Annotated in this window: 59 protein-coding genes (1 of these 59 running past the window's edge); 25 read left to right on the top strand and 34 right to left on the bottom strand. The window is 68.0% G+C overall.

The features are described 5' to 3' along the window. Both MKI84_RS16195 and MKI84_RS16190 read right to left on the bottom strand, forming a co-directional pair. A protein-coding gene (locus MKI84_RS16195; protein ID WP_241621280.1) for a formate dehydrogenase beta subunit crosses the window boundary here: on the bottom strand, positions 1-826 show its 5' portion. 734 nt of this gene lie to the left of the window's left edge; 826 of the gene's 1560 nt are visible here — the first part of the coding sequence; its start codon is at positions 824-826; the stop codon falls past the left edge of the window. A gap of 11 nt (positions 827-837) precedes the next feature. Further along, positions 838-1311: a formate dehydrogenase subunit gamma gene (locus tag MKI84_RS16190; RefSeq protein ID WP_241621236.1), complete on the bottom strand. Its 474-nt coding sequence runs from the start codon at positions 1309-1311 to the stop codon at positions 838-840. A gap of 236 nt (positions 1312-1547) precedes the next feature. Between MKI84_RS16190 and MKI84_RS16185 the strand changes: the two genes are divergently transcribed. The 4 genes from MKI84_RS16185 (at position 1548) to MKI84_RS16170 (ending at position 5829) form a co-directional block, all read left to right on the top strand. Then, the gene (locus MKI84_RS16185) at positions 1548-3077 is read left to right on the top strand and encodes a YifB family Mg chelatase-like AAA ATPase (protein ID WP_241621234.1); all 1530 of its coding nucleotides are present in this window, start codon (positions 1548-1550) and stop codon (positions 3075-3077) included. A 918-nt stretch (positions 3078-3995) separates the two neighbouring features. Continuing rightward, a complete protein-coding gene (gene olsB / locus MKI84_RS16180) occupies positions 3996-4931 on the top strand; it encodes a l-ornithine N(alpha)-acyltransferase (protein WP_425353855.1) in 936 nt (311 codons plus the stop codon). Positions 4932-5075: 144 nt separating this feature from the next. Next, positions 5076-5498, top strand: a complete 423-nt coding sequence (locus tag MKI84_RS16175) for an Hsp20 family protein (protein ID WP_241621230.1) — start codon at positions 5076-5078, stop codon at positions 5496-5498. 46 nt (positions 5499-5544) lie between these two features. Next, positions 5545-5829: a BQ00720 family protein gene (locus tag MKI84_RS16170; RefSeq protein WP_241621228.1), complete on the top strand. Its 285-nt coding sequence runs from the start codon at positions 5545-5547 to the stop codon at positions 5827-5829. Positions 5830-5910: 81 nt separating this feature from the next. Here the strand turns inward: MKI84_RS16170 and gshB are convergent, their stop codons facing one another. The 3 genes from gshB to rsmI all read right to left on the bottom strand — a co-directional run bounded on the left by gshB (position 5911) and on the right by rsmI (position 8215). Then, complete coding sequence (gene gshB / locus MKI84_RS16165) at positions 5911-6849, bottom strand: glutathione synthase (protein WP_241621226.1); 939 nt, start codon at positions 6847-6849, stop codon at positions 5911-5913. A gap of 84 nt (positions 6850-6933) precedes the next feature. Continuing rightward, on the bottom strand, positions 6934-7323 hold the full coding sequence (locus MKI84_RS16160) for a YraN family protein (protein WP_241621224.1): 390 nt from the start codon (positions 7321-7323) through the stop codon (positions 6934-6936). After that, positions 7298-8215: a 16S rRNA (cytidine(1402)-2'-O)-methyltransferase gene (gene rsmI, locus MKI84_RS16155; protein ID WP_241621221.1), complete on the bottom strand. Its 918-nt coding sequence runs from the start codon at positions 8213-8215 to the stop codon at positions 7298-7300. Before rsmI ends, MKI84_RS16160 begins: the two co-directional genes overlap by 26 nt. A 180-nt stretch (positions 8216-8395) precedes the next feature. Between rsmI and MKI84_RS16150 the strand changes: the two genes are divergently transcribed. Beyond that, the gene (locus MKI84_RS16150) at positions 8396-9631 is read left to right on the top strand and encodes a penicillin-binding protein activator (protein ID WP_241621219.1); all 1236 of its coding nucleotides are present in this window, start codon (positions 8396-8398) and stop codon (positions 9629-9631) included. Positions 9632-9659: 28 nt separating this feature from the next. On the opposite strand, the gene hemW is transcribed toward MKI84_RS16150, so the two are convergent. From hemW to rph, 3 genes are read right to left on the bottom strand one after another with little or no spacing between them, the layout of a single operon-like run. Next, a complete protein-coding gene (gene hemW / locus MKI84_RS16145) occupies positions 9660-10832 on the bottom strand; it encodes a radical SAM family heme chaperone HemW (RefSeq protein WP_241621217.1) in 1173 nt (390 codons plus the stop codon). Next, a complete protein-coding gene (gene rdgB / locus MKI84_RS16140) occupies positions 10813-11475 on the bottom strand; it encodes an RdgB/HAM1 family non-canonical purine NTP pyrophosphatase (RefSeq protein WP_241621215.1) in 663 nt (220 codons plus the stop codon). Before rdgB ends, hemW begins: the two co-directional genes overlap by 20 nt. 14 nt (positions 11476-11489) lie before the next feature. Continuing rightward, the gene (rph, locus tag MKI84_RS16135; RefSeq protein WP_241621213.1) at positions 11490-12203 is read right to left on the bottom strand and encodes a ribonuclease PH; all 714 of its coding nucleotides are present in this window, start codon (positions 12201-12203) and stop codon (positions 11490-11492) included. A gap of 128 nt (positions 12204-12331) precedes the next feature. Between rph and hrcA the strand changes: the two genes are divergently transcribed. Together hrcA and grpE are read left to right on the top strand one after the other, a co-directional pair. After that, complete coding sequence (gene hrcA / locus MKI84_RS16130) at positions 12332-13432, top strand: heat-inducible transcriptional repressor HrcA (RefSeq protein ID WP_241621211.1); 1101 nt, start codon at positions 12332-12334, stop codon at positions 13430-13432. A gap of 85 nt (positions 13433-13517) precedes the next feature. Beyond that, positions 13518-14168: a nucleotide exchange factor GrpE gene (gene grpE / locus MKI84_RS16125; RefSeq protein ID WP_241621210.1), complete on the top strand. Its 651-nt coding sequence runs from the start codon at positions 13518-13520 to the stop codon at positions 14166-14168. Between the two features lie 64 nt (positions 14169-14232). Here the strand turns inward: grpE and MKI84_RS16120 are convergent, their stop codons facing one another. The 9 genes from MKI84_RS16120 to hisB all read right to left on the bottom strand — a co-directional run bounded on the left by MKI84_RS16120 (position 14233) and on the right by hisB (position 20576). Then, positions 14233-15177 (bottom strand): hypothetical protein, encoded by a 945-nt coding sequence (locus tag MKI84_RS16120; protein WP_241621208.1) that lies wholly within the window; start codon positions 15175-15177, stop codon positions 14233-14235. 51 nt (positions 15178-15228) lie between these two features. Then, positions 15229-15873, bottom strand: a complete 645-nt coding sequence (locus MKI84_RS16115) for an alpha-ketoglutarate-dependent dioxygenase AlkB family protein (protein ID WP_241621207.1) — start codon at positions 15871-15873, stop codon at positions 15229-15231. Between the two features lie 33 nt (positions 15874-15906). Further along, positions 15907-16866 (bottom strand): type I pantothenate kinase, encoded by a 960-nt coding sequence (gene coaA / locus MKI84_RS16110; RefSeq protein ID WP_241621205.1) that lies wholly within the window; start codon positions 16864-16866, stop codon positions 15907-15909. Positions 16867-16971: 105 nt separating this feature from the next. After that, a complete protein-coding gene (locus MKI84_RS16105) occupies positions 16972-17307 on the bottom strand; it encodes a phosphoribosyl-ATP diphosphatase (protein WP_241621203.1) in 336 nt (111 codons plus the stop codon). A 2-nt stretch (positions 17308-17309) separates the two neighbouring features. Continuing rightward, the gene (gene hisF / locus MKI84_RS16100; RefSeq protein ID WP_241621278.1) at positions 17310-18095 is read right to left on the bottom strand and encodes an imidazole glycerol phosphate synthase subunit HisF; all 786 of its coding nucleotides are present in this window, start codon (positions 18093-18095) and stop codon (positions 17310-17312) included. A gap of 8 nt (positions 18096-18103) precedes the next feature. Further along, positions 18104-18850, bottom strand: a complete 747-nt coding sequence (hisA, locus tag MKI84_RS16095; RefSeq protein WP_241621201.1) for a 1-(5-phosphoribosyl)-5-[(5-phosphoribosylamino)methylideneamino]imidazole-4-carboxamide isomerase — start codon at positions 18848-18850, stop codon at positions 18104-18106. Next, complete coding sequence (gene hisH / locus MKI84_RS16090; protein ID WP_241621199.1) at positions 18847-19509, bottom strand: imidazole glycerol phosphate synthase subunit HisH; 663 nt, start codon at positions 19507-19509, stop codon at positions 18847-18849. Before hisH ends, hisA begins: the two co-directional genes overlap by 4 nt. After that, on the bottom strand, positions 19506-19961 hold the full coding sequence (locus MKI84_RS16085; RefSeq protein ID WP_241621198.1) for a DUF2628 domain-containing protein: 456 nt from the start codon (positions 19959-19961) through the stop codon (positions 19506-19508). The genes hisH and MKI84_RS16085 overlap by 4 nt, the downstream gene beginning before the upstream one ends. Before the next feature lie 21 nt (positions 19962-19982). After that, positions 19983-20576, bottom strand: a complete 594-nt coding sequence (gene hisB / locus MKI84_RS16080) for an imidazoleglycerol-phosphate dehydratase HisB (protein WP_241621196.1) — start codon at positions 20574-20576, stop codon at positions 19983-19985. Positions 20577-20727: 151 nt separating this feature from the next. Between hisB and MKI84_RS16075 the strand changes: the two genes are divergently transcribed. The 4 genes from MKI84_RS16075 (at position 20728) to hslU (ending at position 23832) form a co-directional block, all read left to right on the top strand. Next, positions 20728-21309 (top strand): TetR/AcrR family transcriptional regulator, encoded by a 582-nt coding sequence (locus tag MKI84_RS16075; RefSeq protein WP_241621194.1) that lies wholly within the window; start codon positions 20728-20730, stop codon positions 21307-21309. Positions 21310-21378: 69 nt separating this feature from the next. After that, entirely contained in the window at positions 21379-21858 is a 480-nt protein-coding gene (locus MKI84_RS16070; protein WP_241621192.1) for a hypothetical protein, read from the top strand. A gap of 81 nt (positions 21859-21939) precedes the next feature. Further along, on the top strand, positions 21940-22485 hold the full coding sequence (hslV, locus tag MKI84_RS16065; RefSeq protein ID WP_241621191.1) for an ATP-dependent protease subunit HslV: 546 nt from the start codon (positions 21940-21942) through the stop codon (positions 22483-22485). Between the two features lie 36 nt (positions 22486-22521). Then, the gene (hslU, locus tag MKI84_RS16060; protein ID WP_241621189.1) at positions 22522-23832 is read left to right on the top strand and encodes an ATP-dependent protease ATPase subunit HslU; all 1311 of its coding nucleotides are present in this window, start codon (positions 22522-22524) and stop codon (positions 23830-23832) included. Between the two features lie 64 nt (positions 23833-23896). Here the strand turns inward: hslU and MKI84_RS16055 are convergent, their stop codons facing one another. From MKI84_RS16055 to MKI84_RS16040, 4 genes are read right to left on the bottom strand one after another with little or no spacing between them, the layout of a single operon-like run. Further along, the gene (locus MKI84_RS16055; protein WP_241621187.1) at positions 23897-24262 is read right to left on the bottom strand and encodes a helix-turn-helix domain-containing protein; all 366 of its coding nucleotides are present in this window, start codon (positions 24260-24262) and stop codon (positions 23897-23899) included. Continuing rightward, positions 24259-24879, bottom strand: a complete 621-nt coding sequence (locus tag MKI84_RS16050) for a Smr/MutS family protein (RefSeq protein ID WP_241621186.1) — start codon at positions 24877-24879, stop codon at positions 24259-24261. Before MKI84_RS16050 ends, MKI84_RS16055 begins: the two co-directional genes overlap by 4 nt. Continuing rightward, positions 24879-26135 carry a murein transglycosylase A gene (gene mltA, locus MKI84_RS16045; protein ID WP_241621184.1) on the bottom strand — a complete coding sequence of 419 codons (1257 nt, stop codon included), beginning with the start codon at positions 26133-26135 and terminating at the stop codon, positions 24879-24881. The genes MKI84_RS16050 and mltA overlap by 1 nt, the downstream gene beginning before the upstream one ends. 12 nt (positions 26136-26147) lie before the next feature. Next, a complete protein-coding gene (locus MKI84_RS16040) occupies positions 26148-26876 on the bottom strand; it encodes a Tim44/TimA family putative adaptor protein (protein ID WP_241621276.1) in 729 nt (242 codons plus the stop codon). Positions 26877-27308: 432 nt separating this feature from the next. On the opposite strand from MKI84_RS16040, the gene secB reads away from it, so the two are divergent. Then, the gene (gene secB, locus MKI84_RS16035) at positions 27309-27773 is read left to right on the top strand and encodes a protein-export chaperone SecB (RefSeq protein WP_241621182.1); all 465 of its coding nucleotides are present in this window, start codon (positions 27309-27311) and stop codon (positions 27771-27773) included. Positions 27774-27805: 32 nt separating this feature from the next. Here secB and dnaQ read toward each other — a convergent pair whose 3' ends face one another. Genes dnaQ through MKI84_RS16010 form a run of 5 tightly spaced genes read right to left on the bottom strand, consistent with a single transcriptional unit; the run spans position 27806 to position 31452 of the window. Then, positions 27806-28507: a DNA polymerase III subunit epsilon gene (gene dnaQ, locus MKI84_RS16030; protein ID WP_241621180.1), complete on the bottom strand. Its 702-nt coding sequence runs from the start codon at positions 28505-28507 to the stop codon at positions 27806-27808. Beyond that, positions 28500-29111, bottom strand: coding sequence for a dephospho-CoA kinase (gene coaE / locus MKI84_RS16025; RefSeq protein ID WP_342593644.1), 612 nt, complete (start codon positions 29109-29111; stop codon positions 28500-28502). The genes dnaQ and coaE overlap by 8 nt, the downstream gene beginning before the upstream one ends. Continuing rightward, the gene (locus tag MKI84_RS16020; RefSeq protein ID WP_241621178.1) at positions 29108-29962 is read right to left on the bottom strand and encodes a shikimate dehydrogenase; all 855 of its coding nucleotides are present in this window, start codon (positions 29960-29962) and stop codon (positions 29108-29110) included. Before MKI84_RS16020 ends, coaE begins: the two co-directional genes overlap by 4 nt. After that, positions 29959-30588 (bottom strand): Maf family protein, encoded by a 630-nt coding sequence (locus tag MKI84_RS16015; RefSeq protein WP_241621177.1) that lies wholly within the window; start codon positions 30586-30588, stop codon positions 29959-29961. The genes MKI84_RS16020 and MKI84_RS16015 overlap by 4 nt, the downstream gene beginning before the upstream one ends. Continuing rightward, the gene (locus tag MKI84_RS16010; protein ID WP_241621174.1) at positions 30589-31452 is read right to left on the bottom strand and encodes a pyruvate, water dikinase regulatory protein; all 864 of its coding nucleotides are present in this window, start codon (positions 31450-31452) and stop codon (positions 30589-30591) included. A 301-nt stretch (positions 31453-31753) separates the two neighbouring features. Here MKI84_RS16010 and hemE point away from each other — a divergent pair, with 301 nt between their 5' ends. The 4 genes from hemE to MKI84_RS15990 all read left to right on the top strand — a co-directional run bounded on the left by hemE (position 31754) and on the right by MKI84_RS15990 (position 35152). Further along, the gene (hemE, locus tag MKI84_RS16005) at positions 31754-32806 is read left to right on the top strand and encodes a uroporphyrinogen decarboxylase (protein ID WP_281063241.1); all 1053 of its coding nucleotides are present in this window, start codon (positions 31754-31756) and stop codon (positions 32804-32806) included. A gap of 17 nt (positions 32807-32823) precedes the next feature. Then, positions 32824-33249, top strand: coding sequence for a protoporphyrinogen oxidase HemJ (hemJ, locus tag MKI84_RS16000; RefSeq protein WP_241621172.1), 426 nt, complete (start codon positions 32824-32826; stop codon positions 33247-33249). Positions 33250-33495: 246 nt separating this feature from the next. Further along, a complete protein-coding gene (rho, locus tag MKI84_RS15995) occupies positions 33496-34761 on the top strand; it encodes a transcription termination factor Rho (protein WP_241621170.1) in 1266 nt (421 codons plus the stop codon). Between the two features lie 28 nt (positions 34762-34789). Further along, on the top strand, positions 34790-35152 hold the full coding sequence (locus MKI84_RS15990) for a hypothetical protein (RefSeq protein WP_241621168.1): 363 nt from the start codon (positions 34790-34792) through the stop codon (positions 35150-35152). 261 nt (positions 35153-35413) lie between these two features. On the opposite strand, the gene MKI84_RS15985 is transcribed toward MKI84_RS15990, so the two are convergent. Continuing rightward, positions 35414-37435, bottom strand: a complete 2022-nt coding sequence (locus MKI84_RS15985) for a thioredoxin domain-containing protein (RefSeq protein WP_241621166.1) — start codon at positions 37433-37435, stop codon at positions 35414-35416. A gap of 48 nt (positions 37436-37483) precedes the next feature. Here MKI84_RS15985 and mnmE point away from each other — a divergent pair, with 48 nt between their 5' ends. From mnmE to MKI84_RS15960, 5 genes are all read left to right on the top strand, one after another. Next, positions 37484-38857, top strand: coding sequence for a tRNA uridine-5-carboxymethylaminomethyl(34) synthesis GTPase MnmE (mnmE, locus tag MKI84_RS15980; protein ID WP_281063240.1), 1374 nt, complete (start codon positions 37484-37486; stop codon positions 38855-38857). Between the two features lie 145 nt (positions 38858-39002). Beyond that, positions 39003-40853 (top strand): tRNA uridine-5-carboxymethylaminomethyl(34) synthesis enzyme MnmG, encoded by a 1851-nt coding sequence (gene mnmG / locus MKI84_RS15975; RefSeq protein ID WP_241621163.1) that lies wholly within the window; start codon positions 39003-39005, stop codon positions 40851-40853. Positions 40854-40922: 69 nt separating this feature from the next. After that, a complete protein-coding gene (rsmG, locus tag MKI84_RS15970) occupies positions 40923-41576 on the top strand; it encodes a 16S rRNA (guanine(527)-N(7))-methyltransferase RsmG (RefSeq protein WP_241621162.1) in 654 nt (217 codons plus the stop codon). A 48-nt stretch (positions 41577-41624) separates the two neighbouring features. Next, positions 41625-42491: a ParA family protein gene (locus MKI84_RS15965; RefSeq protein ID WP_241621160.1), complete on the top strand. Its 867-nt coding sequence runs from the start codon at positions 41625-41627 to the stop codon at positions 42489-42491. A 10-nt stretch (positions 42492-42501) separates the two neighbouring features. After that, the gene (locus MKI84_RS15960) at positions 42502-43413 is read left to right on the top strand and encodes a ParB/RepB/Spo0J family partition protein (protein WP_241621158.1); all 912 of its coding nucleotides are present in this window, start codon (positions 42502-42504) and stop codon (positions 43411-43413) included. Between the two features lie 6 nt (positions 43414-43419). Here MKI84_RS15960 and holA read toward each other — a convergent pair whose 3' ends face one another. The 4 genes from holA to MKI84_RS15940 form a co-directional block, all read right to left on the bottom strand. Then, positions 43420-44445, bottom strand: a complete 1026-nt coding sequence (holA, locus tag MKI84_RS15955; protein WP_241621156.1) for a DNA polymerase III subunit delta — start codon at positions 44443-44445, stop codon at positions 43420-43422. Between the two features lie 6 nt (positions 44446-44451). Continuing rightward, complete coding sequence (locus MKI84_RS15950; protein ID WP_241621154.1) at positions 44452-45060, bottom strand: hypothetical protein; 609 nt, start codon at positions 45058-45060, stop codon at positions 44452-44454. Continuing rightward, a complete protein-coding gene (gene leuS, locus MKI84_RS15945) occupies positions 45047-47659 on the bottom strand; it encodes a leucine--tRNA ligase (RefSeq protein ID WP_241621152.1) in 2613 nt (870 codons plus the stop codon). The genes MKI84_RS15950 and leuS overlap by 14 nt, the downstream gene beginning before the upstream one ends. A 169-nt stretch (positions 47660-47828) precedes the next feature. After that, positions 47829-49424, bottom strand: coding sequence for a sensor domain-containing diguanylate cyclase (locus MKI84_RS15940; protein ID WP_241621150.1), 1596 nt, complete (start codon positions 49422-49424; stop codon positions 47829-47831). Between the two features lie 263 nt (positions 49425-49687). Here MKI84_RS15940 and MKI84_RS15935 point away from each other — a divergent pair, with 263 nt between their 5' ends. Then, the gene (locus tag MKI84_RS15935; RefSeq protein WP_241621148.1) at positions 49688-50353 is read left to right on the top strand and encodes a YggS family pyridoxal phosphate-dependent enzyme; all 666 of its coding nucleotides are present in this window, start codon (positions 49688-49690) and stop codon (positions 50351-50353) included. Between the two features lie 3 nt (positions 50354-50356). Here MKI84_RS15935 and MKI84_RS15930 read toward each other — a convergent pair whose 3' ends face one another. After that, on the bottom strand, positions 50357-50923 hold the full coding sequence (locus tag MKI84_RS15930; RefSeq protein WP_241621145.1) for a L,D-transpeptidase family protein: 567 nt from the start codon (positions 50921-50923) through the stop codon (positions 50357-50359). A gap of 179 nt (positions 50924-51102) precedes the next feature. On the opposite strand from MKI84_RS15930, the gene MKI84_RS15925 reads away from it, so the two are divergent. The 3 genes from MKI84_RS15925 to arfB are packed head-to-tail and all read left to right on the top strand — an operon-like array spanning position 51103 to position 52770. Then, positions 51103-51789 (top strand): response regulator transcription factor, encoded by a 687-nt coding sequence (locus MKI84_RS15925; protein WP_241621142.1) that lies wholly within the window; start codon positions 51103-51105, stop codon positions 51787-51789. A gap of 50 nt (positions 51790-51839) precedes the next feature. Further along, positions 51840-52334: a cyclic nucleotide-binding domain-containing protein gene (locus MKI84_RS15920; protein ID WP_241621140.1), complete on the top strand. Its 495-nt coding sequence runs from the start codon at positions 51840-51842 to the stop codon at positions 52332-52334. Between the two features lie 7 nt (positions 52335-52341). Next, positions 52342-52770: an alternative ribosome rescue aminoacyl-tRNA hydrolase ArfB gene (arfB, locus tag MKI84_RS15915; protein ID WP_241621139.1), complete on the top strand. Its 429-nt coding sequence runs from the start codon at positions 52342-52344 to the stop codon at positions 52768-52770. Between the two features lie 10 nt (positions 52771-52780). On the opposite strand, the gene metW is transcribed toward arfB, so the two are convergent. Both metW and metX read right to left on the bottom strand, forming a co-directional pair. After that, a complete protein-coding gene (gene metW, locus MKI84_RS15910) occupies positions 52781-53413 on the bottom strand; it encodes a methionine biosynthesis protein MetW (RefSeq protein ID WP_425353854.1) in 633 nt (210 codons plus the stop codon). Between the two features lie 35 nt (positions 53414-53448). Beyond that, complete coding sequence (gene metX / locus MKI84_RS15905; protein WP_241621137.1) at positions 53449-54648, bottom strand: homoserine O-acetyltransferase MetX; 1200 nt, start codon at positions 54646-54648, stop codon at positions 53449-53451. Positions 54649-54794 lie beyond the last annotated feature (146 nt).

Here is a 54794-nt window from a genome sequence, read left to right as displayed (position 1 = left end):
GCGCGGTTTCCTCGCCGCACACATAGGCGCCGGCGCCCATGCGCACTTCCATGTCGAAGCTGTGCTGCGAGCCGCCAATGTTCATGCCGAGCATGCCATGGGCGCGGGCGATCTCGATCGCCTTCTCCATCGCCCAGATGGCGTGCGGATATTCCGAACGGGTGTAGACGAAACCCTTGGTGGCGCCGACGGCGATACCGGCAATGGTCATGCCTTCGATGAGCTGGAAGGGGTCGCCTTCCATGATCATGCGGTCGGCGAATGTGCCGGAATCGCCCTCGTCGGCGTTGCAGACGATGTATTTGCGATCCGCCTGGGCGTCCGCCACCGTCTTCCACTTGATCGCGGTCGGAAAGCCGGCGCCGCCGCGGCCGCGCAGGCCGGACTTCTTGACTTCCTCGATGATCTCCGCCGGGCCGAGCTGGAGCGCGCGCTCCAGACCCTTATAGCCGCCATGGGCGACATAATCCTTGTAGGACGCGGGATCGATGATGCCGCAGCGGGCGAAGGTCAGCCGGGTCTGGCGGGCCATGAAGGGATGCTCTTCCGGCTTGCCGATGCGCAGGCCGTGATCGCCGCCCTGCAGCAAGCCGGCCTCGAACAGGCCTTCCACGTCGCCTTCTTCCACCGGGCCGTAGCCGATGCGGCCGGCCGGGGTCTCGACTTCGACCAGCGGCTCCAGCCACAGCATGCCGCGCGAGCCGGTGCGCACGATCTCGACGGCCTGGCCGCGCCGGAGCGCGGCGGCCTCGATGGCGGCAACCACCTCGTCGGCGCCGCAGGCGATGGCGCAGGCGTCCTTGGGAACAAAAAGCCGAATGCTCATGGAACCAGTGCTCACGATTGCGCCTCCGCGATCAACGCGTCGAGACGGCGTTCGTTCAGCCGGGCCACGATGCGCCCGTCCAGCATGGCGGACGGCGCCGTGGCGCACAGGCCGAGGCAATAGATGGGCTCGACCGTGACGCGGCCATCGGCCGTGGTCTCGCCGAGCTTGCAACCGAGCCGGTGTTCGGCATGGGCGGCGAGCGCGTCGCCGCCGGCAGCCTGGCAGGCCTCGGCGCGGCACAGCTTCAGCACATGCTGCCCGGCGGGCTCATGGCGGAAATCATGATAGAAGGTCACGACGCCGTGCACTTCGGCGCGCGAGACGTTCAGCATCTCGGCGAGCATCGGAACGACCGCGTCCGGCACATGACCGAAGGTCTCCTGCACCGCATGGAGCATCGGCATGAGGGGACCTTCGAGATGGGCGAATTCGCCGATCACCGTGCGGGCCCGCTCTTCGCTCCAGGGTTCGTAATGGGGCATTTTCTCCCGGACCTTCTTTTTGAAGTTTTCCAAAAGGAAGGATGGGCCAGCCCGAAAGTAAAATCAATTCAAGTGTTTCGTCTCTTGATAGAAGAATTCTATCGTTCGAATCCGCCGTCGGAACGGGTGGCCTGACACCCCCGGCGACCAAATGTTCTCATAATGTTCTTGACGGTGCGGTGCGCGTCCCTAGACTGCCGGTATTCAAGGGAAGAGAGCGGCGGGCGGAACGCGGCATGGTCCAGCGCGTGGCGACGGTGGCGTTCGAGGGGGTGGAGACCCGCCCGGTCGACGTGCAGGTGCAGATGAGCCCCGGCCTGCCGGCATTCAATCTGGTCGGGCTGGCTGACAAGGCGGTGACCGAGGCCAAGGAGCGGGTGCGCGCCGCGCTGATCGCCTCCGGCCTCGCGCTGCCGCCCAAGCGCATCACCGTCAATCTCGCCCCCGCCGACCTGCCCAAGGAGGGCAGCCATTACGACCTGCCGATCGCCCTGGGGTTGATGGCGGCGATCGGGGCGATCGGGACCGATTGCCTCGAAGGCTTTACCGTCGTTGGGGAATTGGCGCTGGACGGCCGGCTGGCATCGGTCGCCGGCGTGCTGCCGGCCGCCATCGGCGCCAATGCGCGCGGCCACGGGCTGATCTGCCCGGAGGAGTGCGGCGCGGAAGCCGCCTGGGCCAGTCCCGACATGCCGGTGCTCGCGCCCTCCTCGCTGATCCAGCTGGTCAATCATTTCGCCGGGCGGCAGCTGCTGGACCGTCCACGCCCGCGGCTGGAGGCCGCCTCCGGCGCGCTGGCCGACCTCGCCGACGTCAAGGGGCAGGAGAGCGCCAAGCGCGCTTTGGAGATCGCCGCCGCCGGCCGTCACAATCTTTTGTTCACCGGCCCGCCGGGTGCGGGCAAGTCGATGCTCGCCATGCGCCTGCCCTCGCTGCTGCCCCCGCTCGCGCCGGCGGAGCTGCTGGAAGTCTCGATGATTTCATCGGTCGCCGGGGCGCTGCAGGGCGGGGCGCTCACCAATCGCCGGCCGTTCCGCGCGCCGCACCATTCCGCCAGCATGGCCGCCATGGTCGGCGGCGGCGCCCGCGCCCGGCCCGGCGAGGCCTCGCTCGCCCATAATGGCGTGCTGTTCCTCGACGAACTGCCGGAATTCTCGCCGGCCGTTCTGGATTCGCTGCGCCAGCCGCTGGAGAGCGGCGAGGCGGTGATCGCCCGTGCCAATCACCGCGTGACCTATCCCGCGCGGTTCCAGCTCGTCGCCGCGATGAATCCGTGCCGTTGCGGGCGAGCCGGCGAGCCTGGTCACAGCTGCCGGCGCGGGCCGCGCTGCGCGGCCGACTATCAGGCCCGGCTCTCCGGTCCGTTTCTTGATCGCATCGACATCCATCTCGACGTCCCCGCGGTCTCCGCGCTCGATCTGGTGCGCCCCGGCCCGGCGGAATCCAGCGCCAGCGTCGCCATCCGGGTCGCCGAGGCGCGGCAGGCCCAGCGGGAACGCTTCGCCGCGCTCGGCCGGCCGGACCTGTTGACCAATGCCGAGGCCAGCGGCCCGCTTCTGGAGGAGATCGCGACGCCGGACACGGCCGGCACCGCGCTGCTGGCCGATGCCGCGCGGATCATGCGACTTTCCGCACGCGGCTATCACCGGGTGCTGCGGGTGGCGCGCACGCTGGCCGATCTCGCCGGCGCCGAATCGGTGGGCCGCGCGCATCTGGCCGAAGCGCTGGCCTACCGCTCCGCCGCCGATCGCATGGCAGCGGCCTGAGACGCCGTCGCGCCGAAGCGGATGAGCCCGGTCGGCGGGCGGAGCCGAAGGCGGGCCTGCCTTGCCGGTCGGGAACCAGGGCACACGGAACAATGCCGGCTGCGACGCGGGGGCTACACGGCTGGAGTAGGACCCCGCACGGTGCGGCTTCGGAAGACCGGAGGGAGACGTCCGCGCAAAATCCACGACCGGGCGGCGCCACTGCCCCGCATCGTCCGGGAGCCGAATCACGAGTGAGTGCGGCGCCGCACTGCCCTTGGGAAGTCGTCGTTTGATCGCGCGGCAGCTCGGGTGCAGGGCGCCCGCCCGCTCCATATCGCCGACGCCGAGAGGCCGCCGCGTGGCGGCCGCCGGCACGCGGAGTTGGCACGGTGCAATGTGGCTCCCTCCCACCCTGCCGCCGCGACCCATGCGGAACAGGCCGCGCGAGGCCGGGATGCAAGCCGCCGCCCGCTTCACCCCGTCGTGGCACAATCGGATGCGCGATGGTGACCACACGCGGCTCGCGAGCGCGGACAATGTCCGTTGCGCTCTTCCGTCCCGGCATAATTTATTCCGGAAACGTAACGATGCATGAGAGCCCGGAGCATCGTCACGCGGCGCTCACCACGGCCGCCCGAAACCCGCGCAGGCAGTCAGGGCGGGCCCCCGCTCTGTGTTCTTATCCGCGCGCGCGGGCCCGTCCCGCCCGCGACCTCTGTCTCTGGCACGGATTGTCACATATCAGTCGGGGAAATGTGATTCCTATCCTCGACCGGGCTATAGTGGCGGCAGGGTGGAGGCAGGTTGATGACGGATGTGCTTGCCGAAGGCGTCAAGGAGAAGACCGTCGGCGCCGTTTCGCCGCTCGCCCAGTTCTTCAAATCCACGCTGATGAAGCCGCGCACCGGCGAGATCGCCACGCCGCCGCAGGGCTTCATGTCAGCCGCGCTCGATCCGTCGCGTTTCATGCCCGCCCATTTCATGCCGTCCCGCTTCATGCCGGCGCTGCGCTCCTATTCCGGCCTGCGCCACCGCGACAGCGGCGCCGATCGCGCGCCGGAAACGCTCGGCCGCATCGGCACGCTGGAAGTTCGCCTCGCCGTCACCGCCAAGGATGTGCGCCGCGCCCAGCGGGTGCGCTACGAGGTGTTCTATGAGGAAATGTCGGCGATCCCCGTCGCCGCCGCCCGGCTCGCCCGGCGCGACTTCGACGCGTTCGACGCGGTGTGCGACCATCTGCTCGTGGTCGACCATGCCGAAATCCACACCACCGCGCGTGGCAAGAAGCGGCCCAAGGTGGTCGGCACCTATCGCCTGCTGCGCCAGGAGGTGGCCGTGCGCCATGGCGGCTTCTACACCCAGAGCGAATTCGACATCGCCCCGCTGATCGCCCGCCACCCGCACCGCCGGTTCCTGGAGCTCGGCCGCTCCTGCGTGCTGGCCTCCTACCGCAACAAGCGCACGGTGGAGCTGCTCTGGCACGGCATCTGGGCCTATGTCCGCCGCCATGGCATCGATGTGATGTTCGGCTGCGCCAGCCTGGAGGGCACCGATCCGCAGGCGCTGGCCCGCCCGCTGGCCTTCCTGCACCATTTCGTGCCCGGCGCGCCGGAATGGCAGGCCTGCGCCCTCGCCCGGCACGCCACGCCGATGGACGTGATGCCCCGCGAGGCGGTCGACGCCAAGGCGGCGCTGGGCGAACTGCCCCCGCTCATCAAGGGCTATCTGCGCCTCGGCGCCCAGATAGGGCGCGGCGCCGTGGTGGACCGCCAGTTCGGCACCACGGATGTGCTGATCGTGCTGCCGGTCGAGAACATCAGCCCGCGCTATCTCGGCCATTTCGGCATCAATGGCGAGCGCCACGCCGCCTGATCCGGCGCGGCTTCCGATCGTGCGCGACTGATTCGCTGCACACATCTTGCGCACCCCACCGACCTCCCCCATATCTGCCGGCAACGGGATGCCCATGACGGGGTCCCACCAACGCAAAGTCGCTTAAAGACAAGGACTTTGGGAATGTCGCGCATACCCTCGCTGTCGAGCCCCTTCCTGCTCGGCTTTGACGAGGTCGAGCGAGCGCTCGACCGGGTCATGAAAGGTTCAGAAGGCTATCCGCCATATAATGTCGAGCGGATCGCTCCTGCCGGCCAGCCGGAAAGGCTGCGCATCACACTGGCCGTCGCCGGTTTCACCCGCGACCAGCTCGATGTGAGCGTGGAAGAGAATGAGCTCGTCATCCGGGGCCGCCAGATCGACGATACCGAGCGGGTCTATCTTCACCGGGGCATCGCCGCACGCCAGTTCCAGCGCACCTTCGTGCTGGCCGACGGCATGCGCGTGCTTGGCGCCGAGCTGAAGAACGGTTTGCTCTCCGTGGATCTGGTCCGGCCGGAACCGGAACGCGTCGTCCGGCGTATATCCATTGCGACGGACGATTGAGGGATCCCGAAGCCGGTCTCGGCAGCTAGTAAAGGAGTCGCGGACCATGACCAACGAATTCGCTCACAGCAGCACTTCCGCTGGCGCCGGCCATCCGGCCGTCCTGTCGCCGGAAGCCTTCGCCAATCTCGGCGGCGGGCACATCGCCTATGTGCGCCCGATCCGCTCGGAAGACGCGGCGGAACTCTTCCCCCAGGCGCAGCTGGCGCCCGGCCTGAAGCTGTTCACCCTGCACGCCGCGGACGGCACGCCGATCATGCTGACCGACAGCCGCGAGGCCTGCATCGCCTCGGCCATGCAGAATGAACTCGCCCCGCTGAGCGTGCACTGAGCTTTCGGGTTCCTGAACCGTCGAAAGGCGCCGTCCCGGCCGGGACGGCGCCTTTTATTTGTGCCGATCAGGAGGCCCAGTTCAGCGCTTGGCCTCGATCGCGTCCCACACCTTCGCCGCGATGTCCGGCCCGCCGAGACGGCGAATGGCGCGGATGCCGGTCGGGGCGGTGACGTTGATTTCGGTGAGATAGCCGCCGATCACGTCGATGCCGGTCAGCAGCAGCCCCTTCTCGCGCAGCGAGGGGCCGAGCCGCTCGCAAATCTCGCGTTCGCGCGCCGACAGGTCGGTCTCCTTCGCCGCGCCGCCGCGTACCATGTTGGAGCGCAAATCGCCCGCGCTCGGCACCCGGTTCACCGCCCCGGCGAACTGGCCGTCGACCAGGATGATGCGCTTGTCGCCCTCGCTCACCGCCGGCAGGAAGCGCTGGATCACCCAGGGCTCGCGGAACACGGTGGCGAACAGGTCGTAGAGCGAGCCGAAATTCAGGTCGTCGCGCGTCAGGCGGAACACCGAGGCGCCGCCATGGCCGTAGAGCGGCTTGGCGACGATGTCGCCGTGCTCGTCGCGGAATGCCTTGATCTCGTCGAGGTCGCGCGTGATCAGCGTCGGCGGCATCAGGTCCGGGAATTCGGTGACGAAGATCTTCTCCGGCGCGTTGCGCACCTGGGCGGGGTCGTTCACCACCAGCGTCTTCGGGTGCACGCGCTCCAGCATATGGGTCGCGGTGATGTAGTTCAGGTCGAAGGGCGGGTCCTGGCGCATCAGGATCACGTCGAAGCTGTCGAGCCGCACCCGCTCGCGGGGCTGAAGCGTGAAATGGTCGCCCTTGACGTCGCGCACCTCGATGGGCTCGACGGTGGCGAACACCTCGCCGTCGCGCATGGCGAGGCGGTCGGTGGTGTAGTAGCTGAGGCGATGGCCACGCGCCTGCGCTTCCAGCATCAGCGCGAAGCCGGAATCCCCGGCGATGTTGAGGCGGTCGATCGGGTCGGTCTGTATGGCGACGTTGAGGCTCATGGAGACACGGTTCTCATGAAGGGGTGCCGGGCTGCCGGCTTTCGGGCTCCTGTTTAGACCCTGGTGACCTCCGGCGTCACGCGCTCATTCCGCCTCGAAGGCCCCCGGCAGATGCAGGGCTGGCGCGCCCGGCGCGATCAGTATGGCGTCGAATCGCATGTCGAGCCCGGCAAGCTCGGGATGGCCGGCGAGATAGATCTCGGCCGCGGCGGCGATACGCCGGCGCTGGCGCGGCGAGACCGCCTCGGCGGCGGTGTCCAGCCGCGCGCGGGCCTTCACCTCGACAAACACCACCAGATCGTCGCGCCGTGCGATCAGGTCGATCTCGCCGCGCGCCGTGCGCACCCGCGTTGCCAGCACGGCAAAGCCCTGCGTCGCCAGCACCGCGCCGGCGGCCGCTTCGGCGTCGACGCCGCGCGCAAAGGCGGCGCGGCGCGCCGGGCTCGGCTCAGTCTTCCGCGTCGGGCCGGTCATGGGGAACCTGAAGCGCCAGCGCGCGGGCATAGACCGCGCGGCGCGGGTGGCCGGTCGCGGTCGCCACCGCCGCCGCCGCATCCTTCACCGAGAGCGTGGCGAGCGCGGCGCGCAGCGCGGCGTCGATATCGGCCTCGCCGGCTTCCTCGACGGCCGGCGGGCCGATCACCAGCACGATCTCGCCCTTGGGCGAGCCGGCCTCGAGGTAATGGGCGGCGAGCTGGTCGAGCGGGGCGCGGCGCACCTCCTCGAAGGTCTTGGTGAGTTCCCGGCACACCGCGGCGGGGCGCGGGCCAAGCACCGCGGCGAGGTCGGCGAGGCTTTCGGGCAGGCGCGGCCCGGATTCGTAGATCACCAGCGTCGCCGGCAGACCCTTCATTTCGGAAATGCGGGTGCGCCGCGCGCCGGTCTTCGGCGGCAGGAAGCCCTCGAAGAAGAAGCGGTCGGTCGGCAGGCCCGCGCTCACCAGCGCCGCGAGGCTCGCTGAGGCGCCGGGCACCGGGATCACACGGAAGCCGCCCTCGATCGCGGCCTCCACCAGCTTGTAGCCGGGATCGGAGACCAGCGGCGTGCCGGCATCCGAGACCAGCGCCAGCGCCGCGCCTTCCTCCAGCCGGGCCATGAGGCGCGGGCGCATGGTGGCGGCGTTGTGGTCGTGATAGGCGACCAGCGGCGTCTCGATGCTGTAGCGCTCCAGAAGGCGGCGCGTCACCCGCGTGTCCTCGCAGGCGATGAGGTCGGCGCCGGCCAGCGTCTCCAGCGCACGGATCGTCACATCGCCCAGATGCCCGATAGGCGTCGCGACGACGTGAAGCCCGGCCATCGCCCGGGGGGCGGGCAGCACATGGCCGGCGAGACGGAACTGGCGAGGGGCAGGCGGCGGAGCGTTCATGAGCTGCGCACCATAGTGCGGCGAGCGCCCGCCGTCATGCCGCCCGGTGGCGGAACGGGTGGATATGTCGGACGATTCAGCCGCGTGTGCCGCAGGCATGCGTGACAGCACGCGCGGGCACGGCTTAATAAGGGTTAACGACCCGTGTCGGATCGGTGACAGGAGCAGGTGCGCAGGCCGATGAGCGAACCAGACCAGCGGGCGCCGGCGGTGTCGGTCGGGGCTCCGCGCTTCTCCCGCCTGAGCCGTCGCGGCTTCCTCGTGCTCGCCGGCAGCACCGCGCTCACCGCCTGCAGCTCGATCCAGGATTCGGCTCCGCCGCAGGCCGCCCTGCCGCCCGCCGAGCCGGAAGCCCCGCCGCAGCCGGCCAATGTGCTCGGCACCGGCACGGTGCGGATCGCGCTGATCCTGCCGCTGGGTGCCAGCGGCAATGCCGGCCTCGCCGCGCAGTCGCTGCGCAATGCCGCGGAAATGGCGATCGCCGAATTCACCGGCGCCAATATCCAGATCCTCGTCAAGGATGACGGCGGCACCGCGCCGGGCGCGCAGGCCGCCGCGACGCAGGCGATCGACGAAGGCGCGCGGGCCATCATCGGGCCGGTCTTCGCCCATTCCGTCGCCGGCGCCGGGCAGGTGGCGCTGTCGCGCGGCGTGCCGCTGGTCGGCTTCTCCACCGACACCAATGTCGCCCGGCGCGGCGTCTATCTGTTGAGTTTCCTGCCGCAGACCGATGTCGAGCGCGCGGTGCGCTATGCCGCTTCCACCGGAAAGCGCGGTTTCGTCGCCCTGCTGCCGGACAATGCCTATGGTTCGGTGGTGGAAGCGGCCTTTCGCGAGACCGTGCCGCAGGCCGGCGGGCGCATCCTTGCCATCGAACGCTATGCCACTGGCGGAAACGCCTATGCCGAGGCCGCCCGGCGCCTTGCTCCTTCCGCGACGCAGGCCGACGCGATCTTCCTGCCCGACGCCGCCGACATGGTGCCCCAGCTGATCCAGGCGCTGGCGGCGGCGGGGGTGAACCCGGCCGGCAAGCAGCTGATCGGCACCGGTCTGTGGGACGATACCAAGCTGTTCCAGGCGCCCTCCGTGGCGGGCGGCATCTTCGCCGCGCCCGATCCCGCCGGCTTCCGCGCCTTTGCCGAGCGCTACCGCGCGCGCTTCTCGCGCGAGCCGGTACGGACGGCGACGCTCGCCCATGACGCGGTGTCGCTGATGGCGGCGCTGGTGAATTCCGGCGGCGAGGCCGGGCTCAACGACACCGCGATCCAGAACCCCTCCGGCTTCAGCGGCATCGACGGCATCTTCCGCTTCCGCGAGGACGGCACCAACCAGCGCGGCCTCGCCATCATGCAGATCGCCAACGGCCGCGCCGACATCGTGAACCCCGCCCCCCGCAGCTTCGCGCAGGGGATGTAGGCACTGGATGTAGCCCCTGCCTGACGCCTCACGCCGCCAGATCGGCGACGATAGCGTCGAGCACCGGGAAGCCCGTGGGCGTCACGCGCAGGCGCCCGCCCGGCAGTTGCTCGACCATGCCCTCCTGCACCAGCGCGGCAATGCGCGCCGGGTCGAGGTCGCGGCCGGCGAGGCGGGCGAAGCGGTGGTGGTCGATGCCCTCATTGAGGCGCAGCCCCATCAGCAGATACTCGTCGCCCTGCTCGGAGCGGGTCAGCCGCTCGTCGGACACCGTGCCATGGCCCGCGCGTTCGACAAGGCCGGCCCAGTCCTCCGGCCCGCGCTCGGTCGAGGTGGCGAAGCGCCCCTCCGGCGTGTCGAGCCTTCCATGGGCGCCGGGGCCGACGCCGGCATATTCGCCATAGCGCCAGTACAGCAGATTGTGCCGGCTCTCCTGCCCCGGCCGGGCATGGTTCGAAATCTCATAGGCCGGCAGCCCGGCGCCCGCCGTGGTCTCCTGCGTCGCGTCCCACAGCGCGCGGGCGAGTTCGCCATCCGGGGTCTTCAGCTTGCCGGCACGGTGCAGCGCGGCGAAGGGCGTGCCGTCCTCGATGGTGAGCTGGTAGAGCGAAAGGTGGTCGCCACCCTCGGCGATCGCCCGCAGCAGCTCGGCACGCCAGGCTTCCGGCGTCTGGTCGGGGCGGGCATAGATCAGATCGAACGACACGCGCTCGAAAGCCGCGCGCGCCACCGCCACCGCCGCCAGCGCCTCGTCCGCCGTGTGCATGCGCCCGAGGCTTTTAAGCGAGGCATCGTCCAGTGCCTGCACGCCGAGCGAGACGCGATTGACCCCGGCGGCTCGATAGCCGGCGAAGCGGGTGGCTTCCACGCTGGTCGGGTTCGCCTCCAGCGTGATTTCCGCACGGGCATCGATCGGCCATGCCCCATGGATGGCGTCGAGGATGGCGCCGACGGTTGCCGGTTCCATCAGCGAGGGCGTGCCACCGCCGAAGAACACGCTCTGGGTCCGGCGCTGGCCATTGCGCGCGCGCATGTGCGCGATCTCGGCGCGGAACGCCGCGACGAAGCGCGCCTGGTCCGGCGGGGCGTGCCGGACATGGGAATTGAAGTCGCAGTACGGGCATTTGGCCTTGCAGAACGGCCAATGCACATAGACGCCGAAGCCGGGATCCGCCGGCGGTTCAGTCGCGACCGCGCTCATCGAACCGGGCGCCGAAACAGGATTCCGCCAGCGAAATGAAGGCGCGCGCGCGATGCGACAGGCCGCGGCCGAGCGGCGGCAGGCCGTGCTTCTCGGCGCCGGTCATCTCGCCGAAGGTGCGCTCATGACCGTCGGGCTGGAACATCGGGTCATAGCCGAAGCCGGCCGGCCCGCGCGGGGGCCACACCAGCGTGCCCCACACCACGCCCTCGAAATCCTCGGCATGGCCGTCCGGCCAGGCGACGCAGAGCGCGGAGATGAAATAGGCACGGCGAAGGCCGGGAAGATTGGCGTCGGCGTCGCGCAGTTCCTCCTCCACGCGGGTCATGGCCGCCATGAAATCCTTCTCCGGGCCGGCCCAGCGCGCGGTATAGAGCCCCGGCGCCCCGCCGAGCGCTTCCACGCACAGGCCGGAATCATCGGCGAAGGCCGGCAGGCCGGTGAGCTTGGCCGCCGAGAACGCCTTGATGCGGGCATTCTCGCCGAAGGTCAGCCCGGTCTCCTCAGGCTCGGGCAGGCCGAGATCGCCGGCCGACACCGCCTCGACGCCGTAAGGCGCCAGGAGGCCGCGCATCTCTTCGAGCTTGCCGGCATTGTGGGTGGCGATCACCACCCGGCCTTCGAGGCGCCTGCTCTCAGCCATTTTGGGGCCTTCCCTCACGCAACCGCGAGCTTCTGGAGGTCGACCAGCTTGCCGATTCCCTTGCGGGCGAGACCGAGCATGGCGTTGAACTCGTCCTCGGTGAAGGGCGTCTTTTCCGCGGTGCCCTGCACTTCGACGAAGCCGCCGGCGCCGGTCATGACGAAGTTCACGTCGGTATCGGCGTCGGAATCCTCGACGTAATCGAGATCGAGTCGGGGCTCGCCCTTGACAATGCCGCAGGAAACGGCGGCGATATGGTCGCGGAGCGGCACGGTGGAGATCATGCCGCGGGTCTTCATCCAGCTCAGGCAGTCATGCAGCGCGATCCACGCGCCGGTGATCGAGGCGGTGCGGGTGCCGCCATCGGCCTGGATCACGTCGCAATCGACGGTGATCTGGCGCTCGCCGAGCTTTTCGAGATCGACCACCGCGCGCAGCGAGCGCCCGATCAGGCGCTGGATTTCCTGGGTGCGGCCGGAAGGCTTGCCGGTGGTCACCTCGCGGCGGGTGCGCTCATGGGTGGCGCGCGGCAGCATGCCGTATTCGGCGGTGACCCAGCCACGGCCCTGCCCCTTGAGCCATGGCGGCAGGCGCTCTTCCAGCGTCGCGGCCACCAGCACATGGGTCTCGCCGAACTTCACGAGGCAGGAGCCTTCCGCGTGGCGCAGCACGCCGCGCTCGAAGCTGACGGCTCGCATCTCGTCGGGTGTGCGGCGGGACGGGCGCATGGTTTTCTCCTGAACGAATTGGAGCGCCCTTGTAAGGGTGGCCGGGCGGGCACGCAATGCGCGGCCTTGAACGCGGGGCGACGAATGCCGATTATTGGGATTCGCCGTCCCTGAGGAATACGTCGCCCATGGCACTCGATCCCCTGCTGGCTTCCACCGCCCCCTCGCTCGCCCGTCTGGACGAGCGCTCGCGCGAGATCTTCCGGCAGATCGTGGAGACCTATCTCGCCACCGGCGAACCGGCCGGCTCGCGCAACATCTCGCGCCTCATTCCCATGACGCTCTCCCCGGCCTCGGTGCGCAACGTGATGGCGGATCTGGAGGCCGCCGGCCTCATCTTCGCCCCCCACACCAGCGCCGGCCGCCTGCCGACCGAGCGCGGCCTGCGCTTCTTCGTCGACGCGCTGCTGGAGATCGGCGACGTCTCCGAGGACGAACGCAAATCCATCGAGGCGCAGGTCCGCGCCGCCGCCCGCGCTCAAACGGTGGAGGGCGTACTCTCCGAGGCGTCCACCCTGCTGTCGGGCCTGTCGCGCGGCGCCGGGGTGGTGACCACCACCAAGAGCGACACGCGGCTCAAGCATATCGAGTTCGTGGCGCTCGATCCCACCCGCGCGCTGCTGATCCTGGTCTCGGAGGATGGCGAGGTCGAGAACCGGCTGGTGCCGCTGCCCACCGGCCTGCCGTCCTCGGCGCTGGTGGAGGCCACCAATTTCCTCAATTCCCGCACCCGCGGGCGCACGCTGGCCGAGTTGCGCGTCGAGGTGGAGCGCGCGCTGGCCGCCCGGCGCGCCGAGCTGGACGAGATCACCGCCCGCGTGGTGGAAACCGGGCTGGCGAGCTGGTCCGGCGGCGACAAGGCGGAGCGACGGCTGATCGTGCGCGGCCAGACCCGGCTGCTGCAGGACCTCAAGGCCATCGAGGACCTGGAACGGGTGCGACTGCTGTTCGACGACCTCGAAGCCAAGCAGGAGGTGGTCGACCTTCTGGGCCGGGCCGAGGACGCGCAAGGGCTGCGCATCTTCATCGGCTCGGAGAACAAGCTGTTCTCGCTGTCGGGTTCCTCCACCATCGTCGCGCCCTATACCGATGGGCAGGGACGGGTGGTCGGGGTGCTCGGCGTGATCGGGCCGACCCGGCTGAATTATGCGCGAATCGTCCCGATGGTGGACTTCACCGCGCGCGTCGTGAGCCGCGTGTTGTCGGGCTCCGGCATCGACGCGGCTTGATTTTTCGCCCCCGGACCCCGATATGGCAGGCGTTGCGCGGCAATGCGCCCGCGCCGACGATCTTCAAGTTCCCGACGAGGTTTTCATGAGCGACGATACCCGCAACCCGGCGGAAGACCCTGACGCGGCGGCGGAAGCCTCCCTCCAGGAGGGCATCGCCGTCGATCCCGCGCAGGAAGCGGCCGCCGAGGCCACCGAGACCGTTGCCGCGCAGTTCGCGGCGGAGAAGGAGCGGCTCGAGGCCGAGGTCGCCGCGCTGAAGGACAAGTTCCTGCGCGCCTTCGCCGAGGCCGACAATGTACGCCGCCGCGCCGAGCGCGAGGTGGCGGACGCCAAGGTCTATGGCATTACCGGCTTTGCCCGCGACGTGGTGACGGTCGCGGACGATTTCGAGCGCGCGCTCTCCACCATCGACCCCGAGGCGCGCGAGAAGGCCGACGGCACGTTGAAGACGCTGCTGGAGGGCATCGACCTCACCGCCCGCGCGCTGACGCAGACCCTGAGCAAGCATGGCGTGGCCCGGATCGAGGCGGAAGGCGCCAAGTTCGACCCGAACCTGCACCAGGCGATGTTCGAGGTGCCCAATACCGAGCTGCCGTCCGGCACCGTGGTCCAGGTAATCCAGTCCGGCTACACCATCGGTGGCCGTGTGCTGCGCCCGGCGCTGGTCGGCGTGTCCAAGGGCGGGCCCAAGGTCGCCTCGCCGTCGGACAGCGGGACCGCCGAGACCAAGTAAGCACGATCTTAGACCAGCCGGCGGCGAGACGCCTCGCTGCCGGCCGGCGCGCCGGCAACATGCCTCAGCGCATCTCAACCGCGTCGCGCAGCCCGCGCAGGCGGGTGAAGTTGTCCTCGAAGCTCTCCTCGGGCGTCACCCCGACCATGCGCAGATAGCTGCCGCGCCCGAAGCTGAGCCACTGCGCCACCTTCACCGGCTTGCCGGTCTGCGTCTCGATGCCCTTGGCGATGATCTCGATGCCGGGCTGGCCGGCGATCCGGAGCGGGCCGCCGCGCTCGGGGCGGATGTCCTTCACGCCGGGAATGCTGCCCAGCGCGCGCTTGGCGAGGCTTTCGCGTTCTTCTTCCCGCACATCGCCGCGCGCCACGCCGACGATGAAATAGGGCAGCACATTGCCGCCCTTCTCATCGGGGCGGGCTCCGGTCAGCAACACCGCCGACCCGCCGAGCACCCGCAGCACGCGGAAGCCGCCGAGATCGGAAATGGCGAAGGGCAGGCGCGCCAGCATTTCCTCTTCCGTGGGCGGCGCGCGGAACGCCAGGCTGCGCAGCGCGGTCTCGATCGCCTCGTCGGAATAGCGCCCGGCGGATTCCTCGGGGAACTGCACGGTGATCATGGCGGTCTGGCCCTTGCCTTCCGCCAGCATGATCCATTTCTTCAGAGCGATGGCGCCCACGCTCTGGTAGCCGGTGAGCAGCACCGCCTTGTGCCCGTCCGCCAGTTCGATGTCGCGGCGGTCCTCGACCGTCACGCCCTTGGACTGAAGCGCCTGTGGCTCGAAGGTCTGGAGGATGGCGTCATAGGCGCCGGGCGGCATCTCGACGATCAGGATCGAGGCCTTGGCGGCGCGGTCCTCGAAACCGCCGACGCCGGGAATTTCGGTCATGCCGGCCGGCGGAACCAGGCCGATCGAGCCCTGATTGGGGAACACGACCTGTGCCGCCGCCGGAAAGCTCAGGCCCAGCAGCAGGAAGATGCCCAGAAGGGCCTTGGCGAATCGGTGCAATCCAGTCTCCTCGAGGCTCGACGATATCGGCGGCCGCAACCGCTCCCAGCCTTATAACGCGCCGGTGGCGGCGTCATCAGCACGATGCACCCGCCGTAACGTCAGATTGATCCGCCCGGGCTGTTTCAGCAGCGTCGACGAGCCCGGCAGAATGCGGTCGATGCCGTGAAACGCCAGCCGGCTCGGGCCCGACAGCAGCAGCGCGTCGCCCGAGGCGAGGCGGATCGAGCGGGTGGGGTCGGTGCGCTTGATACCGCCAATGCGGAAGACCGCGGTATCGCCCAGCGAGAGCGAGAGCACCGGCGCGCCGAATTCCTCCTCGTCGCGGTCCTGATGCAGCCCCATGCGGGCGCCCTCGCCATACCAGTTGATCAGGCAGGCTTCCGGCGGGGCGGGACAGGCGGCGAGTTCGCCCCAGGCGCGCAGCAGAACCGGCGGAAAGGGCGGCCAGGCCCGGCCGGTCTCGGGGTGGAGCGGCTGGTAACGATAGCCTGCCGCGTCCGACACCCAGCCCAGCGGCCCGCAATTGGACATGCGCACGGAGAACGGCTTGCCGGTGCGCGGCATGCGCGGGGTGAACAGCGGCGCCTCCGCGAGCAGCGCGCGCAAGTCATCGGCCAGCGCCTGCTGCTGGTCCCGCGACAGCCAGCCTTGCCACCACAGGCAGCCGGGGGCGAGTTCGATCGGGCTTGTCATGGCGCTCTCCGTTCCCGCCGGCACCGCGCCGGTTCAGAGCTTGCGCAGCGCCACCGCCTCGACCTCGTGATCGCCGCCCTTGTGCAGGATCAGGTCGGCGCGCTGGCGGGTCGGCAGGATGTTCTCGCGCAGGTTCACCAGATTGATGGTGCGCCAGATGCCGCGCGCCGTGGCGTCGGCCTCATTGTCGGTGATGCCGGAATAGCGATGGAAATAGGCCGCCGGGTCGCGGAAGGCGGTGGCGCGCAGCCGCATGAAGCGCTCGACATACCAGCGCTCCAGTATCGCCTCGTCGGCGTCGATATAGATCTTGAAGTCGAAGAAATCGGAGACGAAGGGAATGCCCTTGCCGTCCTTGGGCGGGCGCGAGGTCTGCAGCACGTTCAGCCCCTCGACGATGAGGATGTCCGGCTGATCGACCTCGACCATCTCGTTCGGTGTCACGTCGTAGTTGAAGTGGCTGTAGACCGGCGCGCGCGCCGGGCGGCGGCCCGCCTTGATGTCCGAGAGGAAATGCAGCAGCGCCGGCAGGTCGTAGCTTTCCGGGAAGCCCTTGCGCTGCATCAGCCCTTCGCTCTCCAGCACCGCATTGGGCAGCAGGAAACCGTCGGTGGTGACCAGCGCGACCTTCGGCGTGTTATGCCAGCGCGCCAGCAGCGCCTGCAGCACGCGCGAGGTGGTGGACTTGCCCACCGCCACCGAGCCCGCGACGCCGATGATGTAGGGCATCTTGCCACCGGCCTCCGGGCCGAGGAATTTCTGCATGGCGCGGTACAGCTTCTGCGCCGAGCCGACATACATGGACAGCAGCCGCGACAGCGGGAGATAAATTTCCTCGATCTCCGCCAGCGACAGCCGGTCGTTCAGGCCCTGAAGCCGGGCAATCTCGGCATTTTGCAGCGGCTGGGGCGTGTCGGCACGCAGCGCCGCCCATTCCGCGCGTGTGAAATTGCGGAAGGGCGAAAGCCCCACGCTATCGAGCTTCAGGTCCATCGGCGCTTCCCCAGATCGCTCGCCCGGACATTTAGGCCGCCGGGCATTGGTCGACCATATACCAAATGATGAGCCGGCAAGGAACCAGGTCGCGCGACGGGGATGTCAGTCCCGGCTTCGCGCCGCTTTTTCTTCAAGCCCGCTCTGGGCCGTCCGCCGGCCAAGTTCGTCATAAACGTCTTCCAGCGGCACACCGCGCACCTGCAGCAGCACGGCCAGATGGTAGAGAAGATCGGCCGCCTCGGAAACGACCGCTTTGGTATCAGCGGAAACCGCGGCGAGCGCGGTCTCGACCGCCTCCTCGCCGAGCTTCTGCGCGCATTTGGCAACGCCCTTCTCGATCAGGCTGCGGGTATAGGACGAGCCGGCATCGGCCCGCGCGCGCTGCGCCACGATGGTGGCGAGCGCGTCGAGATCCACGCGGGACTTGGTCTCACTCATGATCAGCCCTCCATTCCGGCGGCGCGCACCGGCAGCCCGGCCTCGGCGAGCCGCCTTTTGGCCTCGCCGATGGTGAAGGTGCCGAAATGGAAGATCGAGGCCGCGAGCACCGCCGACGCGCCGCCCTTGGCGATGCCGTCGACCAGATGGTCGAGGACGCCGACGCCGCCCGAAGCGATCACCGGCACCGGCACGGCATCGGAAATGGCGCGGGTCAAGGCGAGGTCGAAGCCCTCGCCGGTGCCGTCGCGGTCCATCGAGGTCAAAAGCAGTTCACCCGCGCCCAGCGCCACCACCTCGCGGGCGAATTCCACCGCGTCGAGGCCGGTGCGGTTGCGCCCGCCATGGGTGAAGATTTCCCAGCGGTCGGGCGCGCCCTCGGCCGAGACCTTCTTGGCGTCGATCGCGACCACGATGCACTGCTCGCCGAACTTGGAAGCCGCCTCGCGCACGAACTCCCGGCGCGCCACCGCGGCGGAATTGATCGACACCTTGTCGGCGCCGGCATTCAGCAGCGCGCGGATGTCCTCCACCGTGCGCACGCCGCCGCCCACGGTCAGCGGCATGAAGCACTGTTCGGCGGTGCGCGACACCACGTCGATCATGGTGCCGCGATTCTCGTGCGTGGCGGCGATGTCGAGGAAGCACAATTCATCCGCACCGGCCGCGTCATAGGCCTTGGCGGCCTCCACCGGATCGCCGGCATCGCGCAGATCGACGAATTTCACACCCTTGACGACGCGCCCGTCCTTCACGTCGAGGCAGGGGATGACACGGACCTTGAGCAGCGACGCGCTCATGAGGCGCGTCCCGCCGCCATCCCCGCCACCAGCGCCAGCGCGGCATGCGGGTCGAGCCGGCCGTCATAGAGCGCGCGGCCGGTGATGGCGCCTTCCAGCTTTTCGGCGCGCGGCTCCAGCAGCGCCTTCACGTCCTCGATCGAGGCAAGCCCGCCAGAGGCGACGACCGGAATCGAGATCGCCTCCGCCAGCGCGATGGTGGCGTCGAGATTGAGCCCCTTGAGCAGCCCGTCGCGCGCGATGTCGGTGTAGACGATGGCGCTCACGCCGGCATCCTCGAAGCGCTGCGCCAGTTCCAGCGCGGTGAGGTCCGAGGTTTCCGCCCAGCCTTCCACCGCCACGCGCCCGTCCTTGGCGTCGAGCCCGACCGCGACGCGGCCGGGGAAGCGGCGCGCCGCCTCCTTCACGAAGGCCGGATCGCGCACCGCCGCCGTGCCGAGAATGACGCGGGTGATGCCCTTCTCCAGCCAGCCTTCCACGCCCGAAAGGTCGCGGATGCCGCCGCCGAGCTGCACCGGCATCGACACGGTTTCCAGGATGCGGTCCACCGCCTGCGCGTTCACCGGCCGGCCGGCGAAGGCACCGTCGAGATCGACGATGTGCAGGTAGCGGAAGCCCTGGCGCTGGAACTCGGCGGCCTGCTGGGCCGGGTCATGGTTGAACACGGTGGCCTGCGCCATGTCGCCCTGCTTGAGGCGCACGCACATGCCGTCCTTGAGATCGATCGCGGGAAAGAGGATCACGGCGCCCACTTCAGGAAATTGGCGAGGAGAGCGAGGCCGAGGCGCTGGCTCTTCTCGGGATGAAACTGCGTGCCGGCGAGATTATCGCGCGCCACCATGGCGGTGACCTTGCCGCCGTAATCGGCGGTGGCCACCACATCCTGCGGCCGCCGCGCGGCCAGATGATAGGAATGGACGAAATAGGCATCGAGCCCGTCCGGCCCGGTGGGAATCCCGTCAAGCAGCGCATGCGCGCGGCGCACGTCGAGCGAATTCCAGCCCATATGGGGAATCTTGAGCGCGGCATCGTCCGGCTCCAGCTTCACCACATCGCCCTCGATCCAGCCGAGGCCCGGGGTGACGCCATGCTCCAGCCCGCGCGAGGCCATGAGCTGGAGACCGACGCAGATGCCGAGGAAGGGCCGACCTTCGCCGATCACCGTCTCGGTCAGCGCCTCGACCATGCCGGGCACCGCGTCGAGGCCGCGCCGGCAATCGGCATAGGCGCCGACGCCCGGCAGCACCACGCGGTCGGCGCGGCGCACCGCGTCCGGGTCGGCGGTGACGATAACCGGGCGAGCGCTGCCGCCCTCGCGCGCGGCACGCTCCAGCGCCTTGCCGGCCGAGTGCAGATTGCCCGAGCCGTAATCGATCAGGACGACGGAATTATCGCGGCTCATCGGCCCGTCGCCTCCGGGAACAGGCCAAGCACCGTGCGCGAGGGCGTGCGCGTCCGCAAAGGCACACCGCCGGCCTGCCCGTCGAAGAAACGCTGCTCGGCGGCATCCAGCGTCGGGGCGATCAGCGCGCCGACTTCCTCATAGCCGTGGGCCGTCAGCTTGGCGCGGCGCAGCGCCGGCAGCTCGAATGCGACCACCAGATGGGCGAAGGCATAGAGCACGTCACCGGCATCGCCGAGTTGGAGCTGGTGGATCGCGAAGGCCAGGCCGCCCTGAAACGCCACATAGCCCAGCACCGCCAGCCACAGCCGGTGGCGCAGCAGCACCAGCGGCGCGAACAGCAGCGCGAGCCAGGAAAACTTCTCGCGCACCAGCACCACCTGCTCGGCCCATTGTGCGCCGACAAGCGCGTTGTCGCCCTCGTCGGGCACGAAAACGGTCCACACCGCCATGGTTCACACGTCCTTCAGCGCTCAGCCGCCGAGGCTGCCCTTGGTGGAAGGGATTTCCCCCGCCGCCGCCGGATCGATCGCCACCGCCGCCCGCAGCGCGCGGGCGAGGCCCTTGAAGCAGCTCTCCGCTATATGGTGCGCATTGGCGCCGTACAGCGTCTCGACATGCAAAGTGAGCCCGGCATTCATGGCGAAGGCCTGGAAGAATTCGCGCACCAGCTCGGTGTCGAACTCGCCGATCTTCGGCACGGCGAACTCGGTGCGGAACACCAGGAACGGCCGGCCGGAAATGTCGAGCGCGACGCGGGTCAGCGTCTCGTCCATCGGCAAATGCAGGCTGGCATAGCGGGTGACGCCGCGCATGTCGCCCAGCGCGGTCTTCACCGCCTGGCCGAGCGCGATGCCGACATCCTCCACCGTGTGGTGGAAGTCGATATGGGTGTCGCCCTTGGCCTTGATCTCCATGTCGATGCGCGAATGGCGCGCGAGCAGGTCGAGCATGTGATCGAAGAAGCCGACGCCGGTTGCGATAGTCCCCTTGCCCGTGCCGTCAAGGTTCACGGAAAGGCGGATATCGGTTTCCTTGGTGGCGCGGGTGATGCTGGCCGTGCGCATGGCAGATAAATCCTGGGCGGATTGGGCTCCCGGAAAGAGCCGGCGTCTTAGCAGCATTGTGACGTATGCGCCATATCAGGGCGTTAAGGCGCCGCGCCACCTTTCGACCACGCCCCTTGACGATCTACCTACCAGAAGGTAGACGTAGCTCATGACCAGCATCTCCACCCATGATCTCATCCTGTCCAGCGCCCGGACCCTGATCGTCTCGGGCGGCTATAACGGGTTCAGCTATGCCGACATCGCCACGGTGGTCGGCATCCGCAAGGCGAGCATCCACCACCACTTCCCCACCAAGGCGGAACTGGTGCGCAGTCTCGTCGCCGGCTACCGCAAGGAGGCGGAGGCGGGGCTGGGCGCGCTGGAGGGCGCCGTTGCCGATCCGGCCGACCGGCTGCGCGCCTATGTCGGCTACTGGCAGCGCTGCATCGCGGATGCCTCCGCGCCGTTCTGCATCTGCGCCCTGCTGGCGAGCGAGATGCCGGCCTTGCCCGAAGAGGTCGGCGCGGAAGTGCGTGCTCATTTCCGCACGCTGGCGGCCTGGCTGCGCACCGCACTGGAGCAGGGCGCCGGGCAGGGCCGTTTCCGTCTGGAGCGGGACGCGGCCAGCGAGGCGGAGGGCTTCATGGCCACCATCCATGGCGCCATGCTGTCCGCCCGTGCCTATGGCGACGCCGCCTGCTTCGACACCATCACCGATTCCCTGCTGGACCGTCTCACCGCCCGGCCATAGGCACGGCGGGAGCGGGTCGGCTTTTACCCTCTAAGCCTACCGACTGGTAGGTAGATAAAGGATCTTCCAATGTTCGGCATTTCTCCCCTCGGCTGGCTGCACACGCTGGGCAGCCTTCCCGCCATTCCCGTCGCGTTCTACATGTTTGCCCGCTATGGGCGCATCGTGCCGCGCTCGGTGCCCGGCGCCATCTATTTCGTCGCCATGCTGATCGGCGGCGCGAGCGTCTTCCTGGTCACTCATGTGTCGGTCGGCTACGTGATCGGTGCGGTCACGCTGGTCGTCGTGCTGGTCGGCTACGGCGTCGGGCCGCTCCTCGGCACGGGCCGCGTGAGCCGCTATGTCGAGACCATCTGCCTCAGCCTGAGCGCGTTCCTGCTGATGCTCCCGGCGGTGTCCGAGACACTGCGCCGGGTTCCGGACGGCCATCCCATCGTCACGGATCCGTCCGCGCCGCTGCTGCTCGGCACGCAGGCCGGCCTGCTCGTCCTGCTGCTGGTCGGGCTGACGGCACAGATCCTTTATCTGCGCCGCCGCCCGGCGGTGTGAAAGGTCGCGGGCCCGCCCCGCGTCCGGATGTTGCATCGGGGCAACGGCTTCCTAAGTATGGGCTCTGTACCGGAGTCCCTCATGAACCATTCCCCCGACACCATTTACGGCACCACCATCGTCTCCGTGCGCGAGGGTGGCCGCGTGACCATTGGCGGCGACGGCCAGGTGACGCTCGGCGCCACGGTGATGAAGTCCAATGCCCGCAAGGTGCGCCGGCTCGGGCGCGGCGATGTCATTGGCGGCTTCGCCGGCGCCACGGCCGATGCCTTCACCCTGTTCGAGCGGCTGGAAGCCAAGCTGGAGCAGTATCCCGGCCAGCTCCAGCGCGCCGCGGTCGAACTCGCCAAGGACTGGCGCACCGACCGCTATCTGCGCCGGCTCGAGGCGATGATGATCGTCGCCGACGCGAATATCACACTGGTGCTCACCGGCACCGGCGACGTGCTGGAGCCGGAGAACGGCATCGCCGCCATCGGCTCGGGCGGCTCCTTCGCGCTCGCTGCCGCCCGCGCGCTCGCCGACAGCGGCAAGAGCCCGGAGGAGATCGTGCGCAAGAGCCTCGCCATCGCCGCCGACATCTGCATCTACACCAACCAGAACGTGGTCGTGGAATCGATCGGCTGATCCCGCCCGGTCGCCTCCCCGCGTGAAGGAACCCGCATGACCAATTTCTCGCCTCGCGAAATCGTCTCCGAACTCGACCGCTACATCGTCGGCCAGCACAAGGCCAAGCGCGCGGTGGCGATCGCCCTGCGCAACCGCTGGCGGCGCCAGCAGCTCGAAGGCCATCTGCGCGAGGAGGTTCTGCCCAAGAACATCCTGATGATCGGCCCCACCGGCGTCGGCAAGACCGAGATTTCCCGCCGCCTCGCCAAGCTGGCCGGCGCCCCCTTCCTCAAGGTCGAGGCCACCAAGTTCACCGAGGTCGGCTATGTCGGCCGCGACGTCGAGCAGATCGTGCGCGACCTCGTGGAGATCGGCATCGGGCTGGTGCGGGAAGTCCGCCGCAAGGATGTCGAGGCCAAGGCGCATCTCGCCGCCGAGGAGCGCGTGCTCGACGCTCTGGTCGGCGCCACCGCCTCGCCCGGCACCCGCGAGAGCTTCCGCAAGAAGCTTCGCGACGGGCTGCTCGACGACAAGGAAGTCGAGGTCGAGATTTCGTCCGGCGGCGGCCAGGGCATGCCGATGTTCGAGATACCCGGCATGCCGGGCGCGCATATGGGCGCAGTGAACATCGGCGACATGCTCGGCAAGGCGTTTGGCGGCCGCTCACGCCCGCGCCGCGTCACCGTCAAGGAAGCCCATCCGCTGTTGCTGTCGGAAGAGGCCGACAAGCTGATCGACCAGGAAGCCACCGTTCAGGAGGCGATCCGCGCGGTCGAGGAGAACGGGATCGTGTTTCTGGACGAAATCGACAAGATCGCCGGTTCCGAGCGCCGCGGCGGCGCCGATGTGTCACGCGAGGGCGTGCAGCGCGACCTGCTGCCGCTGATCGAGGGCACCACCGTCTCCACCAAGCACGGCCCGGTGAAGACCGACCACATCCTGTTCATCGCCTCGGGCGCGTTCCATGTCTCCAAGCCGTCGGACCTGCTGCCCGAGCTTCAGGGCCGCCTGCCGATCCGCGTCGAACTGGAAGCGCTGACCCGCGAGGACTTCAAGCGCATCCTCACCGAGACCGAGGCCAGCCTGGTCAAGCAGTCGGTGGCGCTGATGGGCACCGAAGGCGTGACGCTGGAAGTGACCGAGGACGCGGTCGAGGCGCTCGCCGACATCGCGGTGCAGGTGAACGGCTCGGTCGAGAACATCGGTGCGCGGCGGCTGCAGACCGTGATCGAGCGCGTGCTCGACGACCTGTCCTTCACCGCCACCGACCGTTCCGGCGAGACCGTGGTGATCGATGGCGCCTATGTCCGCGACCGGGTGACGGACCTCGCCAGCAACACCGACCTCAGCCGCTTCATCCTCTGATTCGGTCACGAAACGATACCCCCCGGCCTCGCGGCCGGGGGCGGTTTCACGTGAAACGGCGCCCTCAGCCCGGCCGGCTCAGGATCTTCAGCCGGCCGAGCAGCTCGGCGACCGCCTCGGGCGGAAGGATCGCGATCTGGCGGGCCAGCAGATTGGCAAGCTCGGTCGCCTCGGGCGACAGGCCGGCGGTGTCCACCACCACACGCGGGTCGGACATCTCCGCCAGCATGCGCAGCGCCTCCGCCTCGTCCCAGATGACGTTGAAATAGGTCATGATGCGCTGGAGCATGAGCCAGGTCGGCTGGCCGCGCTTGCCGTGCTCCAGCGCCGAGAGATAGGCGGCCGAGACCCCGATCTGCTCGGCCATCTGCGACAGCGTGACCCCGCGCTCGGCGCGCATTTCGCGCATGCGGCGGCCGAACGGTGTCATCGTCCGTCCCCTCGCATCCGGCGCACCCGCACATAGAGCGCGCCCTCGCCGCCATGGCCCCGGGCGGCGGTCTCGAAGCCGATCACGATGCCGCGCATCTCCGGCGCGGAGAGCCATTGCGGCACCAGCCGTCGCAGAACGCCGCGGCCCTCGCCCTGAAACAGCATCGCGCCCTCCGCGGGTCCGGACGAGCCCTTGCCGGTGATCACCAGCACCAGCGAATGGCCCGCGCCCTGCGCGCCGCGCAGGAAGGCATTGAGCCGGGAATGGGCGGCACCCTGTGTCAGGCCGTGCAGATCGAGCCGGGCATCGACCTCCGCCCCGCGCGACAGGCGGCGGCGGGTCTTCGGCTCCAGCGGCGCCAGCGGTGGCGGAGACGGCGTTTTCGGCGGCGGAACGGGCTTCAGGGGCGCCGCCTTCGCGGGTTTGGCGAGCTTTTCCGGCGGCGCGGCAGCCGCCGTCACCGCCTCCTCGATCACCGGCGCGGCGGGACGGCGCTTGGGCGCCGGGCGCATCTCGCGCACGGAGCGGGTGACATGCTCCCAGAGCTGCTTCTCATCCGGCCGCAGCGGGCGCCGCCGGCGCGGGCCAGACGGTTTCTCGTCCCCTTCCGCCATCATTCCGCTCCCGGAATGTTCGGGCGGGCGGGCGGCAGCGGCGCCCTGGCGCGGGTGAAGTCGAGTGCCTTGGGCAGCAATATGGCGAAGCGGCCGGGATGGCGGATGCGCCCGGCGATCGAGCCGGCCTCGTCGCCGGCGCCGAAGAAGATGTCAGCCCGCGCCGGCCCGACGATCGCCGAGCCGGTGTCCTGCGCCACGGTCAGCCGGCGGAACGGCTCGATCGCCCCGTCCGCGCCGGTCGGCAGCTCGGCATCGAGATAGAACGGCGTGCCGTAGACATGAAGGTTCCGGTCGACGGCGATGGAACGGTCCGGCGTCAGCGGCAGACCCTGCGCGCCCACCGCGCCGTCGTCGCGGCCGAGTTCGTGCGCCTCGCGGAAGAAGATGAAGGAGCGGTTCTGCCGCATCAGCTCGCGCCCCTCCTCGGGGTGCTCGGCAATATAGGCCCGGATCGCGTCCATCGACATCTTCTCGCGCGGCACCAGCCCCCGCTCCACGAGCAGCCGGCCGATCGGGGTGTAGCTCTGGCCGTTATGGCCGTCGTAATTGAGCCGCAGCACCCCGCCATCGGGCAGCCGGACCCGGAGCGAGCCTTGGATATGGGCGAAGAAGGCGTCGGCCGGATCCCTGATCCAGGCGATCTCCAGCCCCTTCTCCTTCAGCGCGCCGTCCTCGATGGCGGCCCGGTCGTAATAGGGCACTAGCCCGTCGCCCTCACGCCGGAACGCCTCGCCCTTGTTGGCGGGTGGTCCATCGGAAGGCGGGGCGCGCAGCACAAGGTCTTTCGGCCGGGCATAGAGCGGGGTGGCGTAGATGTCCGAGCGGGTGCGCGAGCCGTCGACTTCCGGTTCGTAATAGCCGGTGAGAAATCCCCCCGGCTCGCCGATCGCGGTGATGAGGAAGGGGCGGAAATGCTGCTCGAAGAAGGCGCGTGCGCGCGCCTCCGAGGGCTGGCGCGGCAGGGATGCGGCGTGCCGGCATATTCCGCGCAGCGCCGCGAACATCGGGCGCGGAGGCGTCGCCGCATCGGCACCACGCTGCAGCACACGGCAGCTCTTGCGGAAAGCGGCGAGCGCGGGTCGCGGATCGTCGGCCTCCCAGCCGTCGAGGGCGGCGAAGCGGGTCGGCTCCAGCGCGGCCTGGGAGAACAGCGGGGCGGGCAGCGGACGATGCCCGGAGGCGAAGGCCCCGGGCGCCGCAATCAGTCCCGCTATGAGGCCGGACGCAAGGAGGATGACGAGATGAGCGCGCACCTCGTCATGTTCTCACGAAGCCGCTTCGGTGGCGACCAGCTTCCAGTTTGGATCGCGGGCACCGACATCGCGGGAGAAGGTCCACACATCGGTGACGTCCACCACCTGCTCGGCGTCGCCGTCGATCACGGCGCCGGCCTTGTCGCGCGTCACCGAGATGAGCTGCGAGACGAAGCGCAGCGTGATCTGCGCGGTGCGCCCGCGCACCAGCGCCTCGATGATGTCCGCCTTCTGGATGCCGACGAAGCGCGTCTCCATCTTCTCGCCACGCGATTCGCGCTCGGTGATGGCGGCGTTGAAGCCGTCATAGACATCCTTGGCCAGCAGGTTCTTCAGCGTGGCGCGGTCGCCCTCGGCGAAAGCGACCACGATCATCTCGTAAGCGCCGCGCGCGCCTTCCAGAAAGTGCTTGGCGTCGAAGCCGCGCTCCTGGGCGGCGATGGCGTCCAGCCCGTTGGCCACCGCCGAGCCCACCTCGGCGACACCCGTCCACCGCGCAGGCGCCGGCTCGTCAGCATCCACGGGCTCCACCGGCTCGGGCACACCCGCCGGCTCGCCCTTGCGGTCCGGGAAGTTCACCACCTTGTCGGCCGCGCCCGTCGGAGCGTTGGCGGCATCGCGGCGGGAATAGGGATCATAGGGCGGCCGCTCGCGCCCGGTGCGCTGTCCGAGCACGCTGCGCAGCCGTATGAAGATGAACACGGCCAAGGCCAGGAAGATGATCGTATAAATATCGAACACGTTGTTCTTGCCGCTGCTCGTCACCCCCGGAATTCCGGGAATGCTCGGTGTCTGGTGAGGCCGCCTCCTGCGCCCGAACGGGCGCGAGAAACGGTCCATGAATGCCTATGTACGACGTTTAGCCGATTTGGCCAGTCTTGCCGTGCCGCTAGGTCACATCCAAGCACGCAAGAGTGACCTCCGGGCGGCGATTCATTGTGACACTAGTGCAAGCGGGCACCCTGCGCCAAGGGGACGCGGCCAAGGGAACGCGAGGACGCGGACGCGGCCATAGGGCGGCGGCGCGGTGGCCTGGCGCCTTGTGAGCGACCATCAACCGTGTTAGCGACACGCGCCCTTCGCTTGAAAAGACCGGCCGTGGCGGTTTGACCGACCCGGCGGCACATGCGCCGGCGCGCACGCGCCGACCAAGGCGCACCACGGAGATTTAAGATGGCCGAGACCGAAAACACCACTGCGATGCCCACGCTGCAGGTGCTGACCCAGTACATCAAGGACCTGTCCTTCGAAAATCCCGGCGCGCCGGAATCTCTCGCCGGCGGCGGCCAGCCGCAGATCGGCATCCAGATCAATGTCGGCGCCAAGCCGGTGCGCGAGTCCGAATTCGAGGTCGAGCTGAAGATCGAGGCCAAGGCCGAATCCGGCGGCAAGACCCTGTTCGCGCTGGAACTCTCCTATGCCGGCATTTTCCGCGCCCAGAACGTGGCCCAGGAAACCGTGCACCCGTTCATCATGATCGAGTGCCCGCGCATGCTGTTCCCGTTCGCCCGGCAGATCGTCGCCGACACGGTGCGCAATGGCGGCTTCCCCCCGCTGATGATCGACCCCGTCGATTTCGTGACGCTGTATCGCCAGCGCATGGCCAAGACCCAGCCGAGCAACGTGCTCGCCTCCTGAGGCTCGGACGTCTCCCGGCCGGCGGCGCGGGCTTACGCCTCGCCGGCCGTGTATTCCTTCCAGAGCGCGGCCTCGCCCAGGCTTGCGACGAAGGCCGTGTGCGCCGCCAGCTCCTCCGCGCTCAGCCGCGGCGGGAGTGGCGCCGGGCGCCGGCGCGGCCCCGCCTCGCGCCGCTCGGCGATCTCGGCCCGGCTCTCCGTCACCATCAGGCCGAGCGCAGTCTGCCGGCCGCCGCAGAGCTCCGCATAAACCTCCGCCAGCAGTTCCGAATCCAGCAGCGCGCCATGCTTGGTGCGCCGCGAGGAATCGATGCCATAGCGCGACATCAGGTCATCCAGCCGGTTCGACTGTCCGGGATGGCGGCGACGCGCCAGGCTCAGCGTGTCCACCACCCGGTCGAAGGTCAGCGGCGGCTTGCCGAGCCGGCCTAACTCGGCGTTAAGAAAGCCGATGTCGAAGGCCGCGTTGTGGATCACCAGCGGATCGCCGCCGATAAAGGCGAGGAAGTCGTCCGCGACAGCGGCGAACAGCGGCTTGTCGGACAGGAACTCCGCGGAAAGCCCGTGGACGTTGAACGCCTCGACCGGCATGTCGCGCTCGGGATTGACGTAGACGTGGAAGGTCTGGCCGGTGGGAATCCGGTTCAATATCTCGACGCAGCCCAGCTCGACCAGCCGGTCGCCCCGCAGCGGGTCGAGCCCGGTGGTTTCCGTGTCGAGTACGATTTCACGCATCGTCGTCTCCCGCGCACAGCCGCGCCGCCAGCGCCGCCACCTGCCGGCGGGCATCGTCGAGCCCCCGGCTGGTGTCGATGATAAAATCGGCGCGAGCGCGCTTTTCCGAATCAGGCATCTGCCGCGACAGGATCGCCGCGAATTTGTCGTCCGTCATGCCGGGACGGGCAAGAACCCGCGCGCGCTGCACAGCTTCCGGCGCCGAGACCACGACCACCGCGTCGACCCGGCCCGTCGTGCCGTTCTCGAACAACAGCGGAATGTCGAGCACGGCCAGCGGCGCGCCCTGCTCGCGCGCGGCTTCCAGAAAGGCCCGTTCGCGCGCGCGTACCAGCGGATGCACGATGGCCTCCAGCCGCTTCATCGCCGCGTCGTCGCCGAGCACCTTCGGGCCGAGCCGCGCGCGATCGATCCGCCCATCGACCGCCACGCCGGGAAACGCCGCCTCCACCGGGGCGACGCCCTCCTGCTCATAGATCGCGTGGACGGCGGCGTCGGCATCATGGACCGGGATGCCGAGTTCGCGGAACAGCGCGGCGGTGGCGGACTTGCCCATGCCGATCGAGCCGGTGAGGCCGAGCCGGAAGGGGACGCGGGCGCTCACGTCAGCTGTCCCTTGGCGGCAAGGTCGGCGAGGGCGAGCGCGCGCAGCTCCGGCGTCACCTGCGGGCGCACGCCGAACCAGCGCTCGAAGCCCGGCACCGCCTGGTGCAGCAGCATGCCGAGCCCGTCGACGGTGGCAAGGCCCTGCGCCTTGGCGGCGCGCAGCAGCGGGGTTTCCAGCGGCACATAGACCGCATCGCTCACCAGCGCGTCCGGGGAGAGCGGCGACAGATCGATATCGAGCGGCGGCTGGCCCTTCATGCCGAGCGAGGTGGTGTTGACCAGCAGCCGGCAGCCGGCGAGGCGGCCCGGCAGGTCGCGCCAGGCGACCGGGTGGACGCGCATGCCGAACTGTTCACGCAGCGCCTCGGCGCGGCCCAGCGTGCGGTTGACCACCGCCACCCGCCCCACGCCGCGCTCCAGCAGGCCGTGGACGATGGCGCGCGAGGCGCCGCCGGCACCCAGCACGACCGCCTCGCCCAGCGAGCGCGCCCAATCGGGCTCCGCCGCGTCGAGATTGGCGAGGAAGCCATGAACGTCGGTATTGGCGCCATGCAGCCGGCCATCCTCCAGCCACAGCGTGTTCACCGCGCCCAGCGCCGCCGCAACCGGATCGAGTTCGACGGCCGCGCGGAACGCGGCCTCCTTATGCGGAACGGTGACATTGGCGCCGACGAGGCCGCTGGCTTTGAAATCGCTGAGAAAGGCGTCAATGGCCTCGGGCGCCACGTCGAGCCGGCTATAGGCGCCGTCGATGCCGTGCTTTTCCAGCCAGTAGCCATGGATCAGCGGCGAGCGCGAATGCGCGACCGGATGGCCGATGATCCCGGCGCGGCGGGTGGTCTCACTCACAGCACATCTCCATGCCGGCGCAGAAAGGCCAGCAGCGGCAGCAGCGGCAGGCCCAGAATGGTGGAATGGGCGCCCTCGACCGTCTGGAACAGATGAATGCCGAGCCCCTCAAGCTGGTAAGCGCCGACACTGGACAGCACCGCATCCCCCGCGGCGTCGAGATAGGTCGCGATCACATCGGGACCAAGCGGGCGCATGGCGAGATGCGCGGTGTCTGCGGCCTCGAACAGCACCTCGCCGTCGCGGGCGAGCGCGAGTGCGGCGTGCAGCTCATGAGTTTTTCCGGCCAGCCGGGCGATCTGCGCAGCCGCGGCGGCGCGATCCGCTGGCTTATGGAAAGCCTCGTCGCCCAGCGCCAGCGTCTGGTCGGCGCCGAGCACCAGCCGGCCGGGCCGAGCCGCGCTGCCGGCCAGCGCTTTCGCCGCCGCGAGACGCGACGCGACGCCGGCAGGTCCAACCCCTTCCGCGACCGCAGCCGCTTCCAGCGCGCGCTCGTCGACCGGGGCATCCACGGTCTCCACCGGAATGCCGGCGGAGGCGAGCAAGGCGCGCCGCGTGGCGCTTTTCGAGGCCAGCACCAGCGGTTCCTGCGCCCGCCACAGCGAATATCTCACCGCGTCACTCACCTAGCGCGCCTCGGAACGCTTGCGGCGATGCTCCTGCAGCAGCCCGATGATCGCCGCCGCTGTCTCCTCGATGGAGCGGCGGGTAACGTCGATCACCGGCCAGTCATGCCTGGCGCAGAGCCGGCGCGAGAAAGCGATTTCTTCCGCCACTGAATCGCGGTCGGTGTAGGCATCGTTTGGCTGGGCCGCATTGAGCCCGAGCAGGCGGTTGCGGCGGATTTCCACCACGCGCTCCGGGCTCGCCACCAGCCCGACCACCAGCGGATGGCGGAGTTCCGAGAGCCCCGCCGGCACCGGGAGACTCGGCACCAGCGGGATGTTGGCGGTCTTGATGCCACGATTGGCGAGATAGATCGCCGTGGGTGTCTTTGAGGAGCGCGAAATGCCGAGCAGCACGACATCGGCCGCTTCCAGCCCCTCGGTGTGCTGGCCATCGTCGTGCATCACGGTGAAATTCATCGCGTCGATGCGGCGGAAATAGTCGCCATCGAGCTGGTGCTGGCCGCCCACGCGCGGTGTCGGCACACCGCCAAGATAGGCCTGGAACAGGCGAACGACCGGCGCGAGCACCGAGAGCACGGGAACCGAATTGTCGGTGCAATAATTCTTCAGCCGGTTGCGCAGTTCGGGATCGGTCAGCGTGTAGAGCACGATGCCGGGATAGGCCTCGATATCGCTGATCACCTTGTCTAGCAGCTTGTGGCTGCGCACCAGCGGATAGATGTGCTCGATCGGTTTCACGCCGCTATATTGCGCCGCCGCCGCGCGCCCGACGCTGATCAGCGTCTCGCCGGTGGAATCCGACACAAGATGAAGGTGATAGTAGCTTTCCGTGGGCCGGGTGCCGTCCGTCACGCTATCCATCCACAGGCCTGTGCATGGAACAGGTAAAAGCCATGGCTCGGCGCGCTTAGCAAGCCCGGGCTGGGGAGAACCCTGAATTCCCTCCACAGGCCACGGGCTGTGCAAATCTGGGGGGCGGGCTTTGCGAACTACGAGGATAACCCGATGCTGCCAGCCAGCGTCTTGATAGACAAGGATTTCACGCGCCAACGGGCCGCGCGCCCCGCCTTGATGGCTGGGGGCCGGTTGTGGGCCGCGCGTAACAGGGCTAATGCCCCTATCTAAACAACTACGACTCTCCTTCAGAAGAGATTAATTAAGTATGAAAGAGCCGGTGGATGAGCGTTCGCACCCGAACGGGGTGCTCTCGGCCCTCGATGGTCACGTCCCTTCGCGCACGCCGATCTGGATGATGCGCCAGGCCGGGCGCTACCTGCCGGAATATCGCGAGCTGAGGGCCAAGGCCGGCGACTTCCTCACCCTGTGCTACACGCCTGAATATGCGATCGAGGTCACGCTCCAGCCGATCCGTCGCTTTGGATTCGATGCGGCGATCCTGTTCTCCGACATCCTGGTGGTTCCTCATGCGCTGGGCTGCTCTCTGGCCTTCGAGACCGGGGAAGGACCGCGGCTTGGGCCAATCACCGACCTTGCCGGGCTTAATGCGCTGAGGACCGATCTGGATCCCTTGAAGATCGACCGCGTTCTGGAGGCGGTGTCCGGCATCCGCGCGGCGCTGCCGAAGGAAACCGCGTTGCTCGGCTTCTGCGGCGCGCCGTGGACGGTCGCCACCTACATGATCGCCGGACGTGGCACCCCCGATCAGGCTCCGGCACGGCTCGCCGCCTTCCGCGATCCGGCATTCTTCACCGCGCTGATCGACCGTCTGGTCGAGACCTCGGCGGGATATCTCATCGGCCAGCTTCGCGCCGGTGCCGACGCGGTGCAGATTTTCGACAGCTGGTCGGGCGTGCTGGATCCGGTTTCGTTCCGGCGCTGGAGCATCGAGCCGGTGCGGCGCATCGTGGAGAAGGTGCGGGCGCAGGTCCCGGGCGCCCGTATCATCGCCTTTCCGAAGGGCGCGACCTTGCCCGGCATCACCGAGCTGGTGGCGGCGACCGGCGTCAATGGCGTCGGGCTGGACTGGAGCGCCGACCGCAAGGCCACACGGCTCGCCGTGGGCGGCAAGGTCGCGCTTCAGGGCAATCTCGATCCGCTGGCGCTGATCGCTGGCGGGCAGGCGCTGGACGGGGAGATCGACGCGCTGATGGAGGAGTTCCGCGGCGCCGCGCACATCTTCAATCTCGGCCACGGCATCCGGCCGGAAACCCCGATCGCCCATGTCGAGCAGATGCTGAAGCGGGTACGGGGCTGAGCGGGTAGGTTTAAGCGATGCTCTATGACTGGATCAAGGCGCTGCATGTCATCGCGGTCATCTCCTGGATGGCCGGGATGCTCTATCTGCCGCGGCTCATGGTCTATCATTGCAGCGCCGAGCCGGGGTCGGTGCAGTCCGAAACCTTCAAGGTGATGGAACGCCGCCTTCTGAAGGCGATCATCAATCCCGCGATGGTGGTCACCTGGGTCGCCGGGCTCTGGATGGCGTGGGAGGCCGGCTGGTACACCGCTCCCTGGTTTCACGCCAAAATCGCGCTGGTGCTGGCGATGAGCGGTTTTCACGGCGCTTTATCGCGCTGGGTCAAGGACTTCGCGGCCGACCGGAACATCCGTCCGGCGCGGTTCTATCGCATCGCCAACGAGGTGCCGACCCTGCTGATGATCGCGATCGTGATCCTGGTGATCGTTAAACCTTTTTAATGATCGTCCAATCCGTCGCTTGCAGGCTTGCGTGGAATCACGCGCTTGCCTATGGTGCGCTCTCTTCCACGAAGCTGGCTGACGCCCTTTTCGTGTCGGCATCCTCCCCGTTTGCCGGCCGGAGCGTCGGACAAGGCGGCAGAAAACTGTCCCGCCAGGTCCACAGACCAGCGCTTCCCTTGATCCTTATTGCCTGGTTTGAGTGTTTGCTTGACCGGGGTAATCCAACTTCCGAGGCCTTTTCCCATGGGGGAAATGAAGCTCCAGGACCTCAAGTCCAAAACCCCGGCCGAACTTCTCGTGTTCGCCGAGGAACTCGAGGTCGAGAACGCCAGCACGCTGCGCAAGCAGGAGCTGATGTTCGCCATTCTCAAGCAGCTTGCTTCCCGCGAGACCGATATCATCGGCGAAGGCGTCGTCGAGATCCTCTCCGACGGTTTTGCCTTCCTGCGCTCGCCGGATGCCAATTATCTGCCCGGCCCGGACGACATCTATGTGTCGCCCAGCCAGATCCGCCGTTTCGGCCTGCGGACCGGTGACACGGTCGAGGGCCAGATCCGCTCTCCGAAGGAGGGTGAGCGCTACTTCGCGCTGCTCAAGGTCAACACGATCAATTTTGAAGACCCCGAGAAGATCCGGCACAAGATCAATTTCGACAATCTGACGCCGCTCTACCCGGATGAGCGCTTCAAGCTCGAGATCGAGGACCCGACCCGCAAGGATTTCTCGGCGCGGATCATCGATGTGGTCTCCCCGATCGGCAAGGGGCAGCGCGCGCTGATCGTCGCCCCGCCGCGCACCGGCAAGACCGTGCTGCTGCAGAACATCGCGCAGTCCATCACCACCAATCATCCCGAATGCTACCTCATCGTGCTGCTCATCGACGAGCGCCCCGAGGAAGTCACCGACATGCAGCGCTCGGTGAAGGGCGAGGTGGTGTCCTCCACCTTCGACGAGCCGGCCCAGCGCCATGTGCAGGTCGCGGAAATGGTGATCGAGAAGGCGAAGCGCCTGGTCGAGCACAAGCGCGACGTGGTCATTCTGCTGGATTCGATCACTCGTCTTGGTCGTGCCTACAACACGGTGGTGCCGTCCTCGGGCAAGGTGCTGACCGGCGGTGTCGATGCCAACGCCCTGCAGCGCCCCAAGCGCTTCTTCGGCGCGGCGCGTAACATCGAGGAAGGCGGCTCGCTGACCATCATCGCCACCGCGCTGGTCGATACCGGCTCGCGCATGGACGAAGTGATCTTCGAGGAGTTCAAGGGCACGGGTAACTCCGAGGTCATCCTCGATCGTAAGGTCTCCGACAAACGCGTGTTCCCGGCGATCGACATCACCCGTTCGGGCACCCGCAAGGAAGAGCTCCTGGTGCCGGCAGACGTGCTCAAGAAGATGTATGTGCTGCGGCGCATCCTCAACCCGATGGGCACGGTTGACGCGATCGAGTTCCTCCTCGACAAATTGCGCCAGACCAAGACCAATGGTGACTTCTTCGATTCCATGAACACCTGACAAAAGGTGCCGGCGGGAGGGCGGCGGGATGAAGCGCTATTTCAATGGTGGTCTCGTCGCTGCTGCCCTATTCGCGCTGACGCTTCCGGCGGGCGCGACCGGGATGGCCGAGCGCGAGCCGCCGGCCGTCTCGATGTGGCTGATCATGATCGGCATCGCCATGATGAGCTGGGTGATGACCTATCGCCGCTGGTGGCTGCCGCTGGCGATCTGGGTGCCGGCGGCGCTGTTCGTGTCCACCCTGATCGCCGATTTCGCCGATCCGGTCATCGGTCCGGCGGTGCGCGAGGAACTGGGCAGCCTCTACATCTTCCAGATCGACCTCGCCGGCGCGTTGATGCTGGTGGCACCGTTGATGTTCGCCAACCAGCGTTTCAGCCGACAGAAGTAAGTCGAAACGGACCGCAATCTTAAGGCGAAGTCTGACCATTCAGTAACTTCAGGTATCGTTTCGGCTCCGGAAATATATCGTCCACATTTGCCCACAGGCGGGCGTTCGATAGGTCGGCCGATCCATTGGTTGCAAATGAATCAAACGCCGCCAGCGGTCATTTCCGTGGATTCCAGAGGCTAACACCCCCGCGCTGTCGGAATTATCCACAGGCCTGTCCACAAGCTATCCCCATGACGGCCATCGCTATGGCTTTTGGCCTCAACTGGTGGCGCTTGCCTCGGCAAGTGCGTGGACAAGTTGATTCGTATCCGTAACGGGAAGCGAACAGGCTCCGCCCGCACAAACGAACGCCGCCGCGCCGGCGATGCTCATTGCCTTGGCCCTTGCGGGATGACCATCCGGCAGGAGGGACGGATCGCTGACGCGCTGGATCGTGACGTCGAGCCTCGCAACCTGCCGCGCGGCTTCCAGCAGTGCGGAGGCGGCCGCGCCGTCTTCGCCGACGATCACGATCTCCGGCCCGCGCAGCCGGGTATCGAGTGCGTTGAGCAGGCCGGCGTGGCTGTAGAGGCTCGGCTGCGCGCGCGGCATCAGGCCGTCGAACAGCCGGTCCGCGCGGTCGCGATAGGCATCATCCCCGGTAAAGCTGGCGAGCCGGATCAGATTGCGGGCGATCAGCGCATTGGGATTGGTCACCGCATCGTCCGCGGTGGCGTCGGGGCGCAGGATCAGCCCTTCGGCATCGTCGGCGGTGAGATAGTAGCCGCCATCCTCCGCGCCGTGGTGACGCTCCAGCGCGGCGGCCCATTCCCGCGCCTTGGCCAGATAGCTACCCTCCCCGGTCGCCTGATGGAGACCCAGTGCCGCCCCGATCATCGCGGCGTAATCGCTGGAGAGGCCAGGAAACACCAGCCGCCCTTCGCGCCAGCTATGGCCGAGCCGTTCGCCTTTGGCCATTGATTCGGAAATGAAACGGAAGGCGCGCGCGCCGAGTTCCACCCATTCCGGCCGATCCAGCCGCGTCCCAGCTTCCGCCAGCGCGCTGATCATCAGGCCGTTCCAGTCCGCCAGCACCTTATCGTCGCGGCCCGGCGGCACGCGCTTGGAGCGTGCCTCCAGCAGCTTGTCGCGCAGCACGGCGAGGCGCAGCTCGTCGGCTCCACTGCGCTCCACCTCCTTCAGGCGGTTCGGGATCGAGACGCCCTCCCAATTGCCGAACGGGGCGATGTCGTAATGGCGCGCGAAGAATTCGGCATCCTGCGCGCCGAGCGTGTCGAGAACCTGCTTGAGCGTCCAGACGTAATGGCGGCCTTCATGGCCTTCCGAATCGGCGTCGAGGCTGGCGGCGAACGCGCCCCCCTCGACGATCATCTCGCGCTCCAGCCACGCCACGGTCTCCTCGGCGCGGGCGCGGAACAGCGGCTCGTGGGTTTCGTTGAAGGCGAGCGCCAGTAGCGGCAGCAGCTGGGCGTTGTCGTAGAGCATCTTCTCGAAATGCGGCACCAGCCAGCGTTCATCGACCGAATAGCGCGAATAGCCGCCGCCGATATGGTCGTAGATGCCGCCCTCGCTCATGCCATCCAGTGCGTGGAGCGCGGCATTGCGGAAGCTCTCTCGCCCGCTGCGCTCGAAGGCGCGCCACAGCAGTTCGAGGAACGGCGTGTTCGGGAATTTCGGCGAGCCCTGCAGGCCGCCATGCTCGGTATCCATGATGCCGAGCACCCGGGTCGCCACATCGTCGAGCTCATTGAGGCCGATCGTCACTCGCCCGGCAGGCCGCGCCTTCTGGCGCAGGCGCTCCAGTATCGCGACGCGATTATTGCCGATGCGCGGATCACTGGTGGCATAGGCATTGGCCATGGTCTTCAGCACGTCGGTGAAGGCCGGCTGCCCGTAGCGCGCCTCCTTCGGGAAATAGGTGCCGCCCCAGAACGGCGCGGCGTCGGCATCGAGGAACATGGTCATCGGCCAGCCGCCCTGCACGCCGAGCTGCTGCAGCGCGGACATGTAGATCTGGTCGACCTCGGGCCGTTCCTCGCGATCGACCTTGATGTTCACGAAAAGCTCGTTCATCACCGCCGCCGTGGCGTCGTCCTCGAAGCTTTCATGTGCCATGACGTGGCACCAGTGGCAGGCGGCATAACCGATGGACAGCAGCACGGGCCTTCCACTACGGCGCGCTTCCTCGAACGCCGCCGGTTCCCATTGCCACCAGTCGACGGGGTTGTCCTTGTGCTGGAGCAGGTAAGGGCTGGCGGAATCCTTGAGGCGGTTCGGCACGATGCGTCTCCGATATTCTCGAACTCTTTTCCATGTAGGGCGTAGCGTTTGGACGGACAGGAGAAAAGCATAATCGCGAACGATACGATCGCGGCCGTCTCAAGCGGCACCATGGCGGCGGCGATCGCGGTGATCCGCGTTTCCGGTCCCCGCGCTGGCGAGGCCGTGCGGGCGCTTGCCGGCCGCCTGCCGGAACCGCGCCGCGCACTGCTCGCGCGGCTGCGTCATCCCCTCAGCGGCGAGCGTCTCGACGAGGGCCTCGTGCTGTGGTTTCCCGGCCCGGCCAGCGCGACCGGCGAGGACATGGCGGAGTTCCAGGTCCATGGCGGCCGCGCGGTGGTGGCCGCTGTGCTCGATGCGCTGTTTTCGGTGCCGGGTATCGTGGCCGCCGAGCGGGGCGACTTCAGCCGCCGCGCCTGGCTCAACGGCAAGATGGACCTGACCGAGGCGGAGGGCCTCGCTGACCTGATCGCCGCCGAGACCGAGGGCCAGCGCCGGCAGGCCCTTGCCCACGCTTTCGGCCATCTCGGCCGGCAGGTCGACATCTGGAGGGGGCGGCTGATCCGGGCCATGGCGCTGGTCGAGGCGGGGATCGATTTTTCCGACGAGGACGATGTGCCGGCGGAGGCCCGCGCCCTTGCCCGGCCGGAAGTGGAGATGCTGCTCGCCGAGCTGGAAGCCGCGCTGGCCGACCGGCGCGGGGCCATGGTGCGCGAGGGCGCGACCATCGCCATTGCCGGCCGGCCCAATGCCGGCAAGTCGTCGCTGATGAACGCGCTCGCCTTGCGCGAGGTCGCCATCGTCTCCGACGAGCCCGGCACAACGCGCGATGTGCTGGAAGTCGCCCTTGATCTCGGCGGCTACAAGGCGACGCTGATCGACACCGCCGGCCTGCGGGAAGCCGAGGGCAAGGTCGAGGCCGAGGGCATACGCCGGGCGCAACGGCGCATCGGTGAAGCGGACCTCGTGTTGTGGGTTCACGATTTCAGCGGGCCGGAGGCGCCGGAGATCGCGGTCGATTCGGATGCGGAATTCTGGCTGCTGGCGAACAAGGCGGATTTGGCCGCGGTTCCAACCGCTGCCCTCCCCGCGCTCGGCCTTCCTCGCGCGAGCCGGCATTTCCTTGTGTCGGCGGCCAATGGCGCCGGGCTGGATGAACTGACGGCCGCGCTCGAGCAATTCGTTGCTGCGCGGGCGCGGGGCGGCGAGCACCCCGCTTTGATCCGGGCCCGCCAGCGCGAGGCCGTGGCGCTCGCCAACGGGCATCTTCGTGCCGCACTCGCGGCCTGGGATGAAATCAGCGAGGAGCTTCTCGCCGAAGAGCTGCGCCTTGCTGGCCGTGCGCTATCCTCCATCGCCGGGCGCATCGGGGTGGAGGATCTGCTGGATGTCGTCTTCCGCGAGTTCTGCATCGGGAAATGACGGCGCCGTTTCACGTGAAACAGGGATGCCGCGACGCCCGCCCTGCAGCGAATCGGCGCCGTAACTGTTTCACGTGAATCACCCCGCGCTTGACGTGGCGCGGCGAAGCGCGTTTCAAACGGGCTCGATCCCTGTGAGAGAAATCATGTCCGAACTCAGTTTCGATGTCGTGGTGGTGGGTGGCGGACATGCCGGCACCGAGGCGGCGGCGGCTGCCGCCCGTCTGGGCGCGCGCACGGCTCTGGTGACCCATTCCCACGCCACCATCGGCACCATGTCCTGCAACCCGGCGATCGGTGGCCTCGGCAAGGGCCATCTGGTGCGCGAGGTCGATGCGCTGGACGGGTTGATGGGGCGCGTCGCCGATCAGGGCGGCATCCAGTTCCGCGTGCTCAACCGGCGCAAGGGACCGGCCGTGCGTGGCCCGCGCGCGCAGGCCGACCGCAAGCTTTATGGCGCGGCGATGCGCGCGGCGATCGATTCGCAGCCGAACCTTTTCGTCGTCGAGGGCGAAGCCGGCGATCTGCGGGTCGTGAACGGCCAGGTCTGCGGCCTCGTGCTCAAGGATGGCCGGCAGGTGACATGTGGCGCCGTGGTCATCACCACCGGCACCTTCCTCAACGGGCTCATCCATATTGGCGACCGGCAGATGCCGGCGGGGCGGATGGGCGAGCAGCCGGCGCTCGGGCTCTCAAGCGCGCTGGCTCGGCTGGGCCTGCGGCTCGGCCGCTTGAAGACGGGCACGCCCCCGCGGCTTGACGGACGCACCATCGACTGGGCCAGCCTTGAGAAGCAGGAGGGCGACGAGACGCCGGAACCCTTCTCGATGCTGACGAGCGCGATCACCAATCCGCAGGTCGCTTGCGCCATCACCCGCACCACGCCGGAAACCCACGCCGTGATCCGCGCCAATATTGCGCGCTCCGCGATGTATTCCGGGAACATCCAAAGCGTGGGTCCGCGCTATTGCCCGTCGATTGAGGACAAGATTGTCCGCTTTGGCGAGCGCGAAGGGCACCAGATCTTCCTGGAACCGGAGGGGCTGGACGACCCGACGGTGTATCCGAATGGCATCTCCACCTCCCTGCCGGAGGATGTGCAGGCGGCGATCATCGCCTCCATCCCCGGGCTGGAGAAAACCGTGATGCTGCGGCCGGGCTATGCCATCGAGTATGACCACGTCGATCCCCGCGAGCTTGAGCCGACGCTGGAGACCCGTGCCGCGCGCGGACTGTTTCTCGCCGGGCAGATCAACGGCACCACCGGTTACGAGGAGGCCGCCGCGCAGGGCCTGGTGGCCGGGCTCAACGCCGCCCGCCGCGCCGGCGGTCGGGAGGGTGTGACCTTCGATCGCTCGCAGGCCTATATCGGGGTGATGATCGACGATCTGGTGACGCGCGGGGTGAGCGAGCCCTACCGCATGTTCACCTCCCGTGCCGAATATCGCCTCTCGCTGCGCGCGGACAATGCCGACCAGCGGCTCACGCAGGCTGGCATCGATATCGGATGTGTGGGTTCGCAGCGGGCGCGCGTCTTCGCGGCCAAGCAGGAGGCATTGGCGCGCGTGCGGGAGTGGAGCCGCTCGGTCTCGCTCACCCCGGCGGAGGGCGAGCGCCACGGCCTGACGTTGAACCGCGACGGCCAGCGCCGCACCGCCTTCGACTTGCTGTCCTATCCCCTTGTCGACTGGGCGACGATCTGCCGGATCTGGCCGGAGGCCGGTGCCGAGCCGGCGGCGATCGGCGAGCAGGTGGAGATCGACGCCAAATACGCCGTCTATCTTCATCGGCAGGAGGCGGACATTGCCAGCTTCCGCCGCGAGGAATCGGCACCGCTGCCGGAGGTCGACTATCGCGCGCTGGCTGGCATCTCCAACGAGATCAAGGCCAAGCTGGAATCGATTCGGCCCCGTACCATTGGCCAGGCCAGCCGGATCGACGGCATGACCCCGGCGGCACTGGCGCTGCTCGCCGCCCATGCACGGCGCGCGCGCTGACCGCACCGGGTAGATCGTGCTGCGGCACGCCCCGCGCGCGCGTCCGCGCGAGGCGTGGTACAAGAAGGCATGAACGATCCTGATTCGACCGACCGCGCCCGCGCCCTCAAGCTGACCCCTGTTTCACGTGAAACAGAGGACCGGCTGGTGGCGATCGTGGCGCTGCTCGAAAAATGGCAGCGCACCATCAATCTGGTCGCGCCTTCCAGTCTCGCGCATGTCTGGACCCGCCATGTCGCGGATTCCCTCCAGCTCGTGCCGCTGGCCGGCGATGTCTCGCGTTGGGTCGACCTGGGATCCGGCGGTGGATTTCCGGGGCTACCCGTCGCCGCCGCGCTGGCGGAGTTCACCGAAGCGGACATAACGCTGGTGGAAAGCGACAGCCGGAAGGCGGCGTTCCTGCGCGAGGCCGCTCGCATCGCCGAACTGCCGGCGACCGTATTGCCGGCGCGGATTGAACAGATTGCGCCGAAGATTGCGCAAGGGGTGGAGGTGGTTTCCGCCCGCGCGCTTGCTCCGCTGCCGCGGCTTTTGGAGCTGGCCTATCCCTTCCTTGCACAGGGAGCGAAAGGGCTGTTCCTCAAGGGACAAGATGTTGATAACGAATTGACCGAAGCCTCTAAATCTTGGAGAATCGAGGCCTCGGTTAAGCAGAGCCTGACTGACCCGAGTGGCCGGGTCCTGATCGTGACCAGAGCCGAGCCGCTCAAATCCGCGACGTGATTGAAGACGGTGCCTGTGCCCTTCGCCGGGCCTTTCGAGGTCGAAGCCATGACGGAAAGCTGCGATACGACACTCGACGCGCTCGCGAGCCCGCGCCCGGTTGGTCAGCCGCGGGTGCTCGCCCTCGCCAACCAGAAGGGCGGCGTCGGCAAGACCACGACCGCGATCAATCTCGGCACCGCGCTGGCCGCGATCGGCGAGACGGTGCTGGTGGTCGATCTCGATCCGCAAGGCAATGCGTCGACCGGCCTCGGCATTGATCGCCGCAGTCGTCGGGTCTCCACCTATGACGTGCTGACCCAGGATGTCAGCCTGCGCGAGGCGGTGCTGCACACGGCGGTGCCCCGGCTGCATATCGCGCCATCGACCATGGATCTCTCCGGGCTTGAGCTTGAACTCGCCACCGCACGCGACCGCGCGTTCCGTTTGCGGGATGCGATCCGGTCCCTGAATTCGATTCAGGAGCGAAACGATGAACCGGCCTATAGCTATGTGCTGATCGACTGCCCGCCCTCGCTGAACCTGATAACGGTGAATGCGATGGCGGCGGCGAACGCCATTCTGGTGCCTCTGCAATGCGAGTTCTTTGCCTTGGAGGGGCTTTCGCAGCTGCTCAGTACCGTCGAGCAGGTGCGGGTGACGCTCAATCCCGGCCTAACCATTCACGGCATTGTCCTGACGATGTTTGATGCCCGTAACAATCTTTCCAACCAGGTGGTGGAGGACGTGCGGCAGTTCATGGGGGAGAAGGTCTACGAGACCATCATTCCTCGGAATGTGCGGGTGTCCGAGGCGCCGTCCTATGGCAAGCCGGTGCTGCTCTACGATCTGAAATGCGTCGGGTCGCAGGCCTATCTTCGTCTCGCATCCGAAATAATCCAGCGCGAACGCAATCTGCGCGCGGCAGCGGCCTGAGGAGGGATTGATGGCAATGGCGGAAGATGGCGGACGTTCGCGTCTGGGTCGTGGCCTCGCTGCCCTGATCGGCGACATGGGCGAGATTTCGGAGATCGGTGCCGAGCGTCCGCGCCCGGTGACCGGCCAGCGCAAGGTTCCGCTCGCCTTCCTGCGCGCCAATCCGAAGAATCCCCGCCGCAGCTTCGGCGAGGAAGAACTGGAAGACCTCGCCGCCTCGATCCGTGAGCGCGGCGTCATTCAGCCGATTGTGGTGCGGCAGGTGCCTGGCGAGCGTGAGGCGTTCGAGATCGTCGCCGGCGAGCGTCGCTGGCGCGCCTCGCAGCGCGCGGGCATTCATGAAGTCCCGATCGTGGTTGTCGAGGTCGACGATCGTGGCGCGCTCGAAATCGCGATCATCGAGAACGTGCAGCGCGCCGATCTCAATCCGCTGGAAGAGGCGACCGGCTATCAGGCACTGGCCGACCAATTCGGCTATTCGCAGAACGATGTCGCCCGTGTCATCGGCAAGAGCCGCAGCCATGTCGCCAACACGCTGCGCCTGTTGAAGCTGCCGGATGCCGTGAAGACCTATCTCGCCGAGGGTCTGCTCTCCGCCGGCCATGCCCGCGCGCTGCTGACCCAGGACGATCCCGAGGGCCTGGCCAAGGTCATCGTCGAGCAGGGCATGAATGTGCGCGCCATTGAGGCGCTGGCGCAGGAACTGAACAACGCGAAAGCGGAAGCGGCGGGCAAGCCGGCCCGCAAGCCCCGCGTCGCGCCGGAAGTCGATGCCGACACACGCGCGCTGGAGCGCCGGCTGTCCGATGCGCTGGGCTTGAACGTCTCGGTGCGCCATGAGGGCGAGGCGGGCGAAATCCGCATCCGCTATGCCTCGCTCGACCAGCTTGACGAGGTGTGTCGCCTGCTGGCGGGCGGCTGAGCGGCCTCAACCGCGGCGGGCGCCCGCCGCGAGCTGGAACAGCGCCCGTTCGGCAATGGCGGGGCCAAGCCCCGCATTGCGGCGCGCCGCGAGCAGTGCGTCGTCCAGTGTCAGCAGCGCCTTTTCCAGCCGCGCTGCGCTCCAGCTCCGAAGAGCCTTTTCAATCAAGGGTTTACGCCGGAAGTGGATGGCCGGCCGCGCTCCGTCGATCGCCCGCTCGACGCTGCCGCCGGCCTCGATACCGAGCCGCATCGCGTGCAGCGACTGCATCGCCCGCCCGACCGCGCCGAGCACAATGTCGGGTCGCATGCCCTCCCCTGTCGCCTTGGCGAAGGCGCCCGCCATCTCGGCCGACTGCCCCGCCAATGCGGAATCGGCGATCTCGTCCAGCGCGAGGCTGGAGGCGTCGCCGACAATGGCGCGGACATGGGCCCCGGTGATGGAGCGCTCCCCGGCGGCGTAGAGCAGGAGTTTGGCGACTTCGCCACGCGAGGCGGCACGGTCGCCGCCGAGCAGACCCATCAGTTCCGCCTTGGCGTCGCGCTCGATGGCGATACCGGCTTCCATCGTCATGGTGTCGATCAGCCGGGACAGATCGCGGTCGCTGTCGGCGTAACAGGCGATGGCCAGCGCCCGCGGCGAGCCTTCGCACAGCGCGCGCAACCCCATGCCGCGCTTGAGGTCGCCGGCCTCGATGACCACCACCGCGTCGGAAAGCGCGGCGCCGAGCAGTGCTTCGACTGCCGGGCCGATATTCTTGGAGCCGGCGCGGACCGAGATGACGCGCCGCCCGCCGAACAGCGCGATGGTGCCGGCCTCGTCGACCAGCCGACCGGGATCGCCGGCGATCTCGTCGCCGTCGATCCGTACCAGACCGAACGGATCGGTCGAGCCTTCGCCGGCCTTGGCAAGATAGGCGCGTGCGCGCTCACGCACCAACCCGCTATCGGGTCCGAACAGCAGCACGACGGGGCGCAGCGGATCGAGCCGGGAGAGCGTCGCCTCGACGTCGCCGGGCCTGACCGCGACCATGAAGCCTCAGCTCTTGGGAGCGCGGGACAGGAAATAGGAGGCGAGCTGGCCGCGAATCATCTCGGCGGCCATCGTTGCCGACCGGTTCTGCGCGTCGCGGATAGCGCGCGCACGCGCGAAGCGCTGATAGCCGCTGTCCAGCGAGGCGGTGCCGAAGCCGTTTCCGGTCGTCAGCGGAACCTTGGGGTTTGCGTTGTCGAAAAGCTGCCAGCCGACGTCCACGCGCACGATCTCGACCTCCGGAAGGCCGGTAACCGAGTTCACGACGGCGGAAGACGAGGTCGCTTCCTTGACGTTCACGACCAGCTTGTAAGGCACGCCGACCGGATTGCCGGCACCGCCGGTGAGGCCGAAGATCAGATCGTTCCGAACCTCGTTTCCGACGCGGCCCTGGACGAACACCACCTCGATGTCGTCGAAGGTCTGCGCCAGCGTGCCGCCATCCGTGCCGGGCACGGTCTGGGCGTACATCGGCTGAAAGCAGCCAGCGGTCGAGGCTGCGAGCAGCCCGACGACGGCGAGGCCGAGCAGACGGCGGGCGTTCAGGCGAGCGAAGCGGCCCTGCCGGGAGCCGGCCTCCGGGCGGGCTATGGTCATCGGGTCAGACAACGACATTCACGATCCTCTGCGGAACCACGATGATACGCTTCGGCGCGCGTCCGTCGAGTACCTGTATCACGGCATCGAGCGCGAGCACGGCCTGCTCGACCTCGGCAGTCGAGGCGTCGGCGGGCACGGTAACATCGGCGCGGCGCTTCCCGTTGATTTGAATCGGCAGCGTAACGGTGTCGTCGACCAGCAGCGCGGGATCGGTCTCCGGCCAGCCGGCCTCGACGGCGAGACCCTGACGCCCCAGCACCACCCAGCATTCCTCGGCCAGATGCGGCACCATCGGCGCAATGGCACAGACCAGGAACTCGGCGGCCTCGCGCAGGGCGTAGGCGAGGTCCGGGGCAAGCGCGGGTGCCTTGCGGGCCGCGTTAAGTGCGTCGCCGAACACATTGGCGAAGGCATGGACGCGCGCCACCGCCACATTGAAGCGCAGGCGCTCGACGTCGTCGGCGGTCTGGGCGGCGAGCTTGTGCGCGGCGCGCCTCAGCGCGGTCGCTTCCGGGGCGCAGGCCGGGGGCACGGCAAGCGCGTCGGGGGCGAGGGCCACGGTGTCGCCAACCAGACGCCAGATGCGCTGCATGAAGCGCCAGGCGCCCTCGATGCCGCGATCGGTCCATTCGCTGTCGCGCTCGGGCGGGGTGTCGGAGAGCATGAACCAGCGCGCGGCGTCGACGCCATAGGTGTCGGCGACGATCTCCGGCGGCACCACGTTCTTCTTGGACTTCGACATCTTCTCCGGCGGACCGACCGTGACCGGTTCATCGGTCCCGACCTTCACCGACGTGCCGTCGGGCCGCTTCTCGACCTCTTCGGGGAACAGCCATTTGCCGGCTGAATCCTTGTAGGTCTCGTGGACGATCATGCCTTGCGTGAACAGGCCGGCGAAGGGCTCGTCGACCGAGACCCGGCCGATCTTCTTCAGCGTGCGGGTGAAGAAGCGCGAATAGAGCAGGTGCAGGATCGCGTGCTCGATACCGCCAATATACTGGTCGACGGCGAGCCAGTGATCGGCCGCGCCCTTCTGCAGCGGCGCGGTATCGGGCTCGGAGGCGAAGCGCGCGAAATACCAGGACGAATCCACGAAGGTGTCCATGGTGTCGGTCTCGCGCCGCGCCGGCCGGCCGCAGTTCGGGCAGTTCACATGCTTCCATGTCGGGTGACGATCGAGCGGGTTGCCCGGCGCGTCGAAGCTGACATCCTCCGGCAGGCGCACCGGCAGCTCGCCCTCGGGTACCGGAACCGGGCCGCAGGCGTCGCAATGCACGATCGGGATCGGGCAGCCCCAGTAGCGCTGGCGCGAAATGCCCCAGTCGCGCAGCCGGTAGTTTACCGCCCGCTCGCCCACCGGCTCGCCGCCCAGCATCTGCGTTTCCAGACGCGCGGCCACCGCCTCCTTGGCCTCGGGAATCGACAGCCCGTCGAGGAAACCGGAATGGATCAGCGTGCCCTCGCCGTCATAGGGCAGGCTTTCCATGCCGAAGCTCGCCTCGTCAGCGCCCGGCGGCAGCACCACCGGGGTGATCGGCAGGCCGTATTTGCTGGCGAAGTCGAAATCGCGCTGGTCATGGGCGGGGCAGCCAAAAATGGCGCCCGTGCCGTATTCCATCAGCACGAAATTCGCCACATAGACCGGCAGATGCGGGCCCCCCAGCGGGTGGCGCACCTTGAGCCCGGTGTCGAATCCCATCTTTTCCTGGGTCTCGATCTCGGCGGTCGAGGTCCCGCCGCGCCGGCACTCCTCGACGAAGCCCTTGAGCGCGGGGTTGTCCGCTGCCAGTGCCTCGGTCAGCGGGTGTCCCGGCGAGAGCGCGAGGAAGGAGGCGCCGAACAGCGTGTCCGGCCGCGTGGTGTAGACCTTGATCTCCTGCTCGACGCGGTAGGGCGCGTTCTCCAGCACGAAGCGCACATGGAGGCCCTCGGAGCGGCCGATCCAGTTGCGCTGCATCAGGCGCACCTTGTCGGGCCAGCGCTCCAGCGTGTCGAGGCCGGCCAGCAGCTCTTCGGAAGCGGCGGAGATGCGGAAGAACCACTGCGCCAGCTTTCGGCGCTCCACCAGCGCGCCCGAACGCCAGCCGCGCCCGTCGATCACCTGCTCATTGGCGAGCACGGTATTGTCGACCGGGTCCCAGTTCACCTCGCTCTCGCGGCGGTAGACAAAGCCGGCCTTCAGGAATTCGAGGAAGATGCGCTGCTGCTCGCCATAATAGGACGGGTCGCAGGTCGCGATCTCGCGCGACCAGTCGAGCGACAGGCCGAGCAGCTTGAGCTGCGCGCGCATCGTGTCGATGTTCTCGTAGGTCCACTTGCCGGGATGGGTGTTGCGCTCGATGGCGGCGTTCTCGGCGGGCAGGCCGAACGCATCCCAGCCCATGGGGTGCAGGACGTTGAAGCCCTTCATGCGCTTGAAGCGCGCCACCACGTCGCCCATGACGTAGTTGCGCCCGTGGCCGATATGGATGCGCCCGGACGGATAGGGGAACATCTCCAGCACGTAATATTTGGGACGGGGGTCGTCGTTCCGGGTGCGGAAGATGCCGCGCTCGTCCCAGACTTGCTGCCAGCGGGGTTCGGCCTCGCGGGCATTGTAACGCTCGGTGCTCATCGGACGTGATCTTGGGCTTCGGGATATCGGGGCTTCAAGGATGGGATATCAGGCGCAGAACGCGGCCATGCGCCCGGCTGGACAGGCCAGCGCCGGCGCCAGGCCGATGGGCCGGGACTAGGACACGAAGTCACGCGCCGGGTCAACCTTGGTAGGCCGGTCCCGAACCTCAGGAGACATTCGAGGCGCGCACCTCGAAGGGGGGCGCCGAGCGCACCGTGTTGCGGCCGGCTTCCTTAGCGGCATAGAGCGCCTTGTCGGCGGCCTGGTGCAGGTCGGCGCTGGTGAAATTCGGCCCCGGCCGCCCGGCGGCGCAGCCTATGGAGATGGTGACGACGCCGTTCTGGCCGCCGCTATGGGGAATGGCGAGCTGCTCCACCGCCAGGCGCAGCCGCTGGGCTACTTCCTGAGCGGGTCCGATGTCGGCGCCCGGCATGATCACCGCGAACTCCTCGCCCCCGATCCGCGCGATGACGTCGGTGCCGCGAATGGTCGACATCATGGCCTGCGCCACCCGGCGGATGCACTCGTCGCCCTTGCCGTGGCCGTAGCGGTCGTTGAACAGCTTGAAGCGGTCGATGTCGATCATCAGCATGGCGAGGTTCGGCGACGTGCTCCATTGCAGGGCCAGCACTGAATCGAAGCTGCGCCGGTTGGCAATGCCGGTCAGCGGATCGAGGCTCGCCAGCGAATTGAGACGGCGATTGGCGCTGCGCAGCGCGGTTTCTCGGCGGGTCAGCTCGTCCGCCATTGCCTCGAAGGCGACGACGAGCGGCTGCAACTCGGTGATCAGCGTGCCATCCTGTTCGCGCTGGTCGTCCTCGCCGCGGCCGAAGCGGGCGAGGCGGGCCGCGAGCGTCAGCACCGGGGCGACGATGAGACGCTCGCCGGCGATCCAGAGGCCCAGGAAAATGATGAAGCTCGCCGCCAGCAGTGTGGTCGCGGCGCGCCAGGTGGCGCTCTCGACCTGAGCGGTCAAGGCATTCCTGTCGAGCCCGACAAGGAGATGCATGTTGCTGGAGGGCAGGCGCAGAAAGCCATAGATCCGGCTCACGCCGTCCACGCCGTCGGCGATGACCGTGCCGCGGGTACGGCTGAGGGCGCGGGACACGAATTCGGTCGAGCGCAGATTTTTGCCGACGAGGCCCGGCGAATCCGGCTGTGCCTGGATCACCACGCCCTCGGGGTCGACCATGATGATTTCAGCGTTCGGACTGATGCGCCCGATCGCCGAGCGCGGGAACATGTCATTCAGCGACAACCGCGCGACGAGAATGCTGGTGACGTTGCCGCCTTCGGCGATCACCGGCTGCGAGGCGTAGATAGAGGGGGCCGCCGTGGCGTAGCTGCGGGTGACCGTCGTCAGCGAGGGCAGGCCCTTCATGCCGATGAGATAATGTTCGCGCGACGACACGTCGAGTCCGATGCCGACCTCCTGCGAAGAGCAGGTGACCACGCCGTCGAGGTCGACGATGGACAGCGATTCCACCAGGGAGGAGGCGTCCACCACATGGTGGAGCATGCTGCAATTCTGGGCAGCTGTCAGGTGCGGGGCTTCGGCGGCCAGCGTCACCAGGATGGAGCGGACCCCGGTGAGCACCTTCTCGTAATGGCCGGCGCCCTGCTCGGCGAGGTCGAGGACCTCCCGCTCCTTGGCTTCGAGATTGGTGGCATGGAGGCTGATGATGCCGATGACGCGCTCGGCGATCAGTACCGTCATCGCCACGATGGCGAGCGCCACCAGGCGGGTTCGCAGGCTGACCACGCGCCGGGGAAACCGCCCTCGTGCGAAGGCGAATCCTTGAGCTGGTCGCTGTTCCGGCTTGGAGAGGGGCGCTCCGCCAGCGTCCCGATCTTCGGTCACGTCGTGTTGTTGCCCGCAGGATAGGAAATCGCCCAAGGCCGACGTTAACAATGCCGCGTGCTTGCCGCAAGGAAACTTCGCACCGGGATATTCCGCCGGCTATTGACAAGCCGGGCGCCGGTTCCCAAGCGTTCGCGCTGGGCCGGAACGGGGAGTGTGGGCAGATGGGCGTGGCGGATCGTCTCGAGGAAGTGCGCGCGCGGATCGCCCAGGCCTGCCGCGATGCCGGGCGCGCCCCCGATGCCGTGGAGCTGATCGCGGTCTCCAAGACCTTCGAGGCCGAGCACATCGTGCCGGTGCTGGAGGCCGGCCAGCGCCTGTTCGGCGAAAACCGCGTCCAGGAGGCGAAGGCAAAATGGCCGGGCCTGCGCGAGCGCTTCGCCGGCGTCGAGCTTCATCTGATCGGCCCGCTCCAGACCAACAAGGTGCGCGAGGCGCTGGCCCTGTTCGACGTGATCCACACCGTCGACCGGCCCTCGCTGGCGAGCGCGCTGGCGAAGGAGATCGCCCGGATGCCGGAAAAGCCGGCGCCGCGCCTGCTGGTGCAGATCAACACCGGCGAGGAGCCGCAGAAGGCCGGCATCGCGCCGCTGGAGGCCGACGATTTCCTGCGCGACTGCCGCGAGGTGCATGGGCTCGCCGTCGAGGGGCTGATGTGTATTCCGCCCGCCGACGAGCCGGCGGCACCGCATTTCGCGCTGCTGGCCAAGATCGCCGCGCGCCACGGACTGACGACGCTCTCCATGGGCATGAGCGGGGATTACGAAACCGCGATCGCGCTTGGCGCCACGCATGTGCGCGTCGGCAGCGCGATCTTCGGCCACCGCTAGCGCTCAGCCGACGCGGATCACCGAGCGCGGCGAGAGGCGGGCGAGGACGCGGCGGAAATCGCCGGGCCGGAACGCAATGCAGCCGGCGGTGGGCTCGAAGCCGGGGCGCGCCAGATGCAGGAACACCGCCGAGCCGCCGCGTGCCTTGCGCGGGCGCCTGTTGTGATCGAGCACGACGACCAGATCGTACAGCCCGTCCGCGCGCCACATCTCCTCATGGGAAGCCCGCATCGGCAGCCGGGTCGGGCGGTTATAGGCCGGGCTCAGGGGATCATCGCACCAGCCATCCGCGCGCCGGGTCTGCCGCGCCGGCAGGCCGGTGGCGGGACGGGTGCCGCGGTCGGCGCGCCAACGCAGCTCCACCGGATGCCAGCGCCCGGCCGGCGTGGCGCCATCGCCCTCGCGCTTGTCGTGCCGGATGCCGGAGCGGCCGAGCGCCACGGGAATCATCCGTCCATCGAGCAGCAAAAAGCCGCGCGTGGGCGCTCCCGGACGGGGTGCCACTTTCAGCAGCCGGGGCCGCCAGGTGGCTTTTGTTGCTTTTTCCTCACGAAAGACCTTCTTCTTCACGCGATTTCCGTTCACGATCACGTCAGGGGTGACACGGTGCCGGCCTGGCGCGGCTTGCCCTTGATGCGCAGACTGCCCTACTTCCGGAGACAAGACGGAAATCGACCCCATGTCACCTGCCATTCTGCCGAAGGGCGGCGGGCGCGCCGGGTGGTCGGACAGCGTATTGGGAAGCGTAGATGGCGAATGCTCAACGGGTTTTGGTGGTCGACGACGACAACGAACTGCGCGAGGCGCTGGTCGAGCAGCTGGCGCTGTATGACGAGTTCGAGGTCGTTTCGGCCGATACGGCGCAGGCTGCGATCGGCGAGGTCGAGGCCAGCCGTATCGATCTCGTGCTGATGGATGTCGGCCTGCCCGACCGCGACGGACGCGAGGCGGTGCGCCAGATGCGGCAGAACGGCTTCAAGGCGCCGGTGATCATGCTCACCGGCCACGACACCGACAGCGACGCCATCATGGGGCTGGAAGCGGGCGCCAACGACTATGTGGCGAAGCCGTTCCGCTTCGCGGTGCTGCTGGCGCGGATCCGGGCACAGATGCGCTCGCACGAGGCGAGCGAGGACGCGGTTTTCACCATCGGGCCATACACCTTCCGCCCCGGCGCGAAAATGTTGGTGACAGAACGCAACTCGAAGATCCGGCTTACCGAAAAGGAAACCGCAATACTAAGGTACCTTTATCGCGCTGGAAAGAAGCCGGTTGCCCGGGAAATCCTGCTTCAGGAGGTGTGGGGTTACAATTCCGGCGTGACGACGCACACGCTGGAAACGCACATTTACCGGCTGCGCCAGAAGATCGAGAAGGACCCCTCGCATCCAAACCTTCTTGCCACGGAGGCGGGCGGGTACAAATTGCTGCCATGAGCGCGCCGGGCTGATTCGGCGCGCCGCCTGCCGGAGTGTTGGCTCGCCCGATGCCGATCGACGACGACATAGCGCTGCTGGAGCGCGTGCCGATGCTGCAGCTTCTCGGACGCGAGGGGCTGCGGGCGATCGCGATCAGTGCCGACAGTCGCAGCCTTGCCGAGGGCGAGGTGCTGTTCCGCGAGGGTCAGTTTGCCGAATCCGCCTTTGTCGTCACCGCGGGCTCCTTTTCGGTGAGTCGCGACGAACCCGGCCATAGCCGGCGCGGCGCGCGGCAGGTGGCGGGGCCGGGCGTGCTGCTCGGCGATATCGCACTGATCACCGAGACCAAGCGCGGCACCACCGCGATCGCGCTGGAAACATCCACCGTGCTGCGCATTTCGCGCGTCATCTTCATGCGCACGGTGGAAAGCTACCCCGAGGCCGCCGCCCGGCTCGCCGCCGCGCTGCGCGATCAGGTCTCGAACATGCTCGGCGAGCTCGACATGGTGCGCCTGCACCTGGAAGCGATCGAGCCGCCGGCCCGCCCCTCGGCGCGACGCTGACCCCGCCGTGATCCCGATCGCCCCACGGGTGTTTCTCGACGAGGACGAGATCGTCGAAACCTTCGTGCGCGCCTCAGGGCCCGGCGGGCAGAACGTCAACAAGGTCTCGACCGCGGTGCAGCTGCGCTTCGACGTGCGGGGATCGAAGACGCTACCGGATTGGGTGAAGGAGAAGCTGGAGCGCCTTGCCGGACGGCGGCTGACCAATGAGGGCGTGATCGTCATCGTCGCCCAGCGCTACCGCACCCAGGAGCGCAACCGCGAGGACGCCCTCGCCCGTCTGGTCGAGCTGGTGCGGCAGGCGTCCGTGGTGGAGGTGACGCGCCGCCCGACCCGCCCGACGCTCGGCTCGCAGAAGCGCCGCCTGGAGACCAAGGCGCGCCGTTCCGGCATCAAGGCGGGGCGGCAGGGCAAGCCGGTGCGCGACGAGGATTGACGCCCGTCGCTCACCCCTTGCGGGTCAGCAGGAACACCGCCTGCTCGCCGAGCAGGTTCCACACCCACCACGGCATCTTGAAGCGCACCGGATGGCCGGAGGCGTCGAGCGCGGCGGCGCTTTCGATGCGGGCGCCGACCTCGTCCACCAGCGCCACGAAATCGCGGATGGTGCAGAAATGGATGTTCGGCGTGTCGTGCCAGCTATAGGGCAAATTGTCGGTCGACGGCATGCGCCCGTTCAGCAGCAGGTCCATGCGCATGCGCCAGAAGCCGAAATTCGGGAAGGAGATGATGGCGCGCCGGCCCACGCGCAGCATCTGCTCCAGCACCCATTTCGGCCGCCGCGTCGCCTGGATGGTCTGCGACAGGATCACATAGTCGAACGAATCGTCCGGGTAGTCGGCGAGGTCGATGTCGGCGTCGCCCTGGATGATGGCGAGCCCGCGCGCCACGCCCGCATTCACGCCCTCACGCGACAATTCGATGCCGCGCGCGTCGCAGCCGCGCGTGGTGGCGAGCAGTTCCAGCAGCTCGCCGTCGCCGGAGCCGACATCGAGCACGCGCGAGCCCGGCGTCACCATCTGCGCGATCAGCAGCAGGTCGACGCGGGTTCCCGAGGCGGCGCGCGCGGCCTCGCGCATGGTGAGGTCGTGAGCGAGCTTCTCGCGGGGGGACATCATGCGACACCCGTGGCGCGCGCGGCGGAATCGAGGAAGCCGCGGGTGATGGCGAACAATTCCGGCTCTTCCAGCAGGAAGGCGTCGTGCCCCTTGTCGCTCTCGACCTCGGCGAAGGAGACCGGGGCGCCGGCGGCGTTGAGCGCATGAACCACCGCGCGCGAATCCGCCGTCGGGAACAGCCAGTCCGAGGTGAAGGAGACGAGGCAGAACCGCGTCTTCGTGCCCTTGAAGGCATTGGCCAGCACGCCGCCATAATCGGCCGCGAGGTCGAAATAATCCATGGCGCGGGTCACGTAGAGATAGGAGTTGGCGTCGAACCGCCCGACAAAGGCCTCACCCTGGTAGCGCAGATAGCTCTCCACCTGGAAATCGGCGTCGAACGAGAAGGTGTGGCCGTCGCGGTCCTGCAGCCGGCGCCCGAACTTCCGGTGCAGCGAGGAATCCGACATATAAGTGATGTGCGCGGCCATGCGCGCGACCGACAGGCCGCGGCGCGGGCTGGTGCCCTCATTGAGATAGCGCCCGCCGCGCCAGTCCGGATCGGCCATGATCGCCTGCCTGCCGACCTCGTGATAGGCGATGTTCTGGGCGGAATGGCGCGCCCCGGTGGCGATCGGCATTGCGGCAAACACGCGCTCGGGATAGCTCGCCGCCCATTGCAGCACCTGCATGCCGCCCATGGAGCCGCCGACCACGGCGAGCAGGCGCTCGATGCCGAGATGGTCGATCAGCATGGACTGCGCGCGCACCATGTCGCGGATGGTCAATACCGGCAGGTCGAGCCCGTAGGGCTGGCCGGTGAGCGGATTGAGCGAAGACGGGCCGGTAGTGCCCATGCAGCCGCCCAGCACGTTGGAGGCGATGACGAAGAAGCGCTCGGTGTCGATCGGTTTGCCCGGCCCGACCATGGTCTCCCACCAGCCTGGCTTGCCGGTGACCGGGTTGATATTGGCCGCGTGCTGGTCGCCGGTCAGGGCATGGCACAGCAGCACCGCGTTGGAGCGCGCGGCGTTCAGCGTGCCATAGGTCTGGTAGGCGATCTGGAAGGGGCTGAGATCGGTGCCGGCGTCGAGCGTCAGCGGCCGGTCCGCGCCGAAGGTCACCACGGCGGAATGGGGATGGTCCGCCTCCGCACGCGCCACGGTGATCGCGGCATCGGGACGGGAATCGGAAAGCTCGGGAACCGGATTACTCATGGGCCTGTCTGCCGTGCCAATCGTCCTACCGGACAAATAGTTCGATATAACGGACGATCCGATGATCCCACGGCGCCTGCTTGTCAATATGGAGCGCTTTATAATGGGGACGCAGATTTCATTTTGCGAGAGCCGCGCGCGGGTCT

Origin of the sequence: Ancylobacter gelatini (assembly GCF_022601675.1) — a bacterium.
Taxonomy (GTDB): Bacteria; Pseudomonadota; Alphaproteobacteria; order Rhizobiales; family Xanthobacteraceae; genus Ancylobacter; species Ancylobacter gelatini.
Note: the sequence above shows the minus strand (reverse complement) of the source record. Positions and strands in the feature narration are given on the sequence as shown.

Bases quoted from the DNA above. Each gene is read 5' to 3' on its own strand.
- olsB (WP_425353855.1), top strand. From the start codon at position 3,996: ATGTCAGCCGCGCTCGATCCGTCGCGTTTCATGCCCGCCCATTTCATG.
- MKI84_RS16185 (WP_241621234.1), top strand. From the start codon at position 1,548: ATGGTCCAGCGCGTGGCGACGGTGGCGTTCGAGGGGGTGGAGACCCGC.
- MKI84_RS15925 (WP_241621142.1), top strand. From the start codon at position 51,103: ATGGCGAATGCTCAACGGGTTTTGGTGGTCGACGACGACAACGAACTG.
- hemJ (WP_241621172.1), top strand. From the start codon at position 32,824: ATGCTCTATGACTGGATCAAGGCGCTGCATGTCATCGCGGTCATCTCC.
- MKI84_RS16115 (WP_241621207.1), bottom strand. From the start codon at position 15,873: ATGACAAGCCCGATCGAACTCGCCCCCGGCTGCCTGTGGTGGCAAGGC.
- holA (WP_241621156.1), bottom strand. From the start codon at position 44,445: ATGGTCGCGGTCAGGCCCGGCGACGTCGAGGCGACGCTCTCCCGGCTC.
- hrcA (WP_241621211.1), top strand. From the start codon at position 12,332: ATGGCACTCGATCCCCTGCTGGCTTCCACCGCCCCCTCGCTCGCCCGT.
- MKI84_RS15965 (WP_241621160.1), top strand. From the start codon at position 41,625: ATGACGGAAAGCTGCGATACGACACTCGACGCGCTCGCGAGCCCGCGC.
- coaA (WP_241621205.1), bottom strand. From the start codon at position 16,866: ATGGACCTGAAGCTCGATAGCGTGGGGCTTTCGCCCTTCCGCAATTTC.
- MKI84_RS15935 (WP_241621148.1), top strand. From the start codon at position 49,688: ATGGGCGTGGCGGATCGTCTCGAGGAAGTGCGCGCGCGGATCGCCCAG.
- rho (WP_241621170.1), top strand. From the start codon at position 33,496: ATGGGGGAAATGAAGCTCCAGGACCTCAAGTCCAAAACCCCGGCCGAA.
- MKI84_RS16055 (WP_241621187.1), bottom strand. From the start codon at position 24,262: ATGACACCGTTCGGCCGCCGCATGCGCGAAATGCGCGCCGAGCGCGGG.
- MKI84_RS16010 (WP_241621174.1), bottom strand. From the start codon at position 31,452: ATGGATAGCGTGACGGACGGCACCCGGCCCACGGAAAGCTACTATCAC.
- rdgB (WP_241621215.1), bottom strand. From the start codon at position 11,475: ATGGCTGAGAGCAGGCGCCTCGAAGGCCGGGTGGTGATCGCCACCCAC.
- MKI84_RS16160 (WP_241621224.1), bottom strand. From the start codon at position 7,323: ATGACCGGCCCGACGCGGAAGACTGAGCCGAGCCCGGCGCGCCGCGCC.
- gshB (WP_241621226.1), bottom strand. From the start codon at position 6,849: ATGAGCCTCAACGTCGCCATACAGACCGACCCGATCGACCGCCTCAAC.
- MKI84_RS15960 (WP_241621158.1), top strand. From the start codon at position 42,502: ATGGCAATGGCGGAAGATGGCGGACGTTCGCGTCTGGGTCGTGGCCTC.
- MKI84_RS15990 (WP_241621168.1), top strand. From the start codon at position 34,790: ATGAAGCGCTATTTCAATGGTGGTCTCGTCGCTGCTGCCCTATTCGCG.
- metX (WP_241621137.1), bottom strand. From the start codon at position 54,648: ATGAGTAATCCGGTTCCCGAGCTTTCCGATTCCCGTCCCGATGCCGCG.
- dnaQ (WP_241621180.1), bottom strand. From the start codon at position 28,507: ATGCGTGAAATCGTACTCGACACGGAAACCACCGGGCTCGACCCGCTG.
- hslV (WP_241621191.1), top strand. From the start codon at position 21,940: ATGAACCATTCCCCCGACACCATTTACGGCACCACCATCGTCTCCGTG.
- MKI84_RS16075 (WP_241621194.1), top strand. From the start codon at position 20,728: ATGACCAGCATCTCCACCCATGATCTCATCCTGTCCAGCGCCCGGACC.
- MKI84_RS16105 (WP_241621203.1), bottom strand. From the start codon at position 17,307: ATGAGTGAGACCAAGTCCCGCGTGGATCTCGACGCGCTCGCCACCATC.
- hemE (WP_281063241.1), top strand. From the start codon at position 31,754: ATGAAAGAGCCGGTGGATGAGCGTTCGCACCCGAACGGGGTGCTCTCG.
- rph (WP_241621213.1), bottom strand. From the start codon at position 12,203: ATGCGCCCGTCCCGCCGCACACCCGACGAGATGCGAGCCGTCAGCTTC.
- MKI84_RS16070 (WP_241621192.1), top strand. From the start codon at position 21,379: ATGTTCGGCATTTCTCCCCTCGGCTGGCTGCACACGCTGGGCAGCCTT.
- hisH (WP_241621199.1), bottom strand. From the start codon at position 19,509: ATGAGCCGCGATAATTCCGTCGTCCTGATCGATTACGGCTCGGGCAAT.
- MKI84_RS16150 (WP_241621219.1), top strand. From the start codon at position 8,396: ATGAGCGAACCAGACCAGCGGGCGCCGGCGGTGTCGGTCGGGGCTCCG.
- leuS (WP_241621152.1), bottom strand. From the start codon at position 47,659: ATGAGCACCGAGCGTTACAATGCCCGCGAGGCCGAACCCCGCTGGCAG.
- MKI84_RS15950 (WP_241621154.1), bottom strand. From the start codon at position 45,060: ATGTCGTTGTCTGACCCGATGACCATAGCCCGCCCGGAGGCCGGCTCC.
- grpE (WP_241621210.1), top strand. From the start codon at position 13,518: ATGAGCGACGATACCCGCAACCCGGCGGAAGACCCTGACGCGGCGGCG.
- MKI84_RS16050 (WP_241621186.1), bottom strand. From the start codon at position 24,879: ATGGCGGAAGGGGACGAGAAACCGTCTGGCCCGCGCCGGCGGCGCCCG.
- metW (WP_425353854.1), bottom strand. From the start codon at position 53,413: ATGCGCGAGGCCGCGCGCGCCGCCTCGGGAACCCGCGTCGACCTGCTG.
- secB (WP_241621182.1), top strand. From the start codon at position 27,309: ATGGCCGAGACCGAAAACACCACTGCGATGCCCACGCTGCAGGTGCTG.
- MKI84_RS16170 (WP_241621228.1), top strand. From the start codon at position 5,545: ATGACCAACGAATTCGCTCACAGCAGCACTTCCGCTGGCGCCGGCCAT.
- hemW (WP_241621217.1), bottom strand. From the start codon at position 10,832: ATGAGCGCGGTCGCGACTGAACCGCCGGCGGATCCCGGCTTCGGCGTC.
- mnmG (WP_241621163.1), top strand. From the start codon at position 39,003: ATGTCCGAACTCAGTTTCGATGTCGTGGTGGTGGGTGGCGGACATGCC.
- hisB (WP_241621196.1), bottom strand. From the start codon at position 20,576: ATGCGCACGGCCAGCATCACCCGCGCCACCAAGGAAACCGATATCCGC.
- rsmG (WP_241621162.1), top strand. From the start codon at position 40,923: ATGAACGATCCTGATTCGACCGACCGCGCCCGCGCCCTCAAGCTGACC.
- MKI84_RS16175 (WP_241621230.1), top strand. From the start codon at position 5,076: ATGTCGCGCATACCCTCGCTGTCGAGCCCCTTCCTGCTCGGCTTTGAC.
- MKI84_RS16190 (WP_241621236.1), bottom strand. From the start codon at position 1,311: ATGCCCCATTACGAACCCTGGAGCGAAGAGCGGGCCCGCACGGTGATC.
- MKI84_RS15920 (WP_241621140.1), top strand. From the start codon at position 51,840: ATGCCGATCGACGACGACATAGCGCTGCTGGAGCGCGTGCCGATGCTG.
- rsmI (WP_241621221.1), bottom strand. From the start codon at position 8,215: ATGAACGCTCCGCCGCCTGCCCCTCGCCAGTTCCGTCTCGCCGGCCAT.
- MKI84_RS16085 (WP_241621198.1), bottom strand. From the start codon at position 19,961: ATGGCGGTGTGGACCGTTTTCGTGCCCGACGAGGGCGACAACGCGCTT.
- hslU (WP_241621189.1), top strand. From the start codon at position 22,522: ATGACCAATTTCTCGCCTCGCGAAATCGTCTCCGAACTCGACCGCTAC.